At 45.0% G+C, this 57,671-nt stretch carries 47 protein-coding genes (2 of these 47 cut by a window edge); 31 read left to right on the forward strand and 16 right to left on the reverse strand.

What is annotated here, in order from left to right; genetic code table 11:
* Nucleotides 1-1,108, forward strand: partial view of an SGNH/GDSL hydrolase family protein gene (locus PAENI_RS19460; protein WP_149646416.1) — the 3' portion only. 59 nt of this gene lie to the left of the window's left edge; 1,108 of the gene's 1,167 nt are visible here — the last part of the coding sequence; its start codon lies beyond the left edge, outside the window; it ends in the stop codon at nt 1,106-1,108.
* A 98-nt stretch (nt 1,109-1,206) separates the two neighbouring features.
* On the opposite strand, the gene PAENI_RS19465 is transcribed toward PAENI_RS19460, so the two are convergent.
* Together PAENI_RS19465 and PAENI_RS19470 are read right to left on the reverse strand one after the other, a co-directional pair.
* Nucleotides 1,207-2,868, reverse strand: a complete 1,662-nt coding sequence (locus PAENI_RS19465; protein ID WP_149646417.1) for a helix-turn-helix domain-containing protein — start codon at nt 2,866-2,868, stop codon at nt 1,207-1,209.
* The gene (locus tag PAENI_RS19470) at nt 2,865-4,658 is read right to left on the reverse strand and encodes a cache domain-containing sensor histidine kinase (RefSeq protein WP_262495658.1); all 1,794 of its coding nucleotides are present in this window, start codon (nt 4,656-4,658) and stop codon (nt 2,865-2,867) included. The genes PAENI_RS19465 and PAENI_RS19470 overlap by 4 nt, the downstream gene beginning before the upstream one ends.
* A 163-nt stretch (nt 4,659-4,821) precedes the next feature.
* Here PAENI_RS19470 and PAENI_RS19475 point away from each other — a divergent pair, with 163 nt between their 5' ends.
* The 5 genes from PAENI_RS19475 (at nt 4,822) to PAENI_RS19495 (ending at nt 10,489) form a co-directional block, all read left to right on the forward strand.
* Nucleotides 4,822-5,703 carry a carbohydrate ABC transporter permease gene (locus PAENI_RS19475; protein WP_149646419.1) on the forward strand — a complete coding sequence of 294 codons (882 nt, stop codon included), beginning with the start codon at nt 4,822-4,824 and terminating at the stop codon, nt 5,701-5,703.
* Entirely contained in the window at nt 5,703-6,536 is an 834-nt protein-coding gene (locus PAENI_RS19480; protein ID WP_042185063.1) for a carbohydrate ABC transporter permease, read from the forward strand. Before PAENI_RS19475 ends, PAENI_RS19480 begins: the two co-directional genes overlap by 1 nt.
* A 61-nt stretch (nt 6,537-6,597) precedes the next feature.
* A complete protein-coding gene (locus PAENI_RS19485) occupies nt 6,598-7,899 on the forward strand; it encodes an ABC transporter substrate-binding protein (protein ID WP_149646420.1) in 1,302 nt (433 codons plus the stop codon).
* A 130-nt stretch (nt 7,900-8,029) separates the two neighbouring features.
* Nucleotides 8,030-10,021 (forward strand): beta-galactosidase, encoded by a 1,992-nt coding sequence (locus tag PAENI_RS19490; RefSeq protein ID WP_149646421.1) that lies wholly within the window; start codon nt 8,030-8,032, stop codon nt 10,019-10,021.
* Between the two features lie 279 nt (nt 10,022-10,300).
* Nucleotides 10,301-10,489: a hypothetical protein gene (locus PAENI_RS19495; protein ID WP_223178978.1), complete on the forward strand. Its 189-nt coding sequence runs from the start codon at nt 10,301-10,303 to the stop codon at nt 10,487-10,489.
* 244 nt (nt 10,490-10,733) lie between these two features.
* On the opposite strand, the gene PAENI_RS19500 is transcribed toward PAENI_RS19495, so the two are convergent.
* Nucleotides 10,734-11,567 (reverse strand): AraC family transcriptional regulator, encoded by an 834-nt coding sequence (locus PAENI_RS19500; RefSeq protein WP_076283846.1) that lies wholly within the window; start codon nt 11,565-11,567, stop codon nt 10,734-10,736.
* A 119-nt stretch (nt 11,568-11,686) separates the two neighbouring features.
* On the opposite strand from PAENI_RS19500, the gene PAENI_RS19505 reads away from it, so the two are divergent.
* Nucleotides 11,687-13,717 (forward strand): beta-galactosidase, encoded by a 2,031-nt coding sequence (locus PAENI_RS19505; RefSeq protein ID WP_149646423.1) that lies wholly within the window; start codon nt 11,687-11,689, stop codon nt 13,715-13,717.
* 75 nt (nt 13,718-13,792) lie between these two features.
* On the opposite strand, the gene PAENI_RS19510 is transcribed toward PAENI_RS19505, so the two are convergent.
* Nucleotides 13,793-14,404, reverse strand: coding sequence for a hypothetical protein (locus PAENI_RS19510; RefSeq protein ID WP_149646424.1), 612 nt, complete (start codon nt 14,402-14,404; stop codon nt 13,793-13,795).
* Between the two features lie 353 nt (nt 14,405-14,757).
* Between PAENI_RS19510 and PAENI_RS19515 the strand changes: the two genes are divergently transcribed.
* Nucleotides 14,758-15,315: an SLOG family protein gene (locus tag PAENI_RS19515; RefSeq protein ID WP_042185074.1), complete on the forward strand. Its 558-nt coding sequence runs from the start codon at nt 14,758-14,760 to the stop codon at nt 15,313-15,315.
* Nucleotides 15,316-15,400: 85 nt separating this feature from the next.
* Here the strand turns inward: PAENI_RS19515 and PAENI_RS19520 are convergent, their stop codons facing one another.
* The 4 genes from PAENI_RS19520 to PAENI_RS19535 all read right to left on the reverse strand — a co-directional run bounded on the left by PAENI_RS19520 (nt 15,401) and on the right by PAENI_RS19535 (nt 19,769).
* Complete coding sequence (locus PAENI_RS19520) at nt 15,401-16,858, reverse strand: amidase family protein (RefSeq protein WP_149646425.1); 1,458 nt, start codon at nt 16,856-16,858, stop codon at nt 15,401-15,403.
* Nucleotides 16,859-17,124: 266 nt separating this feature from the next.
* Entirely contained in the window at nt 17,125-17,616 is a 492-nt protein-coding gene (locus PAENI_RS19525; protein WP_149646426.1) for a hypothetical protein, read from the reverse strand.
* A gap of 69 nt (nt 17,617-17,685) precedes the next feature.
* The gene (locus PAENI_RS19530) at nt 17,686-19,101 is read right to left on the reverse strand and encodes a HAMP domain-containing sensor histidine kinase (RefSeq protein ID WP_149646427.1); all 1,416 of its coding nucleotides are present in this window, start codon (nt 19,099-19,101) and stop codon (nt 17,686-17,688) included.
* The gene (locus PAENI_RS19535) at nt 19,089-19,769 is read right to left on the reverse strand and encodes a response regulator transcription factor (RefSeq protein WP_042193322.1); all 681 of its coding nucleotides are present in this window, start codon (nt 19,767-19,769) and stop codon (nt 19,089-19,091) included. The genes PAENI_RS19530 and PAENI_RS19535 overlap by 13 nt, the downstream gene beginning before the upstream one ends.
* Nucleotides 19,770-19,918: 149 nt before the next feature.
* Here PAENI_RS19535 and PAENI_RS19540 point away from each other — a divergent pair, with 149 nt between their 5' ends.
* From PAENI_RS19540 to PAENI_RS19560, 5 genes are all read left to right on the forward strand, one after another.
* On the forward strand, nt 19,919-20,632 hold the full coding sequence (locus tag PAENI_RS19540) for a YceI family protein (RefSeq protein ID WP_149646428.1): 714 nt from the start codon (nt 19,919-19,921) through the stop codon (nt 20,630-20,632).
* A 167-nt stretch (nt 20,633-20,799) separates the two neighbouring features.
* A complete protein-coding gene (mutT, locus tag PAENI_RS19545; protein WP_149646429.1) occupies nt 20,800-21,195 on the forward strand; it encodes an 8-oxo-dGTP diphosphatase MutT in 396 nt (131 codons plus the stop codon).
* A 37-nt stretch (nt 21,196-21,232) separates the two neighbouring features.
* Complete coding sequence (locus tag PAENI_RS19550) at nt 21,233-21,559, forward strand: nucleoside triphosphate pyrophosphohydrolase (protein ID WP_149646430.1); 327 nt, start codon at nt 21,233-21,235, stop codon at nt 21,557-21,559.
* A gap of 34 nt (nt 21,560-21,593) precedes the next feature.
* Nucleotides 21,594-21,947 carry a DUF1648 domain-containing protein gene (locus PAENI_RS19555; protein WP_076283856.1) on the forward strand — a complete coding sequence of 118 codons (354 nt, stop codon included), beginning with the start codon at nt 21,594-21,596 and terminating at the stop codon, nt 21,945-21,947.
* A gap of 45 nt (nt 21,948-21,992) precedes the next feature.
* Complete coding sequence (locus PAENI_RS19560; protein ID WP_149646431.1) at nt 21,993-22,991, forward strand: Gfo/Idh/MocA family protein; 999 nt, start codon at nt 21,993-21,995, stop codon at nt 22,989-22,991.
* 87 nt (nt 22,992-23,078) lie between these two features.
* Here PAENI_RS19560 and wrbA read toward each other — a convergent pair whose 3' ends face one another.
* Complete coding sequence (gene wrbA / locus PAENI_RS19565; protein ID WP_076299112.1) at nt 23,079-23,720, reverse strand: NAD(P)H:quinone oxidoreductase type IV; 642 nt, start codon at nt 23,718-23,720, stop codon at nt 23,079-23,081.
* Nucleotides 23,721-23,873: 153 nt separating this feature from the next.
* Between wrbA and PAENI_RS19570 the strand changes: the two genes are divergently transcribed.
* Nucleotides 23,874-24,356, forward strand: coding sequence for a GyrI-like domain-containing protein (locus PAENI_RS19570; protein WP_149646432.1), 483 nt, complete (start codon nt 23,874-23,876; stop codon nt 24,354-24,356).
* Nucleotides 24,357-25,047: 691 nt separating this feature from the next.
* Nucleotides 25,048-25,602, forward strand: coding sequence for a pyridoxamine 5'-phosphate oxidase family protein (locus tag PAENI_RS19575; protein ID WP_149646433.1), 555 nt, complete (start codon nt 25,048-25,050; stop codon nt 25,600-25,602).
* A 96-nt stretch (nt 25,603-25,698) separates the two neighbouring features.
* Here the strand turns inward: PAENI_RS19575 and PAENI_RS19580 are convergent, their stop codons facing one another.
* The 3 genes from PAENI_RS19580 to PAENI_RS31910 form a co-directional block, all read right to left on the reverse strand.
* A complete protein-coding gene (locus PAENI_RS19580; protein WP_149646434.1) occupies nt 25,699-27,477 on the reverse strand; it encodes a hypothetical protein in 1,779 nt (592 codons plus the stop codon).
* Between the two features lie 112 nt (nt 27,478-27,589).
* Nucleotides 27,590-28,516 (reverse strand): hypothetical protein, encoded by a 927-nt coding sequence (locus PAENI_RS19585; RefSeq protein WP_149646435.1) that lies wholly within the window; start codon nt 28,514-28,516, stop codon nt 27,590-27,592.
* On the reverse strand, nt 28,509-28,661 hold the full coding sequence (locus PAENI_RS31910) for a hypothetical protein (protein WP_179086680.1): 153 nt from the start codon (nt 28,659-28,661) through the stop codon (nt 28,509-28,511). Before PAENI_RS31910 ends, PAENI_RS19585 begins: the two co-directional genes overlap by 8 nt.
* A gap of 205 nt (nt 28,662-28,866) precedes the next feature.
* Here PAENI_RS31910 and PAENI_RS19590 point away from each other — a divergent pair, with 205 nt between their 5' ends.
* From PAENI_RS19590 to PAENI_RS19630, 9 genes are all read left to right on the forward strand, one after another.
* Nucleotides 28,867-30,684, forward strand: coding sequence for a vWA domain-containing protein (locus tag PAENI_RS19590; RefSeq protein ID WP_149646436.1), 1,818 nt, complete (start codon nt 28,867-28,869; stop codon nt 30,682-30,684).
* A 61-nt stretch (nt 30,685-30,745) separates the two neighbouring features.
* Nucleotides 30,746-34,135, forward strand: coding sequence for a tubulin-like doman-containing protein (locus tag PAENI_RS19595; RefSeq protein WP_149646437.1), 3,390 nt, complete (start codon nt 30,746-30,748; stop codon nt 34,133-34,135).
* Between the two features lie 4 nt (nt 34,136-34,139).
* Nucleotides 34,140-36,542 (forward strand): transcription initiation factor TFIID, encoded by a 2,403-nt coding sequence (locus PAENI_RS19600; RefSeq protein WP_149646438.1) that lies wholly within the window; start codon nt 34,140-34,142, stop codon nt 36,540-36,542.
* 283 nt (nt 36,543-36,825) lie between these two features.
* Entirely contained in the window at nt 36,826-38,097 is a 1,272-nt protein-coding gene (locus PAENI_RS19605) for a vWA domain-containing protein (RefSeq protein WP_149646439.1), read from the forward strand.
* Between the two features lie 22 nt (nt 38,098-38,119).
* Nucleotides 38,120-38,761 (forward strand): hypothetical protein, encoded by a 642-nt coding sequence (locus PAENI_RS19610; protein WP_042185104.1) that lies wholly within the window; start codon nt 38,120-38,122, stop codon nt 38,759-38,761.
* An 84-nt stretch (nt 38,762-38,845) separates the two neighbouring features.
* Complete coding sequence (locus tag PAENI_RS19615; protein ID WP_042124368.1) at nt 38,846-40,108, forward strand: TRAFAC clade GTPase domain-containing protein; 1,263 nt, start codon at nt 38,846-38,848, stop codon at nt 40,106-40,108.
* Nucleotides 40,105-43,065, forward strand: a complete 2,961-nt coding sequence (locus PAENI_RS19620; RefSeq protein ID WP_149646440.1) for a GAP1-N2 domain-containing protein — start codon at nt 40,105-40,107, stop codon at nt 43,063-43,065. The genes PAENI_RS19615 and PAENI_RS19620 overlap by 4 nt, the downstream gene beginning before the upstream one ends.
* Nucleotides 43,066-43,273: 208 nt before the next feature.
* The gene (locus tag PAENI_RS19625; RefSeq protein WP_149646441.1) at nt 43,274-45,853 is read left to right on the forward strand and encodes a DUF4430 domain-containing protein; all 2,580 of its coding nucleotides are present in this window, start codon (nt 43,274-43,276) and stop codon (nt 45,851-45,853) included.
* A gap of 209 nt (nt 45,854-46,062) precedes the next feature.
* On the forward strand, nt 46,063-47,769 hold the full coding sequence (locus PAENI_RS19630) for a methyl-accepting chemotaxis protein (RefSeq protein WP_149646442.1): 1,707 nt from the start codon (nt 46,063-46,065) through the stop codon (nt 47,767-47,769).
* A 74-nt stretch (nt 47,770-47,843) separates the two neighbouring features.
* Here PAENI_RS19630 and qoxD read toward each other — a convergent pair whose 3' ends face one another.
* From qoxD to qoxA, 4 genes are read right to left on the reverse strand one after another with little or no spacing between them, the layout of a single operon-like run.
* Nucleotides 47,844-48,137, reverse strand: coding sequence for a cytochrome aa3 quinol oxidase subunit IV (qoxD, locus tag PAENI_RS19635; protein ID WP_179085737.1), 294 nt, complete (start codon nt 48,135-48,137; stop codon nt 47,844-47,846).
* Nucleotide 48,138: 1 nt separating this feature from the next.
* Nucleotides 48,139-48,735 carry a cytochrome aa3 quinol oxidase subunit III gene (gene qoxC, locus PAENI_RS19640; RefSeq protein WP_076283869.1) on the reverse strand — a complete coding sequence of 199 codons (597 nt, stop codon included), beginning with the start codon at nt 48,733-48,735 and terminating at the stop codon, nt 48,139-48,141.
* Nucleotides 48,732-50,675 (reverse strand): cytochrome aa3 quinol oxidase subunit I, encoded by a 1,944-nt coding sequence (qoxB, locus tag PAENI_RS19645; RefSeq protein WP_042185110.1) that lies wholly within the window; start codon nt 50,673-50,675, stop codon nt 48,732-48,734. The genes qoxC and qoxB overlap by 4 nt, the downstream gene beginning before the upstream one ends.
* A gap of 38 nt (nt 50,676-50,713) precedes the next feature.
* Nucleotides 50,714-51,709, reverse strand: coding sequence for a cytochrome aa3 quinol oxidase subunit II (gene qoxA / locus PAENI_RS19650; RefSeq protein ID WP_076283870.1), 996 nt, complete (start codon nt 51,707-51,709; stop codon nt 50,714-50,716).
* A gap of 484 nt (nt 51,710-52,193) precedes the next feature.
* Between qoxA and PAENI_RS19655 the strand changes: the two genes are divergently transcribed.
* The 7 genes from PAENI_RS19655 to PAENI_RS19685 all read left to right on the forward strand — a co-directional run.
* Entirely contained in the window at nt 52,194-53,315 is a 1,122-nt protein-coding gene (locus PAENI_RS19655; protein ID WP_262495659.1) for a polysaccharide deacetylase family protein, read from the forward strand.
* A gap of 210 nt (nt 53,316-53,525) precedes the next feature.
* Complete coding sequence (locus PAENI_RS19660; RefSeq protein WP_149646443.1) at nt 53,526-54,296, forward strand: amino acid ABC transporter substrate-binding protein; 771 nt, start codon at nt 53,526-53,528, stop codon at nt 54,294-54,296.
* Nucleotides 54,297-54,325: 29 nt separating this feature from the next.
* A complete protein-coding gene (locus PAENI_RS19665; protein ID WP_149646444.1) occupies nt 54,326-54,985 on the forward strand; it encodes an amino acid ABC transporter permease in 660 nt (219 codons plus the stop codon).
* Nucleotides 54,986-55,000: 15 nt separating this feature from the next.
* Nucleotides 55,001-55,753 (forward strand): amino acid ABC transporter ATP-binding protein, encoded by a 753-nt coding sequence (locus PAENI_RS19670; RefSeq protein WP_410477479.1) that lies wholly within the window; start codon nt 55,001-55,003, stop codon nt 55,751-55,753.
* Between the two features lie 169 nt (nt 55,754-55,922).
* Nucleotides 55,923-56,312, forward strand: a complete 390-nt coding sequence (locus tag PAENI_RS19675; RefSeq protein ID WP_076283874.1) for a GntR family transcriptional regulator — start codon at nt 55,923-55,925, stop codon at nt 56,310-56,312.
* Nucleotides 56,305-57,207 (forward strand): ABC transporter ATP-binding protein, encoded by a 903-nt coding sequence (locus PAENI_RS19680; protein ID WP_149646445.1) that lies wholly within the window; start codon nt 56,305-56,307, stop codon nt 57,205-57,207. The genes PAENI_RS19675 and PAENI_RS19680 overlap by 8 nt, the downstream gene beginning before the upstream one ends.
* A protein-coding gene (locus PAENI_RS19685) for a hypothetical protein (RefSeq protein ID WP_149646446.1) crosses the window boundary here: on the forward strand, nt 57,182-57,671 show its start. Its footprint extends 1,535 nt past the window's final position; the window shows 490 of its 2,025 coding nt (coding positions 1-490); it begins with the start codon at nt 57,182-57,184; its stop codon lies beyond the right edge, outside the window. Before PAENI_RS19680 ends, PAENI_RS19685 begins: the two co-directional genes overlap by 26 nt.

A 57,671-nucleotide genomic window follows, 5' to 3' on the forward strand; every position in this document is an offset into this window, starting at 1 on the left:
AACGGTTCTTTCAACTGCAGCGAATTTTATAATGAATAGGCAAGAACCGTTTACGCATACCTTCCGGACTTATATTCGTTTAAGGGAAAATGGTACGTTGAAGTTAAAGTTCTGGCATAGCAACGCGGTGGATTCTACATGGGATCAAGGGCAAGAAGCTGTAGGCAGTGAACCTGGAGGCGACTGGGTTATCGAGACAGCTTATATCGCTGACGGAGGAACAGAACCAGACGGAACGATAACTGAAAATACACAGCATGCGCTTACCTTTGAGGGCAAAGCCTCAAAAACCGTTGCGGCTGGCGTATGTTTCTGGAGTGATGAGACAAGCATTGTTCTACCGGAGGGTCATTACTTGGCGTTTACGTGGACGATTAAGACACTCACTGCAGGTAAATCGATTCCTTTCAATGTTGAAGGGATGCTGGTTTCAGCTTATGACGCGCCCGGAAATCTTGCCGCACAACAATCAGCGGATGGTTTTACAGCGTCTGATAATCTTTTGGTACTGCCAAGCTTCATTGGGTATAAGAAATCTGTTACCAAGAAACTAGTATTCTTGGGGGATTCGATTACTCAAGGTGTGCGGACATTAAAGGATGAGTACGAATATTGGGTCGCGAGAATTGCGGAAGGCCTTGGCACGGATATTGGTGTATGGAATCTTGGCTCTGGCTGGGCTAGAGCTTATGATGTCGCCGCGGATGGTCCATGGCTAAACAAAACTAAGCAAAGTGATGAAGTGATGATCGTACTCGGAGTAAATGATATTGATATTGGTTGCCGTTCGGCGGACGAGCTTCTTGGTGACTTGCAGACCATTATTTCTAAGATCAAGGGGGCAAATGCTGAAGCAAATATTATTCTAAGTACGGTGCCACCGTTCAATTTTCAGGGTGAAAGAGAAGAAACTTGGCGCAAGGTGAATCGTGAGATTTTGTCTAATCCGCCTATAGGTGTGAGCCGGGTGTTTGATATAGCAAGCCTATTGTCATTGCCAGCACCAGACGATCACCGGATCAGACCAGAGTTTATGAGTGGAACAGACGACCCGCATCCGAACGGCATAGCCGGTAAGACGGTTGCGGACGCCTTTTTAAAAATATAAGAAAATATAAGTTTCACGCTATACATTATCTTTATATTTCTACGAGAAACGGTTGTCTTCCATAAAGGAGACAACCGTTTCTCGTAGCGTGGTATTAATTAAATTTTAAACTGGTTTCGATAGTCCTTGGGTGATACACCAACCTGTTTCTTGAATACCTTGCTAAAATACTTCACATCATGAAACCCCACCATTTCGGAAATTTGCGACAGCTTTAGACGAGGGTTCTGCATAAGCAATTTAGCTTTATCTATCCGGACGTTAACGATGAAATCGGAGAAATTAATGCCGTATTCCTGTTTGAATCGGCGTGAAATATATTCGCGGCTAACAAAGAACTTTCCGGCAATCTCCTGCAAGGATAGATCAGAGGCATAATTAAGTTCGATATATTTCACGATATCATGCATAGGATTGCTTTCTTTAGCTTGTTTAGCGGCTATCACTTCTGATATTCGCTCCATCAGATCAAATGACCAGTCACGCCAAGCAAATAAGGAGAACGAGTAACCATTCGTATAAGGAGCTGGGTGAAGCTGGTCGGCCTGTTCTAACTCGGCTAGTGCGCTATCGGCATCAGGACCTAACGTTTCCCGTACCAACTGGGAACGAAATAAGAGTGCATCATTCTTCCACGAGTTTAGAATCTCCGGTGTAACAATTCCGCATCGGCTAAGCTCGTCCACCCAGTGCTGTGCTGCCGCGGACAATACATCAGTGCTTCCGCTGATGACCGCCATTTTCCAATCTTCCTTCACATGTGCGAAGATCGTCGGCGATGCATGTCCTTGAATTTCTGTCTTTGCGGTTTCATTGCGCTCTTTAAACTCTTCGGAGGAAGTAGAAAAATGGCAGTAATCCTCATGAATTAATAAATTTCTACGCTGTAAGGCCTCAGCCACCTCTGCACGCTGATAAGATAATTGCTTAGGCAGGCTGCCGATGCAGCTAATTCCGAAATGCATTCGGACCTGCAAAGTAGAGTAGATACCCTGATTAATTCTCCCTATAAGCTCGACAACAGACGTTTGGATATCCCATAGAATGATGGCAATCTCCGAAGGACCTCCCCAGTAACGAAAAGCCACACCCTTACGCTGACCTTGCAAAAATTCATTACAAATATTGACGATAGCGTAGTTCAGGAGTCCGGTGTCTCCTCCAAAACGGTTAAGTAGGAGATTATTTCCTGTATCTGTCTGCACCAGTATTAGGCGCGAAGAGAGGACGTTTTCCGGGATAATGCCATCGCTTCGCAACCTTCGAAGAGATAATTCCGAGTTGATCGGATCATCGATTAGCGCGGATAGCAGTTTTTCTCCGTAGATGGGCTTGAACTCATTAAGCTGAATGTTCTGCTTCTGTCGTTCTCTACGGTCAGCTTCCTCTGAACGCCAAGCAGCCACTGCCTTAGCGATTGCTACATTGATTGCCTCCGCTTCAATGGGCTTAAGGATATAATCAATTCCACCATGACGAACAGTCTGGCGCACGAACTCGAAATCATTATGTCCGCTGACCACAATGAATTTGATGTTGCCGGCAAATTCGTTAACCCATGTCATTAATTCTACGCCATTACCGGATTCCATCATCATGTCCATAATGACCAAGGCTGGTTTCGCTTGCCGAATGATCTCAATAGCTTCATTTCCGTTTCCGGCTTCCAGAATTTCATCTATTTGATGTGCGTCCCAGTCGACAAGAAGTCTAACAGCTTTTCTAACTCTCGCCTCGTCATCAACAATTAACGCCTTCATATCGTCTCACGCTCCGCTATAATGTCTATTTCCAGTCTTACCACCACTCCACCTGCTCTGAGGTTGTCCACCGTCAAGATGGCGCTATCTCCGCATACGAGCTTGAGCCGAGCCAGAACGTTCGGCAGACCAATACCAGATCCTGTAGCTTCCTTGTCTTGCTCTGTATTTCTTAATAAATCTATATCTGTTCTAGTGGAATGTTGAAGCTTCTGCCGCAAAAGATCCAGTTTCGCTGAAGGAATAGCATTTCCGTTGTTTTGAATACAGATTTCCATTCGCTTGTCGCCCAATTTGGCCGCGGTGATCTCAACAAATCCGTCTGAGCGGGAATGGTTAAAACCGTGTTTGAAATAGTTTTCTACAATAGGCTGCAGAATCATCTTAGGCATAAATGTCTCTAAAAGAGCTTCCTCCATATCGTAACGGAAACTGAATTTATTTTCAAAACGTTCCTTCTGTAGTTCGATGTAAGCTTTGACATGATCCAGTTCATCCTTAACCGTGACAATCTTCTCCTCATTGTACATGCTGTAGCGCATCATTTTCGCTAGTGCAGAAAGAAGAGAGTAGATTTGGGGTACTTTAAGCTCCAAGGCAAGCGTACCGATGATCTGCAAGGTGTTGTTAAGGAAATGCGGATTGATTTGCGCTTGCAAAGCCCGCAATTCATTCGTTTTATTAGTTAATTCCAGCTTGTATTCTCTCAGGATCAGATTGTTGATCGTATCCATCATACTGCGGAACCGTTCTGTAACGACACCGATCTCGTCTTTGCCCATGGGGCGGATATCGATATCAAGCTTCCCGGTCTGGACCTGATTCATATAGCGGGTCAACTGCTTAATCGGGGCGGTGATTCGAAAAGAGATTAGGATCGTTAGCGTTGTAATTGTAATCAGCAGCAGGACCATCAGTGCTATATTGATCGTTGCCGCCTCATTGGCTTCTCGGAAAAGATAAGATACGGGAATCTGCTTCACCAGCGTCCAATTTAACCCTGGACCTTCGATATTCTGGTAAATAAACATAGCTTTGTCCTCTTCAAAGTATCCTTGTGAGCTTTGCTTGTCCCTGATATTCGTATCGTACCAAGCTGCATTCAGTTTCTTGCCGTATTCTTCACTATTGTCCCCGTAGACAATGTTTCCGTTGCCATCCAGCAGCCAGATTTTCTCCTGCTTCTGATCATATAACTGACTGATGATGTCGGTTAGAGCCGTTAGCTTGACATCAATCGACAGGTAGCCAAGCGCTTTTGTGGTAGGGACTCTTTCGATTCTTCTGTGTAAGGTAAAGACTGGCTCCGGTATAAATTGCGGGATCGGTGCCGTTAGGCCGTAGCTATGACTTAAATGCGTACTCTGTAAGGATACCGCAGAATCGGTAGTGATCTTGGAGTCTGAATAAGGTGGAACACCCTGCCAACGTTTCGGTGTATTTTGGGTGAGCAGAGTGGCTTTGCTGTCCTTGACACCGTATAAATAGACCTGAGATATGTCAGGCATAGATGATGAAATGTAATTTAGAGAAGAATAAATTCGTGCATTTGCTAGCATATCCTCGTATCCAGCTTCGAGAGATCTGTAGAATTCTGAATCTGAATAGACGATAAGGGAGAGTCGATTGATTTCCTGAATCAGACTTTCAATGTTTCTAGTACCTTGAAAGAGAAGGTTCGTATTCTCATCTACTGCTCTTGTTCTTAAGGATTGAGTACTAAAGTGGTAGCTTATAAACATCGTGGCCATAATACAAATTAGTGTTGGAAGTAGGATGAAAACGATCATTTTTGTGCGAATCGTGTTCCATTTCATCGAAATTTGTCACATCCGATCAATATTTTACACCTGAAAGATCACTTCCGTAGGTGTGAGGTGCGCTCAAAAAAACAGATAATATGTGTATAAAGCATAAACAAGTAAGTGAGCAAAAGAAAGGGGGGGACAATAAATGCGCGGCACTAAGTTGTCCCAGTTAGGTCAACAGGTATTCTTCGTTGGTCCTGCAGTTTTGTTTTTTACCTTAATAACGATTATCCCATTTATCATGGGGATGTATTACTCCTTCACAGACTGGAACGGTGTATCCGGTAATGTAAGTTGGGTCGGATTTCAAAACTTCTCCACTATATTTACGAATGACCCCGACTTCTGGTCTTCCTTTTGGTTTACCGTAAGATTTACTGTGTTAGGTGTAATTTTGACTAATGTGGTAGGGTTTTTCCTAGCTTATCTGTTAACGAAACCATTAAAGACACGTAACATGCTTCGGACGATCTTCTTTATGCCGAACGTTATTGGGGGATTGTTGCTCGGGTTCATCTGGCAATTTATCTTCATCAAAGGGTTCGCAACAATGGGAGAACTCACAGGCTGGTCGTTCTTTAATCTTCCTTGGCTGGGTGATGCAACAACCGGCTTCTGGGCGATTGTAATGGTTTTTGTTTGGCAGTCTTCCGGTTATCTGATGGTTATCTACATCGCTTCTCTCAGTAACGTATCGAAAGAAGTCCTGGAAGCGGCTGATATTGATGGTGCCTCTCGTTGGCAGGTACTACGCAACATTGTAGTTCCATTAATAATGCCTGCTGTAACTATTGGTTTGTTCTTGGCCATTTCTTGGTCCTTCAAAATGTTCGACCTTAACCTTTCCTTAACGAAAGGTGGACCGTTCAAATCTACTGAATCGGTTGCTATGAATATTTACAATGAAGCCTTCCTGAACAATCGTTACGGTCTGGGTACTGCTAAAGCGCTGCTGTTCTTCGTTATTGTGGCGATTATCACCCTGATTCAAGTCCGTATTACGAAGAGCAAGGAGGTAGAAGCTTAATGAACGCCAAGACAAAAAGCAGATGGAATATCGGCGTGGAAGTGTTGATGATTCTTCTGGCCCTGCTCTTCCTGTCTCCATTTTATTTCTTGCTAGCAAACTCAGTGAAATCCTTCGGTGAAATTCTGAGTGATGCTGCAAGCTGGCCACAGACATTTATGTGGTCGAACTATACAAGTGCTTGGAAATTGGCACGTTTCGGTGAAGCTTTCCGAAATTCGGTTATCATAACGGTTATCAGTGTTATTCTAATCTCTCTGTTTAGTGCGATGGCTTCTTATCGTATGGTTCGGGCGAATACGAAATTTAATCAGTTTTTGTTACTGTTGTTCGTAGCCGCAATGGTTGTTCCGTTTCAAACGATCATGATTCCAATCTTGAAAGTTGTAAATGTAATGGGAGTAAACAACTCCTTCCTAGGTCTGATCATTACGAATCTAGGGATCAGTGTTCCAATGGCAATCTTTCTATTCCACGGCTTTATCAAGTCCGTTCCGCTTGAAATTGAAGAGGCGGCTACTGTTGATGGATGTAATCCGATTACCGTATTCTTCCGCATAGTACTTCCTTTGCTGAAGCCAATGGTAATGACAACGATCGTGCTTAATGCACTTGGGATATGGAATGACTATCTGCTGCCTTCCTTGATTCTTCAGGCACCAGAACTTCGGACCATTCCGCTGGCGACCTTCTCCTTCTTTGGTCAATACACCAAACAATGGGATATGGCGCTTCCGGCTCTCGTAATCGGGATTGCTCCAATTATCATTTTCTATCTGTTCATGCAGCGTTACATTGTTGAGGGAATAGCGGCTGGCTCGGTGAAAGGTTAACACCGAGCCCTCCGTTCCAAATATTTCATAAGTAGTCCACTATCTTAAGGGGGAAAATATAATGAATAAGAAACGCTCGGCAGTTGCACTTTCGGCAGTAATGGCTATGAGTTTAGCATTAACAGCATGCGGTGGAGGCAATAACGCTTCTAGTAACTCACAAAATGGAAGCGCTGGCACAGATAAAGGTGAAGTAAAGACGGTTAAGATCTTTCAATTCAAAACTGAAATCGTTGAAGGTCTTAATGAGCTTAAGGTTGAATTTGAAAAAGAACACCCTAACATCAAGCTGGATATTCAAACCGTTGGTGGTGGTGCCGATTACGCTGCAGCACTGAAGACTAAGTTTGCTTCCGGCGACGCGCCTGACATTTTCTCAAATGGTGGATATGCTGAAATGGAGCTTTGGGGAGATAAGATGGAAGATCTGTCCGATCAACCTTGGGTGAAAGATCTGATTCCTATGGCAGCAGAGCCAATGACTAAAGACGGTAAAGTGTACGGTATGCCAATGAACCTTGAAGGAATTGGTTTTGTATATAACAAAGACCTGTTCGAAAAAGCAGGCATCACTGAAACTCCTAAAACATTGTCACAACTAGAAGATGCAGCTAAGAAATTGCAAGCGATTGGCGTAACTCCTTTTGGTAATGCGTATCAAGAATGGTGGCTCCTTGGTAACCAAGGGATCAGCGTAGCATTTGCTCAACAAGATGATGTAAATGGCTTCATTAAGAGCTTGAATGACGGTACGGGTACAATCGTAGGTAACAAAGTGTTTGAAGATTGGAGCAACTTGCTCAACTTGACTTTGAAATACGGACAAAAAAATCCGTTGACTACAGATGCTAACACTCACTTGGCTATGTTTGCTAAAGGTGAAACTGCAATGATGCAAGAAGGTAACTGGGCACAAACCCTTGTTGATAACATTACACCTGACATGAACATCGGTATGTTCCCTATGCCAATCAATGAAGATGCTGAAAAGAATGACAAAATGACTGTAGGTATTCCTGCAAACCTTGTTATCAACAAAGATTCCGGATCTAAAGAAGAAGCTAAAACATTCTTGAACTGGTTGGTAACTTCAGATATGGGTAAAGAGTACATCGTTAAAAAATGGAAATTCATCCCTGCTTTGTCCACCATCGAAGCAACTCCTGAAGATATCGGTAAGCTTGGATCTGACGTATGGAACTATGTAAAAGAAGACAAAGTGTATGGTTTGCAATCCTCTAAATTCCCTGATGGTGTAACTCAAGAATTTGCTAGTGTGATTCAACAGATGATCGCTGGCAAGGTTGATGTTAATGGCTGGATAACAGGCATGCAAGCAGCTTGGGACAAGCTTAAGAAATAAGTGAAGCTCGTTCATAAAGAAGATTAAAATGGACTAGTGGTTAACAAAGGCGTTCTCCGTATACCTCATCATTATGAGACGGGGAGCGCCTTTTATTTTGATGATAACAAGATAGGGGGAGAGGGCGCCGATGAAACGTTATGATCTTATTCAGATGGGTGTGGACTATTACCCGGAGCACTGGGAAGAATCCATGTGGGAACCGGATATCAGATTAATGAAGGAAACAGGTGTCAAGGTAGTTCGAGTCGCCGAGTTTGCATGGAGCCGGTTAGAGCCTACGGAGGGGAACTACCAGTTCGGGTGGCTGGACCGGGCGCTGGATCTTTTTCATAAGTATGGACTACAGGTTGTGATTGGTACGCCCACAGCTACACCTCCTAGATGGTTAACTACGAAATTTCCTGACGTGCTGCCGGTATTTGCGAAGGGAGAGACCTTTCATCCGGGGGTACGCGGACACCGCTGCTATAACAGTGCATCTTTGCGCGAATACGGAAGTCGTATCACGCAGCGACTTGCGGAGCACTATAGTGAATACCCGGCCGTTATTGGTTGGCAGACTGATAATGAATTCGGGATGTTAGATTGTCATTGTGATGCTTGTAATATAGCGTTTCGCACTTGGGTGAAAGCCAAATATGGCAGCCTTGATCGGGTGAATGCAGAGTGGGGAACGGTTGTGTGGAGTGGAGAATATAGCGATTGGAATGAGCTTACTGTTCCAATGGGCGGATCACCACATCAGAATCCATCATTCCTGCTAGATTATCAGCGGTTTCAGTGGGATTCGGTGGTAGCATTCCAGAAGACCCAGATTGATATTTTGCGGTCTGTTTGTCCGCAGCATTTTATCACTCATAACTTTCATAGCTATCCGCAGCGTCTGGATATGTACGCAGTCGGTGCTGATCTGGATGTCGCTGCATTTGACTATTATCCGAATACTTCTCCAACCAAGCAAGCGACAACACCATATAGCGGAGCACTTTCACTAGATGTAACCCGTGGTATTAAACGTCAAAACTTTTGGATCATGGAGCAGCTAAGTGGTTCACCAGGTTGTTGGATGCCGATGTGGAGAACGCCGTATCCTGGGATGATTCGTGCTTATGCGTGGCAGACGATAGCCAGAGGTGCGGATACCGTCGTTCATTTCCGCTGGCGTAGTGCAGTCGCGGGAGCAGAGCAATTCTGGCACGGACTGATTGATCACAGCAATGTCCCAGGACGAAGGTTTGCGGAGTTCACTCAGTTATGCCATGAGGTTAATACACTCGGGGAGAAGCTAACTGGAACGACGCTAAAGAATGAAGTAGCTATACTCCATTCTCATGAAGAGAAAGCAGCGCTGGATATTCAGCCTCAGGCTGAAGGATTCGATTATTATGAGAATATTAAACAGATACACCGTGCGGTGACGAAGCTCGGTATGGGTTGCGATGTTATCGATCTTAGACAATCGCTGGATGGTTATAAAGTAGTGATTGCTCCGAATTTATATTTGCTGGATGAGGAGATCGTACGTAGTTTGGAGGATTTTGCACTAGCTGGCGGAACTTTGCTTATTACCAATCGAAGTGGCGTGAAAACTACAAATAACATCGCAGTCATGCAGCCACTACCGGGGCTACTGAGCTATTGCACAGGGGTTGAAGTGCTGGAGTATGATCCAATAGGTGCTGAAACCCATAAGGTCGTTGATGCTGAGGGGAACCAATATGAATGCACGCAGTGGTGCGACATCCTGAGACCTGTTGTGGCATGGCCGATTGCGTGGTATGGCGATGATTTCTATAGTGGAACTCCGGCTGTAACCGTCAATGCTTTTGGAAAAGGTCAGGTTTATTACTTTGGGACTCATATGGAAGAGAGATTCTGGTCAGTTTTATTGGAGCGCCTTTCCAAACAGCAGGGGCTGTTTAGATTTGAGGGTTTGCCGGATGGAGTACAGACCTCTGTGCGTTCGGGAGATCAAGGAAGCTTCTTATTCTTGCTTAATTTGAGCCGGGAGTCTGTGACGATCCCGTTGCCACAGGCGTATAACAGTCTGCTGAATCAATCGATTTGTTCAGGAGAGCTGCAGCTTGAGCCGTATGGTGTGGAAATTCTGGAGATGTAAAAGATTCTAAGTAATTGCTGATGGGGAGAGGGCTTTATCTCCTTGGGGGTTAACCCTTGGGATTGAGATTGAGATGAGATTTGTGATATGTGATTGTGATTGCACTCTGTGCAATAGAATTCCTTTTTGGGGGGGAATTTGAATCTGTTGCACTTTGTGCAATCAGATTAATGGAAAACGTCGATTTTGATGGGTTTCACCAGATTCTAATGCACGAAGTGCAATAGAATGCTCGAAATGAGATGAAAAGGCACATTCTATTGCATGAAGTGCAATTGAATGCACTCCTTGGGTCGGGAGAGCTGTCGAGGCAAGCCAGTTGGTATGGTGCGGAATGCTGCACTGGAGTGGAAGGCGAGTTGGTGTGGCGTGGAATGCTACGCAGGAGCAGAGGGCGAGTTTGTGTGGTGCGGAATAGCTGCACTTTCTACACTTATTTTGTGCTCTCGGGCTATGAAATGGATTTAGTTGTATTTAATGCAGCTATAATGCGAAGTATCGCGGTTCACAGCCAAATGCTGAGAATATAACTGCACAGAATACACTTATATGGATATTTTGTGCTGAACAGGCTGATTTAAGTGTACAAAATGCAGTTACTCTGACACACATGCCATACTAATGAGATCCACACAGCGATGAGCTCTGTCATAAGCAACCTTATGTAGCATTTCACTACGCAGGAGGCGATTAAGCTGTACACCTTAGAGTATTAGTGAAGTCGTCTAAACTGCTCCGGTGTAGTCCCCGACTGCTTGCGAAAGGTGGCAACATAATGGCTAACATCACGGAAGCCTACTCTCTGCGAGATGATTTTTACAGTAAGATCCGGCTGGCTTACGAGCATTTCTTTGCTTTTACGGATACGTAGTCGTACGAAATAGGCATAAGGAGATAGCCCAAAGGTTTGTATGAATAGATTGTTGAGATATCGCCCTGAGACGCCGAGCTGATCGGCTAGATCGTTAAGTCCGAGATCAGGATCACCATAATGGCTGTCCATCCATTTCAGAAGCGGCTGCAGCTTATCCACATTGCGGGATATCGTTGTGTTGTTATGCAGTTGCCCATATTTGCTTAAAGTAAGCAGAAAGCGATAAGCATCAGTGGAGGCAGTCAGACCAAACATGTCCTGTGAGGCATCATACTGATCAAGTATTTCTCTTAGCAGCTTGGAGAGAGGCGCCTCTTTTTCCCAGCGGTAAAAAGAATTCATATTCATCCCCAGCGTCTCCAAAATAGACCCTGCGGAGCTGCCTCCGAACGTTAAATAAGAGGTACTCCAGTTAGCAGCCGAAGCTTCATAGCGATGTGGAGTATAGGGGAGAAGTAATACACCACTGCCTGCGGGAAGGGAGAAGCTTTTATTCTCAAAATGAATCACCCCTTCACCAGACGCCGTTTGGAGCCAATGATAGGTTTCGTAGCCATCTAAGCGGGATACTTTTTCCTGTTGATGATTGTGACCGATACTGTCTAATGTGATAGGTAAATCCTGTCCACCCTCATGGGGGAACACAATTCTACGATGCACGATTCCCTTCAATGACTCCATCTCCTCTTAGTTCCATATTATTATATGCTGGGAAGATTATTTTATATTTATAGCGTCAGGTTAACCGATTACAATATATATATAATTATACTATAAAGGATGTGCGAAGTGTGATTAACGATAAATTACCTAAGATTTGGTACGGTGGAGATTACAATCCAGAGCAATGGGATGCGCCTGTATGGGCAGAGGATGAGCGTATGTTTAAGCTGGCAGGAATTGATGTTGCCACAATTAATGTGTTTTCCTGGGCGCTGATCCAACCTTCCGAAGACACTTATGATTTCTCATCACTAGATGAATTAATGGATAGACTATATAAAAATGGTACTTACGTATGTCTGGCAACAGGTACAGGAGCGCACCCAGCTTGGATGGCTCATCGTTATCCTGAAGTTACTCGTGTTGATGTGAAGGGCAGAAAACGCAAGTTCGGTGGACGTCATAACTCGAATCCAAACAGTCCGGTTTACCGCAAGTTTGCAGCGAAGCTGGCAGGAAAGCTGGCTGAACGTTATAAGGATCATCCGGCGCTTGTAGCTTGGCACGTTTCGAATGAGTTCAGTAACTATGATTATTCTGATTTATCTGAAGCGGCGTTCCGTGTCTGGTTGAAGGATCGTTATGGTTCTCTGGATGCATTAAACAAAGCGTGGAATACACGTTTTTGGGGACATACGTTTTATGATTGGGAAGAAATTGTACTGCCTAGTGAGCTGAGTGAAGAATGGGATGGAAACCGCACCAACTTCCAAGGCATTTCATTAGACTTCCGTAGATTTATGTCTCATAGCTTGCTGGAATGCTATAAAATTGAGAGCGATGCGATTAAGGAGCACAGTCCTAACGTACCTGTTACCACTAACTTGATGGGCTTTTATGATGAATTGGACTATTTTGAGTGGGCTAAACATATGGACGTCATTTCTTGGGACAACTATCCTTCACTGGATACACCGGTCAGCTTCACAGCCATGGCGCATGATCTCATGCGTGGATTGAAGAATGGACAACCTTTCATGCTGATGGAGCAAACGCCAAGCCAGCAGAACTGGCAGCCATATAACTCTTTGAAACGTCCAGGGGTTATGCGCTTGTGGAGTTATCAGGCTGTTGCGCGTGGTGCAGACACTGTTCTGTTCTTCCAACTGCGTCGTTCAATTGGTGCATGTGAGAAGTATCATGGAGCTGTTATTGAGCATGCCGGACATGAGCATACGCGTGTATTCCGTGAATGCGCTGAGCTAGGTAAAGAGCTGGGACAGCTTGGAGATCAGCTATTGGATGCGCGTAGTGCAGCTAAAGTAGGGATTATTTATGACTGGGAAAACCGCTGGGCTATCAACCTTTCAAGCGGACCATCCGTAGCTTTGGATTATGTGAATGAGATTCATAAATATTATGATGCACTCTACCAACAAAATATCGAAGCCGATATGATCGGTGTAGAAGAGAATCTGTTCAAATATGAGATTGTTATCGCACCTGTGATGTATATGGTTAAGCCGGGTTTTGCTGAGAAGGTTGAAGCTTTTGTAAAAGCAGGCGGTACATTCATTACGACTTATTTCAGCGGAATTGTTAATGAGAACGACCTCGTAACCGTAGGTGGCTACCCTGGGGAACTGCGCAACGTACTCGGGATCTGGGCTGAGGAAATTGATGCACTGCTGCCAGGGATGAGCAATGAGATTGTGATGGACAAAGCGTGGGGTAATTTGAGTGGTTCTTACAAATGTGATCTGCTCTGCGATCTGATTCATGCCGAAGGCGCTGAGGTTTTGGCAGAGTACGGATCTGATTTCTATAAAGGAATGCCAGCCTTGACTGTGAATAACTTTGGTGAAGGTAAAGCGTATTACGTGGCTACCAGCCCAGAAGCGGGATTCTTGAAAGGATTCTTAGCCAATCTGTGTGCCGACAAGAACATTCAGCCGCTAGTAACTGCACCGGAAGGTATCGAATCTGTGCAACGTGTGAAGGAAGGCGTATCCTACCTATTCTTGCTGAACCACACCACTGGTGATTTGAGTGCGGATATTGGTGCTACTGAGCGTACGGATCTTCTGACTGGCAATAAAGTTAGCGGTTCTGCAGTTGTGCCAGCTCGTGGAGTATTGATTTTGTCTGATAAGAACTAGTTCGTGTGTTTTATAAAAAGATCTCCGGGGAACCAGCTTGTCCCCTGAGATCTTTTTTTGTTACGCAGCATTTCATTAGCTGCTGCTGCTCGTGCTACCATCTGGAGCGGCTCCTCCGGGATTGCCATTACTTAGTGTAATGCTCTCCGCTACGGTGGAATCTGATTTAAGCGTATATTGGATAATATCATCAGCTTTCAGTTCTGCTAAGGTGATCGCATTTTCTTGACGCGTGCCATTAACGAAGGTAACCGCTACGATTTTAGTGTCCGCATCAATCGTAATGTCTGTGGTTTCTTCAGAGAAGGTTTGCTGCATGCCTCCTCCCTGTGGTCCACCGCCTTGCCCACCACCTTTTGGCATTTCCCCTTGTGGCATCCCGCCCTCCGGCGCAGTGCCATTTCCTGTACCTTGATCGCCATCAGGTCTTTCCGGTGGAGTACCGCCCTGACCGTTCTGCTCGCCACCTTCTCCAGCACCTTGTGGGGGTGTAGGCATCTCCGAGGTATAAATGGTAAACGTAGTATCGCTGACACTCTTAATCTTGCCGAAATTCATGGACATATTTGGTGCGCCATTCTGCTGATTTCCGTTATCTTGTGGCTGCTGTGCTGACGAACCTGTGTCTGCTTGGTCATTTGCAGCAGTTGTTCCTTCGGCCTCCGAATTCGCGCTGCAGCCAGCCAATAATAGAGAAGCGAGTAGGCCTCCAGATATTAGAATAGGGACGAACTTTCTCGTTTTTTATTCCTCCTTAGTAGGTTAAAGATAGATTAGGAGAAATATAACAAACAGTTCTGAAAGTTTGCTTAATTTCCGCTGAGAGTTTGCCTAAAGAAATGAAATATGCAAATGTTATATAATGAACAAATATGTGGAGCTTTATAGCCCAATAGGTTGCACTTTGTACAATAGATTCTCCTAAAATGAGGGGGGATAAGAATTCTATTGCACGAAGTACAATGGAATGATTTTATAGGAGCCAAAGGTAGCATTCTGTTGCACAATCTGCAATGAGACGACCAGGAAAGAGGCAGCACATGAAGACTTTACTAGTAACGGGGTATCGTGCGCACGAGCTCGGTATTTTTGACAATAAGCATCTAGGGATTCCTTATATCAAAAAGGCACTAGCTAACCGATTAAAACCTTTGATTGAAGAAGGCGTGGAATGGGTGATTACGCCCGGCCAGTATGGTGTGGATCTGTGGGCATGCGAAGTGGTAAGCGAACTTAAGCTGCAATATCCGGACTTAAAGCTTGGGATCATTACAGCGCATACTGGTCAGGAAGAGAAATGGAAAGAAGAAAAGCAGAACGAGTATCGGCGTATTATTGCGGGTGCGGATTTCTTCGGGGCGGTCAGTAATGCTCCTTATGACGGTAGCTGGCAGTTTCGGGCTAGAGACGATTTGTTGTTCCGCAAAAGTGACGGAATATTGCTCTTTTATGATGAGGATGCGGCGGAGGGGAGTCCGAAGTTTTTTAAAGAGCGGGCGCTGAAGCTGCATGCTGAAGGAGAGTATGAGTTGTTTCTAATTCACTCTGATGAAATTCAGAATATTGCCGATGAAGAGAATCAACGTGACTATGAGTAAGTATATGTAGATTTTGGAAAAGTAAAGGCCCGTAAACAGTGAATGAGACCATCACCGTTTACGGGCTTTTTGATATAAGAAGTGATCAGATAAAACTCTTTAGTGATGGTGCTTTTCGCACCTTGTAGTTTTGTTCATATGCATAGGCGAGCTTGATGAGTGTAGGCTCCTGATAAGCTTTCGCTGAGAAAGTTACACCGAAAGGGGCGCCGGCTGATGTATAACCGGAAGGCACAACGATGGACGGATATCCTGCTCTGGAGGTAATTCTGGCGCCGAAATCGGCGGGGAACAGCAGGGCATCCAGATTGTGCTCCTTCAGGGTGGCGTCGATGCCTTCTTCCTTACATAGTTTTAGATCAGTCGCACGGTGCAGCAAATACTTTGGTTCGGTTTGTGTGCCGGAAGAGGTATATTCCGCATCTATTAACGTAGCTTGACCATATCTCAAAGTCTCCACAGGATGTGCATGATTAAAATCAATAATATCCTTCAACGTTCGCATCGGTGCCCCAGGGCCCAAACGAGATAAATAAGCGTTCAAAGCTGTTTTGAATTCATTCAATACCACAGAAGAATAACTAATTTCCCGGGCGGTCTTAATATCCGCAGGATCAATGATGGTCGCCCCAAGCTCTCTCATTCTATCTACGGAAGCATCGAACAGTGCAAGTTGTTCATCTGTCAGCTCCTCGAAATAATAATCACGCGGGATACCTATTCGGGCGCCTTGCAAGCCATTCTCGTCTAGGAATACAGTGTAATCCTTGTGGTTTCTACCTATATTCGTTCCCATTGCTGCATCTTGAGTATCATTGCCGAGCATTGCGTTTAGCAGCAGAACGGCATCACGAACGGTTCTGGCCATAGGGCCAGCAGTATCTTGTGTATTGGATAGCGGAAGGATTCCCGAACGGCTGAGCAGTCCAACGGTTGGCTTAATGCCAATAATGGAGCCCAAGTTACCAGGGTTAAGGATCGATCCCGAGGTCTCTGTGCCAACAGAAACTGTACAAAAGTTACAAGCGACAGCTACCGCGGAACCAGCACTGGAGCCACCTGTTGGTGTAGATATATTGTAGGGGTTAAGGACTTGCCCGCCGCGGGAGCTGTATCCGGAGGGCATGCCGGTTGTCATAAAATTGGCGAATTCGGTCATATTGGCTTTACCCATAATGATTGCTCCGGCTTCACGCAGTTTGGTAACTATAAACGCATCTTCCCCGGCAAAAGAATTCGCCAAAGCCAGCGAGCCCGCGCTAGTATGCATTTTATCCCCTGTATTGATGTTATCCTTCAATAACACAGGTATGCCGTGCAGGGGTCCCCGGGAGCCGTTGATCGTACGTTCAACATCTAGAGATTCTGCGATAAATAATGCATCAGGATTGATCTCCAGCACAGAGTTAATCGTCAGGCCATTTTTGTCATGATCAGCTATGCGTTCATAATACATGAGAACTAGTTGTTTTGACGTAAGTTCTCCGGCTTCTAATGCAGCTTGGATCTCCGGTATAGTGGCTTCTACGATTTCAAAACTCATGTGCGTTCACGCTTCTTTCCCTTTAGGATATAGCTTCCCCTTCATCTAACCATAATTTGGGTTTTAGTGGTAGTATTCTTTTTATACTACAAATTATTGAATGATGGTCTCGGTAGTTAGAGGGTATATTAATGTTTTTTATTAGCGAAGTTTTGGGTAGAGCTTGCAAGCGCGCAACTGAAAAAAGGTGTCCAAATCGCCAAAACAAATGGCTGTTAGGACACCTCTTTTTATTTTTTTCTGATAGGAGTTATTATTACCCCTGCTTACTCCTGTGCTGTAAATCCCTCTTCTGCTAAATATTCTTTAGCTTCCTCAAGGGTCTCAAAGGCCATTTCTAGATTAAGGTCGGCATAGACATACCATAAATCATCTTCAAGTTTTAGAGTAAGTGTATGACCCTCATCATTAGTCCAGAGTGAGTCGGCGGCTGCCGCAGCCTTTTTCTTTCTTTTGCTGGCTACAGGGGCGTCTGGAATGTAAATAGAGAGTGAGGTGATGGAGGCATCCAACAGACTCCGCAGCTCGGATTCCGAGTAGTCGCGAATGTTCACAAAGCCCTTATCATCTGCCTCATAGCCCCGCAATAAGCCTGCGAACACATAACCATTCCCATTAGGATGCAGATGGTAGGCAACGGTTTTCTTATCATGCTGGCTTTCCTCGTAGTGATAGTTCACGCGCCCAAGGGATACGTTTTTACGTTCCAGTTGGGGGTAAGAGTCGAGAATCGCTAATTTTTGTTCAAAAGTAAGCATATACAGCCTCCGGTTTTCGGTGTGATTGTGCACATGATTATACCATGACGATGGCCCGCAGACTATTTTTTAGTGATCAAGCGGCAGAGACAGCACGAAGGTACAGCCTTCCTGGGAGTGCTTCTCAAGCACAAGGCTTCCGTTCATAGATTCGGCTAAAAGACGGCTGAAGGTGAGACCGAGTCCCAGACCCCGTAGTGTGCTCTGTTTGTCGCTACCTCGGAAAAAAGCCTCGAAGACATGCTCACTATGATTTGATGAGATGCCCAGCCCATTATCCTGAACACGAATCTCCGCCATGCCATGACCTTGCTGTTCAAGCAGCTCTACTGTAAGCTGTACCATTCGGTCTGGGGCTTTGGCTTGTACACTGTTATTAAGTAAATTGACGATGATTTGTTGGATACGTAGCGGGTCCCCACACAAAAATAAGGGAGTTCTTGGCATATGGAGCATAGGCTCTGCAACTTCATCCGCTTGTGTCAGCTTCCATTGATACACGATTTCAGATAACAGTGGCACGGCATCCAGTCGATCGTGACGGACAGAGACGATTCCTGCAGTCAGTGCGTTGTAATCCAGAAGATCGGCAACCATCCGTTGCAATCGTCCAGCTTCCTGCAAAGCAATATCTAGAAATTCCACAGCTTCATCGTCTTCGACAACCCCTTCACGAACGGCATGGATTAGGCCTTTAATAGAGGTTACTGGTGTCTTTAGTTCATGGGATACACCGGCTAACATAACCGCACGGGACTGCTCAAATTGTTGTAACTTGCCTGCCATCTCTTCAAAAGACAACATCAGTTCATGGATTTCTCGTTCTTTGGCGTCCTTATCCAGAACGATATCATAACGGCCATGACTGATTTGAGCGGCTGCTTTGGCTACTTTCTGGATCGGTTTTGCCAGTTTACGAGACAAGAGGTAAATGGTTAGCCAACTTAATATGATTAGAAATAGCAACAGAATGGAGAAAAAAATGATCTCCTCCTGCGGGATATGCCTCAGCGATTTCTTGGATTGAAGGACAATCACCTGTCCCAGCGTTTCCCCATCCGATTTTATGGACGCTACTGCAGCTTTGAACTCCGGACTGCGAGAGTCGTTAAGGCTATCATTAAGTTTATGCCTCATCTCATCTTCAGTTAGTGGTGGCATAGAGAACAGCATCTGATCTTGCTGATCCGTAATGATTACACACATTTCTACGGTTAACTTGAAGAATCGTTTTCGGTCTTCAATGAGCATTCCAAGATTTTGGCTGATCTCTATTGAACCCTCACGATTTACGCTCCGGTCGGCAATCTCCTGTGCTAATAATCCAGTAGTCTGCATCCGGTTACTCATAGCTTCTTGTTGGATCCACCAGAACGTCGTTAGTGCAGTTAACAGGAGGCCAACACTAATGATGAGCAGGTAACGAATCGTCCAATAGGAGAGAATCGAAGTACGTTTGGGGCTGCTTTTCTTTAGGTTGTCCATAATTGATATCCTGTCCCTCTCAGGGTACGGATTTCCCCCTCATCTACTGGCCAATGCGACAGCGCTTGGCGAAGTCTTTTGATAGACAAGTCCACGGCTCGGTCACTTCCTTCGTAATCCATCTCCCAGACATGTTCTATTAATTGCTCGCGAGTACATATTTGATTAGGTCTTTCAGCCAGAAATAACATGACCGACATATCACGTGGACTAAGACTCAGCTCAACCCCGTTTAAAAAGACAGCTCGTGCAGTAAAGTCGATAAACAAACTGCCATAATGCCGTTTGCGGCTGCCATCGGACCACTGCGAAGGACGGCGTAACACAGCATTCACGCGTGCCACCACTTCCTCAGGAATAAAGGGCTTAGACATATAATCATCCGCACCACCGTCGAGACCGGCTAGTCGGTCATTGATCCCGTCCCTTGCGGTGAGCATGATCACGGGACAGCTGCTTTTTTCACGGATCAGCTTTAGCAGTTCAAAGCCGTCCATGTTTGGCAGCATGATGTCGAGTAATACTAATGAGGGAGGTGTTATAGCAAAAGACTCCAGCGCAGCACGTCCGTCGGCTACACGGGTGACATGGAAGCCTGCTTTTTTCAGATAGGCACTGAGGACCCTGGAGATAGCTTCCTCATCTTCAACAATTAGAATGGATCTCATCATGTGGTGGTCCTCCAATCTATAAAATTACGACAAGTTTAACACATCATAGCTCGCTCTGCTCTGACTTCTTCCCGACTTATTGCTTTGTTAGAATGAGGGACGAGCTTGAAAATATACAGAATATTTTGAATATTGGAGGGAACAGGATGAAGAGAAAAAGAATAGCCTTGATCGCGGCCGGAGTCATTATCGTAGGAGTAGTCACAGGTTATACATTGCTGGATAAATCGCTGGGCAATAATGTACAGATCGAGTCCGTGATTCCAGGGCAAGCCACAACAGCCGGTAATGGAGAAAGCACGACTAACACTGGAGCACCAGCAGGAGCGTCGGTCACAGCCGATCAATTAAACGGTGATTGGACGGTTACGGATGCTTCTAAAGTATATTGGTCAGTAACCACCTCTAAAGAAACAGTAAACTTCGTGGATAACAAAGTTCAAGGTACCTGGAAAGTTAATATAGAAGATTCTACTTCGATGGTTGGAGAAGGGTCAGTAGATATGAGCGCTCTGGACTCTGGCAATGGTCAAAGAGATGAGCATGTAAAAGGGGAAGACTTTCTAGCCGTTACGGAATTTCCACAATCTACGTTTGTCGTTAAATCATTCTCGGAGCTGCCAACGGAATGGACCGAAGGAGCAACTGTGCCGGTTGAAATGCAAGGAACGCTTACAGTGAAGGGTGTGGAAAAGGATGTTACCTTCCAGTCTCAAGCAGCGTACAGTGGTGGACAGCTGATGCTGTCGGGTACGACAACAGTGGCCTTTTCTGACTTTGGTTTAAGCAATCCGCATACCGTTGTGCTGGATACGGAGAACAATCTTGAGGTTCGATTAGAGCTTGTGTTGAAGAAATAGAGCAGCCTTTCCTTAAGGAAGATGTTGCTGTGAATTTATAGAGAAACTGTACGGAAGAGACTTTCCCGGGCCTAATAGCTTTTGGGAGAGTCTCTTTGGTTTGGAATGAAATGTATGTTTTAATAGAAGTATCTGTCTAATAAATAGCAATAAAGGAGGTGTTCCTTGTGATCCAGGTGGCGGCAGCGATTATACATAATGAAGAAGGACAGATTCTTATTGCTCGGCGCAGGCAAGGTAAATCTCAGGCAGGTCTGTGGGAATTTCCTGGTGGCAAAATAGAGCAGGATGAAAGCATTGCAGATTGTCTGCAAAGAGAGCTTCAGGAGGAGATGGGGATAACAATCCTTCCCTATGAAAGCTTTGGCGTGAACGAGCACAACTATGGAAGTGTCGAGATCAGACTGTTTGCTTGGAAAGCCCGATATCTGGGAGGTGTAATTGAACTTGTCGATCACGATGAATATAGGTGGGTGTTTCCAACTGCACTCGGTCAGTTCACTTTTGCTCCTGCAGATATTCCTTTTGTAGTACGGCTAATGGTGGGGTCAGATCAAGTGTGAAGGCAGTCCGAACATCAAGTAGAAAGGAAGAACTTAAGTGCCCGTATATGAAAAGCTAGTGCGTGACGGAATTCCCAATCTGATAGCTTCTCAAGGTAAAGACTTTAAAACAAGAATATTAGAGTCCAAAGAATACATAACTGAACTACGTAAAAAATTGATAGAAGAGTCGGAGGAGTATTTTCGGGCAGTGAGTAATGATGAAGCTCTAGAGGAGCTTGCCGACATGCTGGAAGTAATTCATGCGCTGGCGGAGACCCATGGAAGTAATGGCGCAGAGCTGGAGGAGCTTCGTGCGGAGAAAGCTGAACGTCGTGGTGGATTTAAGGAACGGATATTTTTGATTGAAGTGGAAGGAGAATAACTAGAGATTATTGTTCCGTATAAGGAGGTTATTAATGTTGTCCAAAACCAAACTGATGATGATCTTAAGCGGTGTGGTAGCCTTAATTCCTGTAGCTATTTATTTATTCCTATATTCCAAAATGCCTGATAGGGTCCCGATCCATTACGATGGGAACATGGCTGATAGATTTGTAAGTAAGTCTAGTCTGGAGGTTATTTTGCAAAGCGGGCTTGGATGTTTGGGATTTATAATCATGAAATTCCTGCAGTTCCTTTTGCAAAAAGCGTTTATTCAGAGTTCTAACGAGCATTCAGCGGCTTTGAGCAGGATCTGGAATATTGCTATTTTGGTGGTGACGGTGGTGTTTGCTGGCATCAGTTCCTATACATTTATTAGAATGGTCTGATAGAATTAAAGGAGACTTAGCAGAAGGATTAGGAGGAACATGCATATGAAAATGGATAACGCTTACAAGGTAAGATGGGGAATTCTCAGTACAGGCTGGATTGCCCATCAGTTTGTTACTGATTTAGCTCACGCCAGCAATGGCGTGGCATATGCCGTGGGTTCGCGTTCACAGGAAAGTGCAGATAAATTCGCGAGGGATCATGGAGTACCACATGCTTATGCTACTTATGAGGAATTGGTAAATGACCCGAATGTAGACGCGGTATATATTGGAACGCCACATCCTTTTCACAAAGAAAATGCATTATTGGCGCTACGTGCAGGCAAAGCTGTCCTATGTGAGAAGCCTTTTACCGTGAATAGCGGAGAACTAGAAGAAGTAGTGGCCTACGCTAGAGATCATAAGCTATTCCTGATGGAGGCCATGTGGAGTCGTTACATCCCGGCGATTGTGAAGGTTAGAGAATGGATCGCCGAGGGTAGAATCGGTGAAGTTCGCTTGGTGAAGGCAGACTTAGGATTTCGCACCGACTGGAATCCGGAAAGCAGATTGCTGAATCCGAAGCTGGGTGGAGGCGCGCTGCTGGATGTTGGAATTTATCCGGTTTCTTTTGCCTCGATGGTGTTTGGACCTCATCCTGAATCTATCTCCAGTACGGTGCATATTGGTGAGACTGGAGTGGACGAGCATTTCTCCCTGCTGCTGAATTATGGCAATGGAAAAACCGCTTCGTTGAACGGTGGTATTCGTCTTAATACGCTGGAGGAAGCGCATGTGTTTGGAACAGAGGGCCGTATAATTGTTGAAGGGACGTTAGTGAACCCGAAATCTGCTTCGCTTTATATAGGGGATGAGAAGGTAGAGAGCTTTGTGGATGATCGAGCTTCTATCGGATATTGTTTTGAAGCGGAGGAAGTAGGGCGTTGTCTACAAGCGGGACTTACAGAGAGTCCGGTGATGTCACTGGATGAGTCGTTAGCGATTCTGCAACTGCTGGATCAAGTACGTGCGCAGTGGGGTCTTAAGTATCCTGGAGAATAATTTATTGAAATAATAATACCCCTCGGTTTATATGCTACGTAGGTAGCTTCGAGGGGTGTTTTGCTGTATCGAACGATAGACGGAAGTCTAGTTCTGACTATTGGCGTTTTTACTTTTGCCTGCTTGGACCCATCCAGCCACTTCAACAGTACGCTTCGCTTGATGAAAAACAGCATCACGGATCCGATCCTGCTCTTCGATCATTTTACCGTCTCCATCTACACTGACACTTGTTCCGTAAGGGTTACCTCCCGCACCGAATGTGACGGGGTCAGTATAACCAGGTGCAGCGACAATCGCTCCCCAGTGATACATCGATGTGTAGAGTGCCAAAATCGTAGCTTCCTGTCCGCCATGTGGATTCTGTGCTGAGCTCATGGCGCTGACGACTTTGTTTACCGTTAGTCCTTTGCCCCAAATCCCTCCGGTTGTATCAATGAACTGCTTCATTTGAGAAGCAATGTTACCGTAACGGGTTGGAGAACTGAAAATAATCGCATCGGCCTCCACAATATCATCAGGTGTTGCAACAGGGATATCTTTTGTCTTCTCAGCCAGGGCCTTCATCGCCGGATTTGCCGCAATTTTGTCCTCGGGAACCAGTTCCTGCACCTTCAGCAGTTTTACCTCAGCTCCTGCTTTCTCGGCGCTTTCCGCGGCCCACTGTGCTAGCTGGTAGTTAGTTCCTGTGGCACTGTAGTAGATGACGGCTAATTTGATTTTTGACATGCTGTAGTCATTCCCTTCGAGTGTAGTTCCATACTATTAATTACCCCATTGATGCTTTTATAACCCAAATCGATAATTCTGCTCTAACTGGACAGACAGATGTCCACTTCCTTTGTGTATACTGAACTCAATTACAGGAAATGAGGGAGAATAATGAATACTTATTTTGTACAAAAACCGAAAATGACATTGGCTGGGGTTAGCATACGTACGACAAATGAAGTAGAAATGGGTCCCGATGGGGGCTTATCGCGGCTGTGGGAAACGTATTTCCAAAGTAATATTGCGGGGCAGATGGATACGGTTAAACCTGAGTATATCTATGCCTTGTATACAGATTATGAGAGTGATGCGTCAGGAGCTTATACCGTTGTGATTGGGCATGAAGTCGCTGGGGAGAGTCATTTGGCGGATAGCGGCCTCGTGAGAGCGGCTGTTCCGGAGAGCAAGTATATGGTTTTTACGACGAAAAAAGGTCCGGTATTTGAAGTAGTATCGCAAGCATGGGGGGAGATTTGGACGTATTTTAAGGGCTCTACAGAGGTAAGAACTTACACGGGCGATTTTGAAATTTATGATTCGCGGAATTTTGATCCTGCTAACACGCAGGTTGAGATTTATATTGCGATTGAATAGATCGGGTGATAGATATTTTAGCTAAAAGAAATGTTTCGTGGGGATATGGGGGCTGCCGAGAGGCAGTTCCTTTTTTCGCGGATGAGCTGAATCCCTTGGGTGAGGGTGAAGGGTTACTCAACGATTAAAACGAATATATATCAATAGAAGGAATGAGTAAATACGCTTCATATTTAAATGCGGATGTGTTGTTAACCAGTAAATGGTAAAAATTTCGTACCATTCGCTGTGTTAGGCCGAAGTGGTGCAACAGAACGGTAAAAATCTCCCACATTAGCTGCGTCTAGCCGAAGTAGCAATCTTCAAGGGCAGAAATGCCCTACATTTACCCTAAAGAGCCCAAAAAGCAAGAAAGAGGAGTAAAAATAGCCTACATTTGCCGCAAAGAGCCCGAAAAGCAAAAAAGAGGGGTAAAAGTACCCTACATTTACCGCAAAGAGCCCAAACAGCAAGAAAGAGGAGTAAAAATACCCTACATTTACCCTAATGATGCTCCAAACCGTTTGGAAGGAGATGGAGCAAGTGGAGTGTAATTGAAATAACTTGTTGAGTGAGTGAAGTGGATGAGCTTTGATGGAGTTGAACTAAGGAAGTGTAGTTGAAGTAGCTGGTTGAGTTAATATGTTCGATGGAGCATGACAGTCCCACCAAACAAATCACACACAAACCAAAATGAAACGGAGAACACCAAATGGGAAAACAATTCACGGCTATATTACCTGCACATCAGGAGTTTATTCTTCGGCAGCATCTTTTATTCGTAGGGTCAGCGCCGCTTTCTGAAGAGGGGCATGTTAATCTTTCGCCTAAGGGGCATGATTGCTTGCGGATTTTGTCTCCTAATCAAGTGGCTTATCTCGATATGACCGGTAGTGGTAATGAGACGAGCGCACATCTGCTGGAAAATGGAAGAGTGACGGTTATGTTTTGTGCGTTTGAAGGACCGCCGAACATTCTGAGACTGTATGGAACAGGGACAGTAATCCTGCCTGGTTCATTTGAATGGGAAGCACTGTACCCTATTTTTACACCTCTGCCTGGAGCTAGACAGATCATTTTAATTGATGTTCATAAGGTACAGACTTCCTGCGGATTTTCGGTCCCATTCATGAGTTATGATGGTGAGCGAGATACGTTACAACGTTGGTCTATCCAAAAGGGCGAAGCAGGTCTGAAAGAATATAGACAAGAGAAGAACACCACAAGTATAGACGGGCTACCAACACCCCTTGGACAAAAAAACTAAGCGGACATGGTGATCCTAGGTTCATGTATATATAAAGTTTCTCATTCGTCACGATGAGCGATCTCACAATTCGACTAATCAGTTATCTCATATATTCTACTGTCCAAAACTCATACTACCCACGGATTCCACCACAAACACAGGCACATATTGCTCTCCCGTGTCCGTTCCAACAAGCTGATAACCGTTCTGATATTGACCACTAACTAACGCGTTACCTGTAACGGAACCCAAGTCTCCTTGAAGCAAAATATAAACCCCATTCGAGTAAGCCAGCATATTACCGAAGTTATCTGCCACGATTTCACAGTGAAAAGATACCTTTTCAAAAGGATGAAGCGCTACATCGGAAGCTGAAATTACTGCATACTCCTGAACAATCTCAGCAAATTGATAGCTGCCATCTGCTTTACGATAACGTGCCGTCTGTCCAACGACACCGTCTCCGAGATCCGCGTTAGATACGAGTAAGGAATTATCGGACTGCAGTTCGTAGCTATCTCCAGACACTGAAAACAACTGCGAAATACCATCCGATTTCATTTCATATGCTGTAAAAAGGGTACGTCCACCTTCGACCTCAGATTCAGCCAGAACCACGGGGGCACCAGAACCTGAAGAGGCAGCAAGCTGGTCATTAAAAGTTAGACTGCGCAGACTCTCGAATTTTGGTAAACTATTTCCAGTTAAAGTAATGACACTTTCGTCGCTATTCATTGCTGCATAATAGAGAACACCATTGCTATCCGTTCCAGCCACAATGACCTTTTTATCGTGTAGTCCCTTGCTGGAGATGACGTTCCCATATCTGCCTTGCTCTTCACCGCCCGGGAGGAGGCGCACAGGCTCGGCAATATTCCAAGCCAATCTTGTAGCGGCAATGATTGAAGAAGTATCTTCTAGCGGAGCAAGATCACTGTATAGCTGAATAGCTTCAGCATATTGACCTTTACTGGTCATACGCTTGGCATTTTTAAGTAGTTTAGCTTTACTAGTATCTACTAAGGTTAGTACTTTGGATGAGGTGATCCCTGCCGATCCTGCAAAATTACGATAAGCAACAGCATGCCCAGCAAAGGCGGTGATGTTATCGCTCTCTAGATCTTTGTTCAGGATGATCTTTCCGCTACTTTCTGCCTGCCCAAGTACCCATGGCGCTTCGTAACTATGCTGGCTGTAAGCATTCATCATGGAGAGGGTGCTCTCCAGCATGCTTGTAAAGTTTCCTGTGCCTGCTAAGGCTTTTAGTTTAGCTGTATCATGACTTTTGAACTTGGAGGCTAGCAACTCCTCCTTGGATGCAGCGCTTCCATAATAAGCATCGGGAATCTGCAACAGATTCCATTTAAAAGTGTCTTCTTCACTCTTGTTTCCATCTTGGCTCTGAGCAAGTTCGGTAAGAAACTGCTCCTTAAATTCTCGGAAGTAGGTTGTGAACTGGTCAGAAATGCCTGAATCGGTCGATAACTGGCGATAATAGGATTCATAAGGACCACCGGGCTTCATATATGTAGCTTTTAAGCTGAGGAGAGTATCATAACTTTTCATAAATCCGGTGAAATCATTAGTCGCAGCTTGTGCTTTAGCGGAAGATACCAAGGCCTTCAAACCTTGGCGGATGGCCGTGATTGGTGTCAGCTCATCAAGTCGCTTCGCAACCTTTTCTTCCATATAAAGAATGGAATGGTTTGCCGCCGCTAGGCGATACTGATTCTCTGCACTTATCAGATCGCCAGCAGCATAGAGACGCTCGGCTTCCTTGGTTATTTGTATTTTGTCGGCGATGAGAAAAACCTTCTGTCCAAGCATCACAAACATGCTTATACACAAAATGATCATAAAGTTTCGCAGGGTTATTAATTGTTTGAACGTCATATAGAGTAGCCTCTTTTTTCAAAATATAAGAAAGCATAGTTTCAGATCATTCTTTATTCATATATTTCACCGAGAAACAATTATGCCGTTTCTTCTTGAAATATAAGAATGTCTATTGAACTTCCGGGTCCCAGCGGTATTTGGCTTCACGAATGTCCGCTACTCTTTGGTCCAAGCCGTTCCATGGTTCATGGGGATTCGCAGCAATGAGTTTGGATAACCGCATAAAGCGGTCTTTAGGCAGATCTTGCACGTATCGGCCGATCATACTGGAGTAGAGCAGGGCATAACGCTTCATTCTTACTGCAGCTCCGGCAACTCCCGTAAGGATGGTCATACCATTATTCATATGACGAATTTCTACTTCATAGTTCTTTACGTATCGTAGTGTACGATCTTTGATCAGATCAGGACGGACCTTAGCGATCTCACCGATATATTCGGCTAGTAGCGGCTCGAAATCCTTAAGAAGAAGCTGCTCCAGTTCTAAATCCATATCCTTGCGAAGCAAAAATCCATGCAGCAAGGCGATACGCTGCCGTGCGATCCGGTCACCACGAAGCAGGATGGAGAGTTCGCGTAGCTTCTCGTAGGCAAGCACATCATCCTCACGGAGTACGGAGACAGCCTCCTGACGGTTGATCTCCAGTCCCTCTTTGATGATGCCAATCCCTCGGCCAAGCAGCTCGTTAAGAGAACGAAGATTCTCGTTCTGCCGTGCTTTTCGCTGCGTATAGTACAATAGTCCAGCGAGGAGAATCCCTCCGGCACCACATAACATCATCTGCTCTATGCTATTCCCAAAATAGACGGAGGCTAGTGTAAGCAGTAAGATGAATAGGAGGCGCGTATGCATTTTTCTTCCTGCAATGGATGCAGCTTGCTTTTCTACCGTAATAAGTGAGTCTTTGCCGCATTTGGTGCATCGATCTTCACCGAGAGCAGTGTATTGTCCGCAGTGGCGACAAATACGAAGCTTGTCATAAGCGTAACGAGGAGCCTTGAAAGGGCGAAAGGTAACAGGTCTTTTCTTATTCACGGCCTTTATCGCCTCCGTTCAAAGCGGCCAGTAGGCGGTCGTTAATATCATCTCGAGTTAGTGGTTTACGTTGGCGTGCAGCATAGATGGAAATCTGAATTACGACAATTAGGAACGTAATCCCAAGAATGACGTATGAAATCATGGAACAGTCCTTTCTCATAGACGCCTCGCAGTCTGGATGGCTCATAGAATGATAACTCTATGCATCATTGCTACTTTGGTCCGGCGGTCCTAAAGTTGAAGTTTACAAGGTTTAATTATATCATAATGGCATACTATTTACAGATTTTAGCGATAGTGCTGAACCTGTCATATGTGCCTAATATAACACAAGAGGAGCCCTATTTATGCTTCGTAAATATCAAAGTAACAGAACAACTAAGACACTTATTCAACGTATCTTCCCGGCATTACTGCTGGCTCTATGTCTTGCTGCCTCACCATTTGCAGCTGTTCAGGCCTATGCGGCAACATCGGCGCAATCTCACATTGATGCGGTGCTTCTTATCGATGTCAGTAACTCCATGAAGACTAGTGACAAGAACAAGGTCGCGAGCGAAGCGATGAAAATGTTCATAGATATGCTATCTACCCAAGGTGATAAAGTAGGTATTGTTGCCTATACCGACAAAGTGCAGCGGGAGAAGGCCCTGCTGGAAATTAATTCAGAGACAGATAAAAAGGATTTGAAGGATTTTATTGATGGACTGGACCGTGGAGCTTATACCGACATTGCTGTCGGTGTAGAAGAGGCTGTGAAGGTGCTCCAGAATGGTAGCGATCCGAATCATGAGCCAATCATTGTGATGCTAGCTGATGGCAATAACGATTTCAACAAATCAACAGGCCGGACGCAAAGCGAATCGGATAAAGAATTGAATGCAGCCGTGGAAGTCGCTAAAAAGAATGGCTATCCCATTTATACGATTGGTCTTAACGCAGACGGCAAGCTGAATAAACAGAAACTCGCTGATCTGTCCACTGAGACAGGTGGTAAAGCATTTTCGACGGACTCCGCAGATGATCTTCCGCAAATACTTAGTGAAATTTTTGCTAGTCATCTGAAGCTAAAGGTAGTACCTGTGCAGTCGATCACTGCAAATGGGGATTATCAGGATGTGACCGTCAACGTGCCTAACGGCAGTGTTTTGGAAGCCAATATCTCAATTATGTCGTCACAGCCTGTGACCGCGAAGCTAACGGATCCTTCAGGAAATGCTGTCGCCATCCCGTCCAAGGATGTTGTGCTGTCGAAGTCTTCTACTTATAGCTTGATCAAGCTGTTGTCACCGCAAGAAGGAGATTGGAAGCTTCAGGTCAAAGGTGTGCCAAAGGATAAAATTGATATTAATCTAGTTTTCAACTACGATTTGGAGCTTAAGATCGATGCGTTGCCATCAGCAACCTATAAAAAAGGTGATAAAATTGATATTACCTCTCACCTGTTCAGCAATGGTACTCAGGTAACGCTCAGTAATTTGTATCAAGATATGAAGGCGGTACTGCTTGCTACAGATATCGATACAGGTGATGTACAGGAAATCGAACTGGATAACTCCGGGGATGTTTTTAAGGGCACCTTCGAGGTAAAAGAAAGCCATGACTATGAGCTGAAGGTTCGTGCAGAGGAAAGCAGTTTCTATCGTGAAAGTGCTCCTGTAAAAATCAGCGCGAAGGCAGGTGGCGCTGCAACTACCAGTCCTTCGACAGGAACGGGCAAAGAAGAACCTCTGAAAGAAGCTTCGTCCAATACCTTGTATTACATTATTGGTGGTATTCTTCTGGTGTTGGCAGCCGCTGCCGCATGGTATGTGCTGAATAAGAAATCGGCACGTGGTTTTGTTGGACAGCTGGTAATTGAGGTTAAAGACGGCAATACGGGTGAGAAGACCTACCCACAATATAAGAAACTTGCTGGATTCAGAGGCAAGTTCACCCTTCATCAGCTGCTGCAATTAGCGCCTGAGCTGAAGGAAAGCGAGAGCATTATTTTCACACCAGCTAAGAATGACCGATTGCTGTTACGCAGTGGAGAAGGTATTACTGTAGAGAGATCCGGACGTGCTGCGGATGCCTCGCGTGGTCTTGAGCTGAAGAGTGGTGACCGCGTTTCAGTGTCCCTGCACACGGTAGATAAGACGATTTATCTCGAATATTTAGTATAGAAGTGGTTTTGCAAGAAATCTGAAGTACAGCTTCCGCAAAACTTTTAGGAGGATAAAGCATATGAAACCAGTAGTAAGAGAGCATATACAGCAATTGGATGTATCACTAGGCGGCGGGATTGTCAGCGATAAAATCAGGGTGGATACGATTGATAATCCGATCCTGATTATTGGACTAGGCGGCACGGGCATTGATGCCCTGCTGCGTCTTAAATATCAGATTAACCGCCGCTTTAAGCTGCCGGAAGATCCGATATCCAAGAAGAAGCGGGACAAGCCGGATAATGTAGAGTTTCTAGCTTTTGAAACGAATGAACAGGATCGCGGAAAGAAATACAAAGGGATCGGACTCGATCCACAGAATGAATTTGTATTGCTAGCGAATGCTGAAATCGGCGGATTGCTGCAGAACCGCAGTATCCTTGATTCGTACATCACGGATTGGCTGTCACCCGAGCTGAGTATCACAGATGGTATGAACGGTGCCGCTGGTGTGCGGCAGGCTGGACGTCTGCTCTTGTTCACCAAGATTAATCAGGTTGTAGGAGCGATTGATAAGAAGATCAAGACCTTATCTGTAGGCACGAACAAAAAGCTGATGGTCTTCCTTTTGACAGGTCTGTCAGGGGGTACAGGTAGTGGAGCGTTCCTTGATATTGCCTATATCGTACGCGGTATTATTGAACGTGATTATGGATCAGCCGGTATTGACCGTGTGAACACACTGGGTTATCTCTTTACACCGGACGTGAACCTGTCTAATAAAAGTCTAAGTGAGCATACGCGTGAATATATTCGCAAGAACGGTTATGCGGCGCTAAAAGAGCTGGATTATTGGATGAATGTAGATAGTCGTGGGGAGCGATTCCAGCAGCAATACGGGAATATTTTGACGGTAAATTCTCCACTGCCTCCGTTTAATTTATGCCATTTGATCTCTGCAACGAATACCGAAGGTAAGCTGTTAGAGAATGCGTATGATTACTGTATGAACGTAACGGCTGAGAACATCACGAACTTTATGGCAAGTGAAGAAAAACAGTCTGGTGAAGAATTCGCCATCCATGACTATATCAGTAATATCCGCACCAATATTGCGCAGATGAATAAGACTTATCCAGCTAACTATGAGTACAACATTATCGGTGCCTCGTCTGCCGTGCTTCCGATTGAGGAAATGACGACTTATCTGGCCTTCCGTTTGTTTGATAAAATGGAAAAAATGTTCCAGCAGGCGCCTGGTCAAGAGGATGTAGAGAAATTCGCACGTAAGCTTGGGATTGATCTCGACAGTATGATTAAAACCTTTGAATCCCGAGTGCCTGAGCCATTGCCAGGTTACGAGAACAGCGAACGCCTGAGTCATGCCAATGTAGTCAAGAATCAAGTGGTAAGTATGGATACAGAGCTGGAGCAGAACTTCCTGGCTCGTGCCCGTGAGGAATATATTAAATCGAAAAAGCAGCTGCCTGGCGAAATTGTAGGACGTTTCAGTGAAGAGCTGGAGCGCATCTTCCTGCACCCAGAGCAAGGGCCGTTCTACGTTTCCCGCCTGCTGTATACCGAGAAGGGCTTCTGTATTTTGAAGCTGATTCAGTCTTATATTGAGGCTTTACGTGAAAGCTTGCTGCGTCTGCCACGCGATATTGAGACGGCGCAGGACAGTGCGGATGAAAAGCTGAGCGATGCACGCAGTGCTTTTGTATCCAAAGAGAAGAAGAAAAATGCCTATATTGACGCTAAAATCAATGAGTATTGGCTGCATGCCGATGTAGAACGTACTGAGCAAATGATTCAATTTTATGAGGACTTATACGAGCTCTTAAACGATGAAAACAGCCGGATTTATGGTGTGTTTACGGAGATTCTTAGTGCGCTTAGCTCGATTTTTGCCAAGAATGGGGACATTCTTATCAATGGTGAAGAGCAAGCGGATTATAAAGGAAACAAAACTTATTATTGGAACATTGTTAATGTGCCGGATATTTCGGCGACGATCTCCAAAATCATGGATCAGAAGGACGGCGACGACTTGATTCGCGACTTCACCCGTGAAATGCTGAAGCATTCCGGACGTTGGGTTAAGGAACAGGAGATTGATATCGTTCGCTCGATTTCAGAGTTCCTTAGTGATAAGTTCGGGGATCTGATCACCCGTTCGATGGAAGATTTCCTTGTGATGAAATTCGGCCATGAAGAGCCGTTGGATAAGTTCGTAGAGCGGATTATTGCCGGTAAATTGGACGAAGAGGCTGTGCCTACCTTCCACCTTAGCAACAGCTCGGGCAGCTTGCATTTCCCATCATGGGGCTTCGTTTCCGTGCCTGTTAAAGCACCTGGCATCCTGAAAGGGATTCGTAATTATCAGAATAATGCGCTTGGTAAATCACAATTTACAATCAAAGAAAGCCAAGTGAAAAACCGTATTTTCTGGCTTAACACCCGCAACGGTGTGCCACTTTTCGTATACACGCCGCTGCGGGTGTTTGAAGAGAACTATGAGCGGACCATTCTCGATAAGGAAGGGATCGGCCGCCATCTGGTGATGACGGATAAGAATAACTGGACGTATCTGCCTTCTCCGATTCCGGAAAAATCATGGGGTGACACTTACGTCAATTCTCGTGTACGTGATTATAACGCACGTGTGCGTGCAGACTTTGCAAAGGCGTTGGCAAGCGGAGTGATCATCGAAAAAGGTGTAGACGAGAACACAAGCAACAGATACTCTGTTGTGTTCACGAAACCATTTGATATGGATGCTCTATTGAGCGGATTTGATATGCAGTTAAATTCTTCACGTCCGAATCTCGGAGAAGTGAAGAAGGCGGCTGATGAACTTAAGAATCTGCGCGAGAAGGGCTTGGAACGCGAAGGCATTAAAGATATTTTTGGCAGCATTAACAAAGATATGGCACAGGAGAATCTAATTCGTTCACCGCAATTGATTTCTCGTGTTCGTGTTGAGCTAGCCAAATATGCTGAACTGACTGCAAAAGCAACGGAGCTTGAAGGGCTGCTCCATCAATATCTGGACGAAGACAAGTGGATGGACCAATTCATCGAGGCGTTGTATACGGACAGCATTATCAAGAAAGGCGCACTCTACGTTTATGATCGTGATGAAGAAGAGGACGCTTGGGAGCCGTTTGCCAACTTGATGAAAGAACGTAGCTACGTGGAATATGCCGTGTACCGTCATTTCCGGGAGCTGGATGAGAAGAGCCGCAGCGTTCTGCTGCGTAAGGCAGCTCGTCGTGCGAGTGAAATGACTGCCGCTGAAGACGTAACCCCATTGCTCTATAAGCTGGAAGGGCTGTATGTATCCTTCCTTGAAGCACGCGACAGCTTGGAGTATGAACGGGTAGAGTATGAGAGCGGCGATGAGATGTATAGTTTCTATAAGAGTATGACTAGCAAACTCGGCAGCATCCGCAGAAAGTTGAAATAGGCCTATGATCAAAACACTGGCATTATCTTATGGTGAACAATATGCGGTACAGGAAGAGGCACAGCGCAGCAAAGGGGATGGACGCAGCAGCATCCATTACCCTGCCCTGTTTCTGTTCGTAGGCGACAAGGTTGCTCCGGCCATCGGTCCGGTGCTGGATAGCTGCGAACGAAAATGGGATAACGCCGGCGGTGTTATGGCATTACATGCTGTGTCAGGCACGAAGAGTGAGGACACAGACAGAAGCAAGAGGGGCTCTGATGCAGGAGGAAAAGACCGGGTGCTGGCCATGGCCTTGCCGGATATGGCAGGGTCAGATCCACGCACTGTGCGTCATGAACTTTACCGCAAGTTTCATGAGGATACACGTTATCTTGCTGAAATGAATAAAGTTATTCGGCGGCTGAGCAACAGTATAGCGGATTATGGACGGCTATATTCATCTTTTGACGTGATCCATCTCTCTATCATTACGCGGGTCGATGACCCGCTTAATGTATTGTTGCCAGAAATTACACTGCTGGCTCGAGCAATACTCAGCCAGTCCTTTAAGTCGGTACAGACGGATCTCTACGCTTTAATCAATGAGCGGGAGCAAGGGGATAATTTTGGATATTCCAGCTCAGTAGGGCTGGCTTTTCTGCGTGAATTGGACAGAATGCAAGCTACGGACTATACGTTTAATGCACCGCTGCTTGTAACCGAGGATGGTCTGTCGATTCCAGTGAGTCATGGTCCTTCCGCTTTATTTGACCTTGTGTATCTGCTCTCCGATAAGAATGAGCGCGGCATGATGTCGGCTCACGGCATGGATGATAACTATGAGATCATCTCCCATATTAGCCTACTTAAGAATCGTGTCCGCCCGACTTCTGATCAAGCTACAGGACACGGTGGTTATAACAATATGACCTTTAAAAGCGGTATTAGAGGTAGCACAGGAAGACAAGGCTACGCCTCCGCAGGCTTTTCTGGCGTGAGAAGACCTAATGTCCAAATTGCCTTGGCCGTGCTGTATCACGCCTTCCGGCGTCTTGCAGCGGATATGCGTGAGGGTAGTCCATGGACTATGCGCGAGCGTCAATCTCTATTAGGGCTGGATCCTGATAGTTTGCGGGAGCATGCGACGCAGCTAGTCCCGGTGAAAGACGGCCTTAGTGAAATGACGGGGCTAATGAGCCATGGACGTCCGTCCTACAATGAGCTGAAGCAGTTGTCACTTCGTGAAGCTGAACAGCAGCTGTTCGGTGATGGGGGCGAAGCTTATTTCCGTAATAATTTTGTCGCAGAGTCTAACCGGAGAGTAGAAGGTATTCATCCTCTTCGTGGATGGCGCACCCTATTGGCGGCACAGGAAACAGCTACGCCAGCAGTAACATTCTATCAGCTTGCGGACTGGACAGCTGATCGTGATGAGGGTGGCAGTGTGCTGCATGCTTTGCGTCAGCATATGACAGGATTGCGTTCAGCACTTGTCTCCGCGCAGGATGAGCTTGAGGATCTTTATGCGGAAAGTGTGGAGCGCCAACCGTTCCAGCGTGTGCCGCTTTTTGACAAACGAACGGTACGCAACTTCATTCATTACTTATTCTCTGCGGTATATAGCAAAAAATATGAGCTATTATGTATGGAAAGTGAGCTTGCGCTGTGCAGTCGTTTGGAATCTGCGCTTGAGCAGCTTCACGTGGAATGTGTGGCCCGTGTGAAAGCTATGGAGACGCTCGAAGAAGAGTTACGTATTACTGTGATGGACAGCATTGGGCGAACGAACGAAACCACTGGCCAGAACGTGATGGAATACTATCGAGTTGTCACAGAAGAAGTAATGAAAGAGATCGAGACCCGGCGTGGACCAGGAATATTCTTTAGTGACAAGTACATGGGTAGCATTTCTAAGCTTTTAGAGCAAGGCAAAGAAGCGGTAGCGGAGCGTTTGATTGGCATTTGTCAGCGGGAAATATTAACGGCTGATCCGTTTGCTCTATCTTTCGAAGAAGAATTGCTGCGGCGTGCAAATGTTGCGGCTGCTTATGAGAACCGTCAGGTTCTATCCAAGGAAGAGTTGTTCAAGCGTCTGTACCATAATCTGGAGGATAGCGCGACGATCAATGTTCGTCTGTTCGAATACACGCAAGAGCATCGTCATGAGGAAAAATATTTCTTCGGAGACAGCGCATCTGAATTCCTGCGCTATGCATTTGGTGTGGATGAGACGACCCGCATTTATCGCTTAGGCTTCGTGCATGAACAGCGCAGGAGCGGAGTGGAGAAGTTAAATCTGATGGGTGGTTTCCATTTAGAAGACCTGCTCTATTACCGTAATGGTAAGGTTTATTATGAAACCTATGCTCAGAATGGCTATCAGCTTCATGGGGTGAGTGAAGAGCAGCTTCCCGAGATGCGCTGATGGCTGATGCGCCTAATGTGCTAACCTTTAATTAGAGTCCTATTGTGTTTGATATATTAGATTTAAGTGGATTTCTGGAATAGGGACATTTCTCCTTATTTCCAATGCACATTATGCAATAGAATAGAAATAGATGTTTCTTTTATTCCATTCTATTGCACAAAGTGCAATCTGGGGGATGATTACACATCCGGGCAGCCCGTTAATCGGGCTACATAACCCCCGAACAATGTTAAGGCCATAAGAGTACAATTCAGGTTTCTCCCGGAAAGGAAGTATAACGATGCAGAGAAAAATCAATCTGCTCCTGCTCTTCTTCAGTCTGATCGGCGGCGGGGTCGCCTTTCTTTTTGGCGAGTGGCTGCTAAGCTGGTACAACGATCTGCCTTCCATCTTGCTCGTAGGCATTTATTTTGCCATAGTAGCACTCGGTATCGGCATCGGTTGTCTGCTTGCAGAAATGATCTCGCCACGGCTGAACGGAGCCTCGTGGAAGCAGCGCTACCTAGGTTTATCCTGGAAGCTCCTGCCTCTGATGATTGTCCTTGCACTTGGAGTTGGAGCATTAACAGAATTTGTTTATGAGCTGAATTTTGGCGGTGCTAAACCGGTTAAAAATGTTGTAATGGCTATCGATGACTCTGGCAGTATGGCGCAGAGTGATCCTGATAACAGCCGTTATTCAGCCGCTAAGGCGTTAATTGCGAGAATGGACAATGACAATCAGGTAGCGGTGGTGACATTTAACCACGAAGCTGTAGTCGTCCAGCCGTTAACACCACTCTCGGATTCGCAGAATCGTGAGAAGGTGTTGACTGCCATTGATAACTTGAAACCAACTGAGGGTGGCACGAACATTAGCGGTGCGATCTCGGAAGCACTTAAGGAGATAGACAGTGACGGCAGAAAAAATCAAGGCGCTATGGTCATCTTGCTGTCGGACGGAGTCAGTAATTTCGACACCTCACGAGAATTACAGACCTATATAGATCGTGGCATTGCCGTAAATACCATTGGTCTGGGGATGCAGGATCCTGCCGGTACCCAGTTGCTGCAGGATATTGCGAAAATAACGGGCGGTCACTATTATGATGTGACAGATACGGCTCTTTTGGGTGATGTATTCCAGCAAATCTATGATCGTTTGGGAGATCGAACATTGCTTACGGTGCGTAGTGATGCTACGGCAGATAGTCCATACTATGCTGCAGTTCGTATTTTGTCGCTGATGCTAATCGGGGCTGCACTTGGACTCGGTCTTGGTATTATGTTTGATAACCGTCATTTAGCAAAAGGCTTCGGGATTGGCGGCGTAATCTCAGGGTTGTTCGCAGGGCTTATTCTGGAATTTGGACTTAGCGGGCACAATTTCACTGACGGCCTAATTCGCCTCCTTGCTGTTCTTATATTGGCTGCAATCATCTCATTATTTACAGGCGTCATTCCGGTAGGTGAAGGACGTATTTACCGTAATAGAAGAAATAATGCAGCTCCTAATCCACCGTCAGAAAGCTTTCCTGATCGACGGAGAAATCGGAATAGCAAAGGATTCTAGTAGTTGAAAGGGGTTTACAGTGATGAGGTACGCCGAGGATAATGCTTCCGCTCTGGTAATAACGGATGTGACATCTCAAGTGGATGAACGGTTCTGTACGCTGAGATGGCGCTGGCCGGACGGCGTGCAGGCGGTGTACATCCATAAGACCTCCGCAGAAGAGGCTTCTATTGGCACCGGGGATATTCCTCCGGTCGGAATGAAGCTCTACACTCGTGAGGAATACAAATCTAACAATGGATACCGTGATCGATTGGATGAGATCGGCCTAGTCTCCTATACCATATACGCTCGCCTTGCTGAGAACGGAGAGACACTGCTGGTGAGGCAAAGTGACGGTGCGAACCGTGTGGTGGTCAGTGCAGGCAAAGCTAGAATCTATTATTCCGTTCAACAAAAAAGAGGATTATTCGGAAAACAAAAGACCGTACATATGGCGATTACGGCAGAAGTTCCAGTGGCTCGAGATGTCCTCTGTTATGTTAAGAAACGGGGAGGACATCCGGCAGGGAAAGAGGATGGTATTCTCTTTCCCTTTGTACAGGATTTCGCCCCTGGACGCAATGTACTCCCGCCGATTGAGATCGGTAAGGATGATTTTGTACGCATCTTTTTCACCGACGGTCCTAAGTATGGGCTTTATTACGAGCTGGTGCCGGAGTAAGATCAGTCTATGCGTACAAGCGAGTGTTGGACAATGCCTGTCCATAGCAAGATACGCAGATACAACTTTTGGGAGGATGAGTAGATGTCTTTTTTTAGCCGTTTTATGAAAAAGAATCAGCCGGAGCCAAGGCCGCTTTTTTATGATATTGTGTGTCCGTATTGCTTCACTAAGTTCTCTCCGGAGGATGTGGTCTTTCGGGCTATGCATAGCCGAGAGGACGATGAGAATTACGCGCTGGGCGAGGATGATGCCTTGAATAAATACCGTGAGCGCTTTGGGCTCGATACGGTGGATGACATAGAAGCAATCATTAATCCGGCGGATATTCCGGAAGAATACCATCATTATACCGATCATGTGTTAACAGGGCTTACGGATCGTTATGGAGTACTTACACGCAGACGGCTATGTCCATCCTGCCATAACGAGCTGCCTGTGACTGCAGGTAAGGTTCCAAGTAACATTATCTCGATTATCGGAGCCTCCCAAGTCGGGAAGTCGGTATACATGACCGCGCTGATTCATACCTTGCAGCATACGACAGCAGGTCATTTCGATGCCGCTTGTATGCCGCTCAATGCAGAGATTAGCCGTAAGTTCCGTACGCTCTATGAAGAACCGCTGTTTGAACGCGGGGATCTGCTAGCTTCCACACAGAAGGAGAAAATGCAGGAGCCGTTTATTTTTCAATTCGTCTTTAAGGATGAAGAGAAGCCGCCATTGACGCTCGTGTTCTTCGATGTAGCGGGTGAGGGCATGGTGGATCAAGATTATCTGGGACTGCACGGTCAGCATATCAAGAACTCTGCCGGCATTCTGTTTATGGTTGATCCGCTGCAAATCCGTTCAATCCGTGAGAAGATTCATATTAACATTGGCGATCGTCCGGGGGAATGGGTTTCGCAATATGACGAGCCACGTGATGTTGTGCTGACGATGTTCGGTGATTTTATCGCCTATCAGGAAAAGAGCAAAACTGACATTCCAACAGCAGTCGTTCTTGCGAAAAGTGATATGCTGCATTCGCTGAAGGATGAGGATGGCGATTACATCAAGTCCAACAGTAATGTGTTCAATAACTATGTCCATCGCAAAACATTGAATATGGATGAATTCCATAACATCGACGGAGAAATCCGCAGATTTATTGGTAAGGTGGACAGACCTTTTAAAGATACGATGGATGTGTACTTCTCGAATACGGGCTATTTTGCGGTATCTGCGTTGGGCAGTAATCCTGTGAATCAGAAGATTGAGGGTGTAGTAAGCCCGATTCGTGTAGACGAGCCGTTTATTTGGCTGCTGCATAAGCTGAAGTATATTGAGGGGAGCGACGGCCCGTGAATGTTTTCTCAGGGTCTAAGATCGCCCAACAAATGTATACCCGCGAACGCCGGGGATTATTTCGTTCCACTGAAGGTTTTGATACAGTAGCGAAATCGGACAGTCTGGACAATAATTTTATCAAAAAAACACTGCATCCCTTCTGTCTTTACGATGCTCCAGCAGAGCTGGCCGCGCGTGGGGAGAAGGATGAGACTCTATATCCTAGTGCGCTGCACCTGTTCCATGCAGAGAATGGCGACACGGTTCTTGGGACGAGTCGTTATCAAGCGACGGATTTTACGGGCCAGCGGAGCGCCTTTTTTGCACATAACTTTGTAGTTCCGGCCTCACGTTCAGAGGAGATTATTCAGAGCTACGGGGACTTTCTGCATGCTGATTTCGCAAAAATTTATGAAGGAGAGCTGGGCGGAACCTTGCCGGAGCTGTCGGCTATTCCAGTTATACGTACGGATCGCCGACCTGATCCTATAGCGGGATTACGCTTGTTAGGGATTGATGAAAGGATATTTAAGGCATTGCTGCAAGCGGTGATGCTCTCTGTGGCAGGTAAGAAAAAAATCTATATCGCTCTAAATGTACCGATCACGGAGCTGTCCGCACGTGCGGTGGAGCTTACAGAGATTTTATATAGCGTGCTGCCGTATGAATTCCGCCGCAGATTAGGCGTGATTACGTATGCGAATGAACCGCAAAGCCGTAAATATATTCATCTTAGCTTTGTGGAAAAAGGCTCGCTCCGTCCCGGTGATCGCAGCATCGAGAAGGACTTCACATTCGATTTGGTTTCAGGTCGGATGGGGAATGTAGATTTTGGCGAGTCCCGTCAGCCGTATGCTGATCTGGTTTGGAAGCTTTTACTTCTGAATCCAGGGGATCTCGACGATTTCGTAAGTTTTGCCGATCAGATCCTGCGTGGAGAAAGTTCTGAGCATAAACTATCGCTCGCTCTCTATAATGAGTTAGCCGTATTTTATGAGATTGAGCAGGGGAATGAGCACTTATATACAGAGAACAAGAGCGCGGTGCTGAGTGGTTTGCTCTCTTATCTTAAAGCGGAGGGTGCGATTCATTCCAGAATCCGACTGAATGATATTTTCTTGGAGCGGTTCGACAGAGAATTTGATTTAGTCCGGCAAAGGAATGTCCCGGATCCTGCAATTATGGAGTGCTTTAAGGATTATTTTGTGCTGAAGGATCATAATTACAAAGTCAGAATTGTTGATTATTTCATTAATGGTATGCTTCATAGCGTGGAAGCGGGACGCAAAGATGTTCTCAATGCAGCTTACGGTATCATTGAGAGTAATGATGAGCTAAGTGCTACTTTTTTTCAACGGGTAATGTCTGAATCGTATTTCCGTAAGCAGCTATTAGAGCCTTATATGGAATCAAGACTAGTTGCTGCATCTAAATCTGTGGACATTCTGAATTTTGTACTCCATTGGGGCCGTTTTCTACCGGCTGCGTTAGAGCAACCTTTTGCTCAGGATGCAGTAAGGGATTACTTGCTAGAAAAGCTACAACTGGAGACTGATCCGGTTGCTGCGGTGGCGGAAATTCATGGCACTGTAGATAAAGCGGAGAAAGATCGACGTAGAGGGACAGGCGTATCTCCTAAAGTACTCTCGCTCATGCAGGATCTGGCAGCATCTGCAGACAGATTCTTGCTGAACCGGCTATCCCTTACTGAAATGACGCAGGAGGACTTACTGGAGGTTGTTTTCTTACGTTATGGCAATGTCGTGGATTGGCAGCCGCCACTAGATAGAATTAGCAAGCAGAAAGAAAATGCACTCCGCGCTGCTTATCGCTGGTTTGGTGAAGAGAAGCCGAATGAAGAGATTTTTGCAGGCTTATCTCCAAAGGAACTGGACGATGTACAGTTGCTCGGTCGCCGTTTACTGAAGGAAGCTCGAGTGCTAGAGCCTTTTGAACGTCTGCCTCTAGCTTTCTACTACACCAGTCAGCGCGAGGGTGGTCCACTGGATTATGACGCACTCTTGGAATTAGTAAAGCATAAAGCCGGTACCGATAAGGATGTTATCTATCGATTCTTTGCATGGTCTCAAGGAAATTCTTTATTTACGATATCGAATAAAAAGCTTTATCCGGGTTACCGCCGGGCGATTCTGAAGTATTTCCAGAGCAGTGACCGCGAAGCCTTCAAGAATCGTGAGTTCCGTAAAAGCTATGTTGCTACAGCACGGCCTGCTCTTCAAAATGTGTACAATGAAGCTCGCTCCCAGCTCGCTTCCCCGCTGGCGCGCTGGATCAGCCGCAGTCGATTTCGACTCCTGATCTCCGGTTCCATTACGGGCATTCTGGTGATTATCGCAATTATCGTATTCAGTATGCTGCGTCCGGATGATCCAAAGACGGCTCTGCCGGGGACAAGCCCTGAGCCGACACCCGTTCAGAGTGCAGGCAATGAGCTGCCTCCGGCTTCAGTATACTTGAAGGATCAGAGCGTCGAAGGAGATAAGGGGAGCAGCATATTGGTGTTCACGTTTGCCAAAGCTGATGATTGTGTGCAATTTAATCCGCCGGAGATTAGTCTGATGACTTCATCCAATGTGGTGGATAAGAGCTTTAAAGTCGCTGCTAGCCATGGAACTTGTCCAGTTCCGTCAGCGGATGCCACAGGCACTACTTCTGAAACGGCTGAAGGTGAGGACGCTGCTAACGCAGGAGCCGATGCCACACCGTCTCCAACGCCTTCATCTGATGCGGAGAATAACACAGTTGATCCATCCGCGACAGCTGTCACAGAAGGGGGACAGCCATCCTATCAGGTGGAGGTTACCTTAGAACCGGGAGCGACCATTGTAGAGAAAAGTATGATCAAGGCGGGAAGATTTACATTGATTGTAGATCCCGCTCCAAAGGATACACTGGGTGTTAACTCAAGTGCTGAACCTTCTCCAACTGCAAGTCCGGAAGGAACAGCTGAATAAAGGAATTTCTGATCAGCAGGACGATGCCGAAAGGTTTGGTTCTGCTGTTCTTTTTTTGTTACTCATACAAAGCTTTTCTATAGACATGCTATGTATTAATAGATATGATTATGAAAATAAGGTTATACCGCCCTTTCTAGGGGCGGTCTTTATGTTGTGTGCTCTTATTTTATGTAGTAACCATTCCTTTATAGAAAGAGGTTGAACAATGAAGAAAATAGTCACCTCCAAGTTTTTTGTACTTGGACTGGCCATATTCATGGTCATTTCAATTTTAGGAACATCCCTTGCTCCGGCAGGAACCATCTTCGCAGAGGCAGGTGTTAGCACCGGACTAGATGAACCTAGCGATGCAGCTGCTCAGGCGGAGCGGATTAATGTTGCGGAAGCGACCTATACAGCTGCAGAATTTATTCTAAAGGGTGGCGTGCAGTCGGATTGGCAAGCGATTGGGCTGGCTCAAGCGGGATACAAACTGCCAGCAGGTTACCGTCTTGCTCTTGAGAAAAAGGTGAAAGATGCAGAGGGGAATTTCGCGAACGTAACGGATTATGCGAGAATCGTACTCGCAGTAAGAGCGGTAGGTGCTGATCCTACCAACTTTGCTGGAAGCGGAACAACACCTGGCTATAACTTAATAGAGAAGATCTATAATCATGACAAAATCAGTGGACAGACACTTAATAATCCAGTATATGCTTTGCTCGCACTGGACTCTGGTAGATATAACATTCCATATAACGCGAAATGGACAACGGATAAGCTCATTGCTGAGATTCTCTCCAAGCAAAATCAAGATGGCGGCTTTGCCTTAACGACAGGCGCTAGTGAGCCAGATATGACAGCGATAGCTTTGACCGCTCTAGCGGCACATAAACGTAATCCAGAAGCTTACACAGCAGGGCTACAAGCCGTATCTTGGCTCTCTAATGCTCAGGATAGTCATGGAGGTTACGGAGATAGTGCTGAGAGTGCTGCACAAGCTATTCTAGGTCTCACATCCTTCGGTGTAGATCCAAGTGGATTAGAATATACCAAGAATAAAGTGAATCTGATCGGTAACCTGCTGAGCTACCGTCTAGCTGACGGAAGCTTCGCACATAGCCGTGGCGGAAGCAGTAATATTCTAGCTACTGAGCAAGGCCTTCAGGCGCTTGTAGCCTACAATCTACTCTATAAAGGCAGTAACAGTAAGTTATACGATTTTTCTAAGTCATCCGTTCAGAATGCCTTAATCTATGCACCTGTTACTGTAGAGGGTCCTAAGAGTACTTTAGCACAGGGATATGGATATGCTAGCAACGTGCTTGGTGCATTAGAGAAATTGGCTCTTCAGACGAACTTGCCGATCACGAATCCTTCCGGTGCATATGTCACAGGAATTGGAAACATTCCCGCCGGAAGCTACGGCGGCTATGACGGATGGATGTATGCCGTATCCCGTAACTCTCAATGGATCAACCCTGATGTTGGAATGAGTGATTTTGCGCTTAAAGATTCAGATCAGGTCTTGGTTTATTATGCTGGAGATGATACTAAACTTGTAGATTCGGTAACGGTGTCCAAAGCAAACCTTAAAGAGGGAGATTCTTTTACTGTAGTATTGACTAGTAAGACATGGAAATGGGACGCTGTAACGAATACATCCTCCCCGGTAACTGCCAAAGCATCTGGCGTTCAGGTCCAAATTGGAAATCGCATCGTAACAACAAATGCTAAAGGCGAGGCGCTATTCTCAGGGGATGTTCCAGCAGGTGATTACAAGCTGACTGTAACAGGCTATCGTGAAGGAAAAGCGCCATCGATAGCTAAATATACTCAAGATCTAAAGGTAATTCCTAAGAATGTAATGGCTTCACTTACCGTTGAGGGTCCTCAAGGACTGATCGGTGAGGGGACTTTAAAGGCTTCCAATGCGCTTGAAGCTTTGCAGCAATTGGGGTTATCCAATGATTTTAAAGTAGATATCACGAAATCGTCGTATGGTAATTTTGTATCGGGCATTCATGGAGTTACTCAAGGCCTTTATGATGGCTGGTGGAGCTTCGTAGTATGGCGTAGCGGTGAATGGATCTATCCAAGCGTGGGTATGGACGCTTTTGAATTACAGGAATCGGACCGTGTTCTTGTATATTATGCCGGAGAAACCACACAGGTTGTTGATACTGCGGTTGTATCCTCTGCACAACCGAAACCGGGTGAAGCTTTCACAGTAACAGTTTCTCAGAAAATATGGGTGTGGAATAAGGATACCTTTACTTCCGATCCAGTGACTTCTCCAGCCGCTGGCGTGCAGGTCTTGATCGGTGATCAGAAGGCGATCACAAATGCTAAGGGTGTAGCTGCATTTGACCAAGGTCTACCAGCGAATACCTATACGATCATTGTTACCGGATATGCTAAAGATAGTGTGCCTAGTGTGGCGCGTTATACTCAGTCACTAAACATTGCTTCAGATGTTATTGCTCCTGTTAAAGCTACGGCTACCCTTTCAGTCGTTGGGGATAACAAGAAGGGTACGATTCTGAACAGTACAACAGTATCGCTAAAAGAAGGTGAAACGGCTTATAGCTTATTGATTAGTCAATTGGGCGATAAGGTAGTATCATCCGGAAACGCTGGAAGTAAATACGTGAAATCTATAGATGGTTTGTCCGAATTTGATGGCGGACCTAGAAGTGGATGGAAGTATAAGACGAATAGAGATGCTGATCCAAGTATCAGCGCGGACAGCTACATTTTAGAGAACGGTGATATATTATATTGGTACTATTCATCGGGTGAATAAGTACGATTGATTATTCGTTAGGCGGACACTACGATTCGGAGTATTAGCGGATCGAGTGTCCGTTTTTGTTTTCGTTCGTTGCATTATTTGACAATAGAATCTTTTTTTCGACATTTTATTCATGATTTTATTTAAAAATCATCACACTATTCGCCTTTCTTACCGATAAAAATAGATAGTTAGTAAGATCATGTGAAGGCGGAGTGCAGATGAAGAATATGAAAGTGAAATTCAAAATTGGGATTCTATTGGTATTTTCTGTAGTCATGTTGAACATTGTGGGGGTAACTGGCTTTATCACCATGGACAAAATGGCCCAAAAAACAACAGAGACGTATAATGAAAACTTGTTGCCTGTTTCTTACGTGGGACAAATGCGTACAAACAATCGGGCCATTGAAGCTTTTCTCTTGGAGCGCTTGATGAGCGTTGATGTAAACAAGAACAAACAACTGAAAGAGAGCATTACGGAGAAAGTTCAGGAAAATAATAATCTTTTTAACAAGTTGAAGACCATCCAGTACAATGATAGTACGGTAGTGAATAAAATAAAGGAATATGAGTCCTCCTTAACAGACTATCGTGCACAAAGAGATAATATTATTCAGATTGCGGATAGCAAAGGTAGTCAAGAGGCCTTTCAAGTATTCACAGGTGAGTTTAGTAATTCTCGTGAGAAAATGATCAATATGCTTAAAGGAATAAGCGATTCGCTGCTAAAGGGAGCTGGAGATCATAATTCAGAGTCTACGGCTACCGCTAAGAGCATGAAGACTAAAAGTATAGTGTTGATGACGTTCTCTTGGATCATTTGTATCGTGCTTAGTGTTGCAATCATTCGACTGATTACGAAACCTCTTAAGGAACTGCAAGGTTTAATGAAGCGGGCGGAAAATGGGGATTTAACCGTGATAGCAACGTATACCGCCAAGGATGAAATCGGCCAAATTAATAGCTCGTTTAACAATATGCTGGAGAGCTTAAGGAAGATGATGCAAGGCATTGCGGAGAGTGCAGAATTGTTGTCAGCCTCATCACAAGAGATGAGCGCTAGTGCTGAGCAGACCTCGCTGGCTTCGCAAATGATCGCCGAATCTTCAGGAGAGATTGCAGCGGGGTTTGATGAACAGACGGAAAGTATTAATCGTACCTCTCAGTCTATACAAGCTATGGCCAATAATATTTCGGCCGTAGAAAGTAGCAGTTTTGAAATGTCCGACCTTATGGGAGTCGCTTCTGGTTCAACAGATCAAGGGGTAATCGCCGTAGATAACATCATTGAACAGATGAAGGAAATCGACTCCGGCGTAACTCAGAGCCAAGAGATTATTAGTAACCTTGGGCAGCTGTCTCAGGATATAAATACAATTATTACTACGATTAACGGAATTGCAACACAGACGAACCTGCTGGCGCTTAATGCTTCTATCGAAGCAGCGAGAGCTGGAGAACATGGACGTGGCTTTGCTGTAGTTGCCGGAGAAATTCGGGGTCTTGCAGAAGCGACGCGAAACAGTTCACTGAAAGTAACGGATATTATTACGCATATTCAAAAGCAAACTGAAAGAGCAGTAGAATCAATGGCTTTCGGCTCTGAGCTAGTCTCTAACGGCGTAGCTCAAAGTCAGCTCGTATCTCAAGCGTTTCATGAGATTCAAAGTTCTATTAAAGAAGCTACGCTGCAGACGGAAGAGATTAGAGAGGCGGTTGCGCATGTCTCCTTAGAGTCACAAGGTGTAGCGGCAGCAATGGAACAGGTCAATGCAATATCCAATAAAGGGGCAGTGGGTGTTCAGGACACTAGCGCAGCTAGTCAGCAGCAACTGTCTGCTATGGAGGAAATGTCCGCATCAGCTCAGTATTTAGCGGTGTTGGCGGAAGATCTGCAGAAGACTTTAGCACGATTTAAATTATAATGCGAAATGAAAAAAAGGACGTCCCAGAGCCATTTAGGCTTTGGAGACGTCCTTTTGTGTGTTATTGAATGGAGTTAAGCATACCAGCCCCATACGAAGATGAAGAGCGTACCAAAGATCGTAACTAAGCCAACGAATAAGGCATAGGCGATATTGAGGTAGAGTTCTTTCTTGGTATCAGCTGATTCTCCAATATGCATGAACAGGAAGAGCTGCAGGGAAGCCTGAATGAGCGCTGTAATTAGCAGGATAGCCATGTTCGCACTATTAGATAGATCAAGGTAGATTACAGCAAGTGCAGCCACAGAAAGGACAAGAGAGGCTAAGAAACCCATCACATGGCGAATTGGAAACAGTTGCTTCATCATGCTACATCAGTCCTTTCAGATAGACGAAGCTGAAAATAAAGATCCAGACAACGTCCAAGAAATGCCAGTACAGCGAGAAGATAAAGGATTTATTGGCCGTAGCCGGAGTAATACCTTGACGCTTCAACTGGATTAAGATAGCCGCACCCCACAGGAACCCGAACGATACGTGAGCTCCGTGTGTTCCCAGCAGTACAAAGAGACTGGATAGGAATCCGCTGGTTTGAAGTGTAGCCCCTTCGTGAACATAAGTGACAAACTCCATGATTTCAATACCAAGGAAGCCGAGACCCATTAGTAGGGTTAGTCCGAAAAAGACCATCATAGCTTTCTGGTAACCATGCCGCATAGCATGAACTGCAAGACCGATCGTAAATGAGCTTGTCAACAGCAGTAATGTTTCGATCATCACGGGACCAATTTCAAAAAGGTCCGGCCCGCTAGGGCCGCTGGCAAAACGGTCTACCATTACAAAGTAAACAGTGAACAACGTAGCGAACAGTGCAATCTCTGCTCCTAGAAAGACCCAGAAGCCAAAGATTTTATTACTATTCTCTTCTGTTGAGTATTCAAGCGGCTTAGACGCATCTATTTTCATATTGTCTCACCCCGCAATTTCTTTTCAGTAGCAATAACTTCTTCTGCAGGGATGTAGAATCCATGATCCCGATCGAAGGACATAGCAGCTAGAACGATGAGGATACCTACTCCAGAGAGAATGGCTGGAATCCAGAGACTGAATACCAGAGAGAATCCTGCAATGAAGAAGATAACACCCAGAATAAATGGTTTGCCTGAATTGCTAGGCATATGAATCTTAGTAATCTTGTCTTCGTATAGAGGTACGTTGTCTTGTTTAGAGAACCAGTAGGCATCGCGTGTTTTTACGGTTGGAACCACTGCGAAGTTGTAAGCTGGAATCGGACTTTTCGTTGCCCACTCCAGTGTACGTGCATCCCATGGATCTCCATTTGTATCTCTTGGTTCATAACGTGTACTCCAGTAGATGTTATACACCAGAATTACAAATCCGACTGTAAGACCTATCGCCCCTATGAACGAGACCATACTGAGCGGACCAAATCCGGTATCCGCAGAATAAGTGTATTGTCGACGTGTCATTCCCTTAAGTCCAAGAAGGAACAGTGGGAAGAACGATACGTTAAAGGAAATAATAATCCACCAGAAGGCATGTTTACCAAGACGTTCGTTCAAACGGAAGCCGAATACTTTAGGGAACCAGTAGTGGAAACCTGCGATAACGGCGAATACAGCACCTGGAATGAGAACGTAGTGGAAATGTGCTACCAGGAACATTGTATTATGGTACTGATAATCGGCGCTGGCCATGGCCAGCATGACACCTGTTACCCCGCCAATCGTAAAGATCGGGATAAAGGCTAGCGAATATAGCATCGGCGTCGTAAATGATATTCGCCCTTTTCGTAAGGTGAATAGCCAGTTAAATATTTTCACACCTGTTGGAACAGCAATGGCCATGGTAGTAATCGAGAAGAAGCTGTTAACCATAGCGCCTTGACCCATTGTATAGAAATGGTGAGCCCATACTAAGAAGGACAAGAGGGAGATGATCAACATACTAAAGACCATGGAGGTATATCCATACAGGTTCTTTTTGGAGAAGGTGGCGATAATTTCACTATAAATACCGAAGGCAGGTAGTACAACGATATATACTTCTGGATGTCCCCATACCCAGAAAAGGTTGGCCCATAACATATCCATACCGCCGTTGGCCATCGTGAAGAATTGAGAGCCGAATAACCGGTCGAACATCATCAAAGCGAGCGCAACCGTAAGCACTGGAAAAGCGAATACGATAATTACGTTCGTGATTAGCACGGACCATGTAAACATTGGCATTTTCATCAGCTTCATACCAGGAGCACGCATCTTCAGAATCGTTACAATAAAGTTAACGCCTGTGAGGAGTGTACCGATACCAGATATTTGTAGCGCGAGCGAGTAGTAGTTGTTACCCACCGTTGGGCTGAACTCTATACTTGCTAGTGGGAAGTATGCAGACCAACCAGCATCTGGTGATCCCCCGATAACAAACGAAATGTTAAGCAGCATTGCTCCGAAGAAGAAGAGCCAGAAGCTGACAGCGTTAAGACGTGGGAAGGCAACGTCTCTGGCACCGATTTGTAGCGGTACGATAACGTTCATCAGACCGATAATAAACGGCATGGCCATAAAGAGGATCATGATCAAGCCGTGTGTTGTAAATACCTCGTTGTAATGCTGTGCGTCAAGAAATTTCATGTCTGGGGCTGCGGTTTGCAGCTTCATCATAATAGCGTCAACGCCGCCGCGGAAAAGCATTAGTAGCGCAGCAAGGATATACATAACCCCGATACGTTTGTGGTCAACGGTAGTTAACCATTCGCGCCATAAATATCCCCATTTTTTAAAATAGGTTAGGCCGACGATAATCCCGATTGTAGCTAAAACAATACTTGCCATAGCCCCGTAAATCAGGGGTTCGCCATGGACCTTAAATTTATCCCAATCCATTAGGAAACGCTCCTTTCAAGTTGCTCAATTAACATGGACTAATGTCCTTCATGTGTAGTGCTCTGTTCATCCAGTTCTGGATTAGGTTCGCTGTTAAATTCTGTCTCGCTAGATGGTGCAGGAGACGGATGAATTTCTTTATTATCCTGATGTTCCATAGTTCCATTATCCATATCCATTTCTTTACCATTATTACTCATATGGTCGCCATGTTCTCCCGGAGGAGGGCTAAAGGATAAGTGAGTGTTGGTGTATGTTTTGCGTCCGACATATTCCATTTTCAAAAGATTTTTGAATTCGTCTTCAGTTAATGGACCTGCTGTTTCTTTAACATCTTTTACCCATTCTTGATAGTCCTTATCAGTCATCGCAAGGGCTTCGAACTCCATGTGGGCAAAACCCTTACCATTAAAGTTCGCATTTCTTCCGGTATAAGAACCTACAGTATCCGCTGAAAGATGCAGAGTGGTAAGCATGTCACTCATCGCATATTTCTGTCCTCCCAATTGAGGGATCCAGAGACTTGAGATCGTACCGAAAGAGTACAATCTGAACTCGACAGCGCGGTGAACTGGAATGTTCACGTAGTTTACGGTTTCAATACCTTCCTCAGGATAGCTGAAATGCCATTTCCAGTTGGAGGAGGAAGCGTAGATTACAAGCGGTTTCTGATCTTTATAATCCGCTGCAACGTTTTCTACATCTACTGTCGTTTTGACAGTGACCACGGAGAGGAATGCCACGATAATAATCGGGATTGTAATCCAGATGGCCTCCAACCATTTGTTTCCTTCCTCGTGAGGAGGAATATAATCTTCATTACTTTTCTTAGCGCGGTACTTCAAAAGTACAAAGACATATAAGATGTAGACAACTGCTAGAACACCGAGCATCATAACAATGGAGAGGATGATCGTGTCAGACAGAGTTCTCGCAGCCGGCCCCTTCGGATTCAGAACAGCGATTGAACTGCATCCTGGCAAGAGTAAAATTAGGCTGAGAAATAAAGCGTATAACGGTCCCTTTTTGTTCATGCTTAAGCTCCTTCCTTCAATACTTCTATTAATTAACCCTCATCATTACCTTCATATATAGTAAGAACTAATGAGAAAGAAAGCAAAAGACTTATTTTTCCAATTAAGCCATAATAGACCTTAATAATGGCGAACAAGTTAAATATGTGTGATCAATTTGTTACAAGTTCCTAATGATATGATAAAGATCACTGTAGCCACGCTGTTTAAAGGTTATTTATTTCTGTTCAAACTTTGTTCAATAATTTACTAAAGTTGCTAATTTGGACACATCTATTTTGTGCAAAAGGATTGGAATTTAACCATTTTTTGTTGGTGTGACAGGATTTGGCCGAAATCCGTGTTTGATGAATTTAGTCGAAATATCTGCAAGCCTTAAAAAGGGTAACAAATTATTCTGTATTAAGTTACAATCTCTCAAATTTCTATCTATTAATCTATGATAATGTTATAGGTAAATATACGAGATGGGAGATTTTTTGAGATGTTTAAAAAGAAAGTGTGGCTATTATTTATAGTATTATTCGTATGTACGGGTTTGGTACGAGAGATAGATACAGTGAATGCAGCGGGTGCGGCAGGATCCCTGAAATTAGGGGTGAACGATAAATTAACTAAAATTGATGCAGTGTCGATAAAGGATACATATTATGTTTCACTGCGTGATTTGTCCCGAGAACTGAATCTGAATCTTACCCTTCAGGGTGTTGGAATTCATGTTCAAGGGAACAACGGTTCCATCGAACTGCTGAATGATCACGCAACGGCTCTTCTCCCTAATGGAAAGACTATTCCGCTGAAAACATTTGTGGAAAATGGTAGAACGATGGTTCCTGTGAAGATGACCTCTCATCTTGGATTTTCAATTTCGTTTAAGCCAGCTCAATCTTTATTAAGAGTGTATAATTCCGGGGCTAAATTAGATGATGCTGCATTCGTGAATCAACATAAAAAGGCTTTGCAACAAAATGTACCTACAGGGACTACAGGAACAAAGGGGAAAGTTGTATATCTTAGCTTTGATGATGGCCCATCCGCTACAACCTCTCAACTACTTGATATCTTGGCGAAGTATGATGCGAAGGCAACCTTCTTCATGTTAGGAAATAACATGAACGCACACGCGTCTCAAGTGAAACGCTTAGTGAAAGATGGACATGCACCTGCTTTGCACGGCATGACACATGTGAAAGATAAATTTTATGCTTCTCCAGCTTCTGCGTTGAAAGAGATGAATGACGATAATGCAATTCTGAAGAAGATTACAGGTCAAAGTACAACGCTGATTCGTACACCTTATGGTAGTAAGCCTTATTTAACAAAAGCTTATAGAGATAAGATACTAACTCAAGGGTACCATCTGTGGGATTGGAACGTTGACTCTGAGGATTGGAGATATAAGAACGATAGTAATTCCATCTATAATACGGTTATGAGAGAAGTTCATAGTCTGAAGAAGAGCAGCCCAGTGATTCTAATGCATGATCAAAAGGCTACACTTAAAGTTCTTCCACGCATCCTAGAGGCGCTGAAGAAAGAAGGCTATGCGTTTCATATTATTACTTCAGATATGGAGCCTAACAATTTTTGGAACGATAAGCGCTAAATCTGATAGTGAAATTAAATCATTCATATTGTTGAGGCGGCAGATTTGATCTGTCGTCTTTTTTTGTTGTTTGAAATCTTTGTAGATTTGACACATGTAGACTTCTCTAATCTATCGACGTAGTTAATTTGTCATGTTATCATGATACTCTGATAACGTATTAGCGAACTAAAGCACACAGCACTGTGTCAACGATGGGGGATAAAAGAGATGAAGAAAAATGCACTTTTAGTTTTATTTATGATCATGGTTATTGCAGCTTTATCAGGCTGTTCGTCTTCTGGGAGCAAGGATGGAAAGCTGGTGATCGGGATTGATGATAAGTTCGCTCCGATGGGCTTTAGAGATGAGAACAATGAAATTGTTGGGTTTGATATCGACTATGCCGGAGCTGCAGCTGAGAAAATGGGCAAAGAAATCACTTTTCAGCCTATTGACTGGTCAGCTAAGGAGTCAGAATTGAATAGCGGGCGCATTGATATGATTTGGAATGGTTATACCATCACAGATGAACGTAAGGAAAAGGTATTATTCACTAAGCCTTATCTTGAGAATAGTCAGGTTGTAGTCGTATTAGCGGATTCCTCTATTTCAAAGCTTGAGGATTTGGCTGGTAAAGAGGTAGGACTTCAAAGTCTATCCTCCGCTGCCGATGCATTAAATGCTAATCCGATTAAAGACCAAATTGCTAATCTGTCGGAATTTCCGGATAATGTGCTAGCGCTCACAGATTTGAAGACTAAGCGCCTGGACGGTGTAGTCATTGATGAAGTGGTAGCCAGATATTATATGTCAAAAGAGCCTAATACCTTTAAGCTACTAGATGAATCGCTTGCTCCTGAGCAGTACGGTATTGGAATTAAGAAAGGCAATGAGGCACTACTGGAAGAACTTCAAAAGGCTTTGGATGAAATGAACAACGACGGAACAGCTGAGAAGATCTTTACGAAGTGGTTTGGTGAGAATAAGGTATTGAAATAGAAGGTCAATATACAGAGTTTATTGGAGAAATGAAAATGGATTATATAATACAAATTTCCGGGCCGATGTTAGAAGGCGCGCGTACAACTATTTTATTGTTTCTTATTGTTATTTTGGTGTCGATTCCGCTCGGGTTCCTAGTCACTTTGATGGCGAAGAGTGTGATCAAGCCCGTGGCTTGGATTGCACATACCTATATCTATGTCATGCGGGGGACACCACTTTTACTACAATTGTTATTTTTTTGCTTTGGTTTACCACAGATTCCGGTGATTGGGCAATATCTGGTCATGGACCGCTTCGTTGCGGCAAGTCTTGGATTTATTCTTAACTATGGAGCCTATTTCGCGGAGATCTTCCGTGGGGGTATGCTCTCCATTGATAAAGGGCAGCATGAAGCAGCCAAAGTACTCGGACTGAGTAAATGGCAAACGCTGCGCAAGGTAATTCTAGCTCAAATGTTTAGGGTAGCTTTGCCAGCCGTGGCCAATGAATCGATTTCCTTGGTCAAAGATACGGCCCTGCTGTATGCCGTTGCTGTACCTGAGCTACTGAACTATGCCAAAACAGCAGTGAATCGAGACTTTACTGTAACCCCCTTTGTAGTGGCGGGAGTGATTTACTTACTGATGACGCTGGTGCTCACTTTATTCTTCAAAGCACTGGAGAAACGTTTTAAATTCGAGTAGAGGGACTGTCTGAATATGAGTAACATGATAGAAGTAAGTGATTTACAGAAATCCTTCGGCAAATTGGATGTGTTGAAGAAGATTAGTTTCAATATCCAGGCGGGAGAAGCCGTCGCTGTTATCGGGCCTTCAGGTTCAGGTAAGAGTACGATGCTGCGTAGTCTAGTACATCTAGAGGAAATTACGGGTGGAAGCATCTTCATCCAAGGCAAGCCGCTCGTGGAGAATGGAAAATACGCTAGTGGAGCAAGTATTCGTGAGATCACGGCGTCCATGGGAATGGTGTTTCAACACTTTAACCTATTTCCACATTTAACGGTGCGAGGCAATCTAGAGCTAGCTCCAAGGATGTTGAAACGGGAGAGCGTGAAGGAGATTACGGCTAGAAGTGAGAACTTACTTTCTAAGGTAGGACTTGCTGAAAAAGCGGATGTGTATCCTGCAAAGCTGTCGGGTGGACAAAAGCAACGGGTTGCTATTGCGAGAGCATTAATGCTCAATCCTGATATTCTATTGTTCGATGAACCCACTTCCGCGCTTGATCCTGAACTCACGAGCGAGGTACTACGCGTCATCCGTCAACTTGCTGAGGAGAATATGACGATGATTGTTGTCACTCATGAGATGAACTTTGCTCGTGATGTGGCTGATCGTGTGATTTTCATGGACAACGGTGAGATTACGGAGTCTGGAACACCAGAGCAGATTTTTGATCGTCCACAGCAGGAGCGCACTCGAATTTTTCTGAATCAAGAGACGAGAGTATGAATACCTCCTCAGGCTAATAAAGTGTCTATTCATGAGAAAAAGTCCCCACAGTGTTTTTATAACTGTGGGGGTTTTTGCGTTGACATAAAGATTAAACTGTATTAATAATAGTAGTACAGTTAATACACATCATCATGAACTAAGGGAAGACAGTGAAAGGAGGATGGTTATGTTCGAATTGGACGTTCGCAGTCGCAAGCCGATTTATGAGCAGCTGACCGATAAGGTCAAGGAGATGATTTTACATGGTATTTTGCAGACTGATGAACAACTGCCTTCGGTAAGGACATTATCCCAACAGCTAACCGTGAATCCTAATACGATTCAGAAGGCTTACCGTGAATTAGAACGTGAGGGGTATATCTATTCACTGCAGGGGAAAGGGAGTTTTGTAGCCCCAATGAAAAAAGAACAGAATGAGATTAAAAAAGCCGAAGTACGTGCTGAGTTGCTTAGACTGATGGCGGAAGCGGTATACCTTGGGTTCACCGCAGCTGAAATTAGTTCATTGTATGAGCAAGTGGAGAAGCAGAGAGAAGGAGGGAAAAGTGATGATTGAGATTCGAGGTGTCAGTAAGTTTTTTCAAGGGGAGAAGGCAGTGGACGATATCTCTTTAACGGTACGTAAAGGGACGATTTATGGGCTGCTCGGCTCTAATGGCGCGGGTAAAACTACGCTGCTGAAAACCTTGGCAGGCATTTTCTCTCCAGATAAAGGGACCGTGAAGGTGGATGGTAAAGCGGTATTCGAACACCCGACGACTAAGCAACGGGTTATTTTTATGCCGGATGCTCCTTACTTTTTTCCGCAATCCACCATGCTGCAAATGGCAGCCTTCTATCGCTCGATCTATCCGAGCTGGAATCAGAAGCGTTTTGATGATTTGGGGACCGTCTTTCAGCTCGATAAGAAGCGTAAGCTTAGTCGTTTCTCCAAAGGGATGCAGCGGCAAGCGTCCTTCTGGTTATGTTTAAGCTGTATGCCAGATGTGCTTATTATGGATGAGCCGATTGACGGGTTAGATCCGGTAATGCGACGCCAGATCAAAAACCTGCTATTTCAGGAGGTTGCTGAACGCGAGCTGACGGTAATCATTTCTTCACATAATCTTCGTGAGATCGAAGATCTGTGTGATCATGTTGGGATTATGCATGGTGGGAAGATGCTGATTGAGAAGGATCTGGATGATCTTAAGGCGGATACACATAAGATTCAAGTGGCCTTCCGGGATGAACGGCATGAAATTCCGTTAGCAGCGAAGCTGCAAATTTTACATCAAGAACGCCGGGGGAGCGTGAACCTGTACATAGTAAAAGGGGATCGTGAGCGAATCAAAGCGGCTTTTCAAGTGTACGAGCCATACGTATTCGATTTGCTTCCATTGACGTTAGAAGAGATCTTTATTTATGAAATGGGGGATGTCGGATATGACGCGCAGCCGATACTACTTTAATAGCAGTATTATTCGCCAGAACTTCCGCCAGCATGGCTGGATAGGGATTATATATGCACTTGGCCTAATGTTCGCACTTCCATTGCAGCTGTTCATGAGTATCGATCCAAATGCAAAACCGCAGGAAATCGATCATTTATTCCGCATCTCTGGTAATGTGCAAGCATTGTTCATTATTACGATCCCTGTTGCTGCTGGACTCTTTTTATTCCGATACCTTCAGGCAAAATCTCCATCAGATCTATGGCATAGCCTGCCTTTACGCAGAGAGCATTTATTTACGGCTCATCTGACAAGTGGACTTACCTTACTGTTGGTACCGGTTTGGTTAACTGCAGGGGTGGTTGCGGTTGTTAAGCGATGGAGTGGTAATTTTTATATTTTTCAGGGCGCAGATATTTGGCAATGGTGTATCACAGTTAGTATTCTGACTTTGTTCCTCTTCTGCTTTAGTGTTTTTGTGG

The organism is Paenibacillus sp. B2(2019) (assembly GCF_008370385.1).
Lineage (GTDB): Bacteria > Bacillota > Bacilli > Paenibacillales > Paenibacillaceae > Paenibacillus_AQ.

Coding starts and splice junctions, on each gene's coding strand:
- PAENI_RS19465 (WP_149646417.1), bottom strand. CDS start 2,868: ATGAAGGCGTTAATTGTTGATGACGAGGCGAGAGTTAGAAAAGCTGTT.
- PAENI_RS19470 (WP_262495658.1), bottom strand. CDS start 4,658: ATGATCGTTTTCATCCTACTTCCAACACTAATTTGTATTATGGCCACG.
- PAENI_RS19475 (WP_149646419.1), top strand. CDS start 4,822: ATGCGCGGCACTAAGTTGTCCCAGTTAGGTCAACAGGTATTCTTCGTT.
- PAENI_RS19480 (WP_042185063.1), top strand. CDS start 5,703: ATGAACGCCAAGACAAAAAGCAGATGGAATATCGGCGTGGAAGTGTTG.
- PAENI_RS19485 (WP_149646420.1), top strand. CDS start 6,598: ATGAATAAGAAACGCTCGGCAGTTGCACTTTCGGCAGTAATGGCTATG.
- PAENI_RS19490 (WP_149646421.1), top strand. CDS start 8,030: ATGAAACGTTATGATCTTATTCAGATGGGTGTGGACTATTACCCGGAG.
- PAENI_RS19495 (WP_223178978.1), top strand. CDS start 10,301: ATGCACTCCTTGGGTCGGGAGAGCTGTCGAGGCAAGCCAGTTGGTATG.
- PAENI_RS19515 (WP_042185074.1), top strand. CDS start 14,758: ATGAAGACTTTACTAGTAACGGGGTATCGTGCGCACGAGCTCGGTATT.
- PAENI_RS19520 (WP_149646425.1), bottom strand. CDS start 16,858: ATGAGTTTTGAAATCGTAGAAGCCACTATACCGGAGATCCAAGCTGCA.
- PAENI_RS19525 (WP_149646426.1), bottom strand. CDS start 17,616: ATGCTTACTTTTGAACAAAAATTAGCGATTCTCGACTCTTACCCCCAA.
- PAENI_RS19530 (WP_149646427.1), bottom strand. CDS start 19,101: ATGGACAACCTAAAGAAAAGCAGCCCCAAACGTACTTCGATTCTCTCC.
- PAENI_RS19535 (WP_042193322.1), bottom strand. CDS start 19,769: ATGAGATCCATTCTAATTGTTGAAGATGAGGAAGCTATCTCCAGGGTC.
- PAENI_RS19540 (WP_149646428.1), top strand. CDS start 19,919: ATGAAGAGAAAAAGAATAGCCTTGATCGCGGCCGGAGTCATTATCGTA.
- PAENI_RS19555 (WP_076283856.1), top strand. CDS start 21,594: ATGTTGTCCAAAACCAAACTGATGATGATCTTAAGCGGTGTGGTAGCC.
- PAENI_RS19560 (WP_149646431.1), top strand. CDS start 21,993: ATGAAAATGGATAACGCTTACAAGGTAAGATGGGGAATTCTCAGTACA.
- wrbA (WP_076299112.1), bottom strand. CDS start 23,720: ATGTCAAAAATCAAATTAGCCGTCATCTACTACAGTGCCACAGGAACT.
- PAENI_RS19570 (WP_149646432.1), top strand. CDS start 23,874: ATGAATACTTATTTTGTACAAAAACCGAAAATGACATTGGCTGGGGTT.
- PAENI_RS19575 (WP_149646433.1), top strand. CDS start 25,048: ATGGGAAAACAATTCACGGCTATATTACCTGCACATCAGGAGTTTATT.
- PAENI_RS19580 (WP_149646434.1), bottom strand. CDS start 27,477: ATGACGTTCAAACAATTAATAACCCTGCGAAACTTTATGATCATTTTG.
- PAENI_RS31910 (WP_179086680.1), bottom strand. CDS start 28,661: ATGATTTCATACGTCATTCTTGGGATTACGTTCCTAATTGTCGTAATT.
- PAENI_RS19590 (WP_149646436.1), top strand. CDS start 28,867: ATGCTTCGTAAATATCAAAGTAACAGAACAACTAAGACACTTATTCAA.
- PAENI_RS19595 (WP_149646437.1), top strand. CDS start 30,746: ATGAAACCAGTAGTAAGAGAGCATATACAGCAATTGGATGTATCACTA.
- PAENI_RS19600 (WP_149646438.1), top strand. CDS start 34,140: ATGATCAAAACACTGGCATTATCTTATGGTGAACAATATGCGGTACAG.
- PAENI_RS19605 (WP_149646439.1), top strand. CDS start 36,826: ATGCAGAGAAAAATCAATCTGCTCCTGCTCTTCTTCAGTCTGATCGGC.
- PAENI_RS19610 (WP_042185104.1), top strand. CDS start 38,120: ATGAGGTACGCCGAGGATAATGCTTCCGCTCTGGTAATAACGGATGTG.
- PAENI_RS19615 (WP_042124368.1), top strand. CDS start 38,846: ATGTCTTTTTTTAGCCGTTTTATGAAAAAGAATCAGCCGGAGCCAAGG.
- PAENI_RS19625 (WP_149646441.1), top strand. CDS start 43,274: ATGAAGAAAATAGTCACCTCCAAGTTTTTTGTACTTGGACTGGCCATA.
- PAENI_RS19630 (WP_149646442.1), top strand. CDS start 46,063: ATGAAGAATATGAAAGTGAAATTCAAAATTGGGATTCTATTGGTATTT.
- qoxD (WP_179085737.1), bottom strand. CDS start 48,137: ATGATGAAGCAACTGTTTCCAATTCGCCATGTGATGGGTTTCTTAGCC.
- qoxC (WP_076283869.1), bottom strand. CDS start 48,735: ATGAAAATAGATGCGTCTAAGCCGCTTGAATACTCAACAGAAGAGAAT.
- qoxB (WP_042185110.1), bottom strand. CDS start 50,675: ATGGATTGGGATAAATTTAAGGTCCATGGCGAACCCCTGATTTACGGG.
- qoxA (WP_076283870.1), bottom strand. CDS start 51,709: ATGAACAAAAAGGGACCGTTATACGCTTTATTTCTCAGCCTAATTTTA.
- PAENI_RS19655 (WP_262495659.1), top strand. CDS start 52,194: ATGTTTAAAAAGAAAGTGTGGCTATTATTTATAGTATTATTCGTATGT.
- PAENI_RS19660 (WP_149646443.1), top strand. CDS start 53,526: ATGAAGAAAAATGCACTTTTAGTTTTATTTATGATCATGGTTATTGCA.
- PAENI_RS19665 (WP_149646444.1), top strand. CDS start 54,326: ATGAAAATGGATTATATAATACAAATTTCCGGGCCGATGTTAGAAGGC.
- PAENI_RS19670 (WP_410477479.1), top strand. CDS start 55,001: ATGAGTAACATGATAGAAGTAAGTGATTTACAGAAATCCTTCGGCAAA.
- PAENI_RS19675 (WP_076283874.1), top strand. CDS start 55,923: ATGTTCGAATTGGACGTTCGCAGTCGCAAGCCGATTTATGAGCAGCTG.
- PAENI_RS19680 (WP_149646445.1), top strand. CDS start 56,305: ATGATTGAGATTCGAGGTGTCAGTAAGTTTTTTCAAGGGGAGAAGGCA.